We start from the raw sequence: 56,074 nt of genomic DNA on the forward strand, positions 1-56,074 counted from the left end.
GCGACATTTCCAGCTTGTCCTTCTCGCGCGTGAGCTGGAGGACTTCCTTCTTGGTGAGGCCCGAAGTGTCGCCCGAAAGCTGCTCTTCCAGCGCCTTCAGCCGCTTGATGGACTGCGAGATCGTCTTCCAGTTGGTGAGCATGCCGCCCAGCCAGCGATGGTTGACGAAATGCTGCCCGCTGCGGCGTGCGGCTTCGGCGATCGGCTCCTGCGCCTGGCGCTTGGTGCCGACGAACAGCACCTTGCCGCCCGCGCGGACGGTGGCGGAGACGAAGTCCAGCGCGCGAGCCATCAGCGGCACGGTCTGCGACAGGTCGATGATGTGAACACCGTTGCGGGCGCCGAAGATATACGGCTTCATCCGCGGGTTCCAGCGGTGGGTCTGGTGGCCGAAGTGTGCGCCGGCCTCGATCAATTCCTGCATGGTGACGGTAGGAGCCGCCATAATAAAATTCCTTTCCGGTTATGCCTCTGGAAAGCGGGAACAGCCACGCGGAGATCCCGCGGGCGGCACCGGTTGCAATGCCTTCCATGTGAATTTGCCCGGCCGAAGCACCACGAATGCGGCGGATTCCGGCCTGACGGGCGGCCACATAGTCCTCTCAGGCGAGAAAATCCACCCTCAATTCGGCGCGAAAATATCGCTTGCGATCGCGATTTCAGCTTGACGGTCAGAACATAACAGGAACATATGTTCCGCAGAGGGTGACTGTGGTGGAACACCTACCACATGCACGGAGTTATCCACAAGTGCTCAACAGGCGCTCCCCGGCGTCCCGCACAGGTAGGACACGACAGATGATCGAGATCGCCATTTCCCTTTTGTTCGGCTTCACCGCCATTTCGGCGGTGATGGTGGCAGCCATCAGTCTGGCGCGCGGCGCAGCCGGCGCCCAGGCGCTGCTGGCGGAACTCGCAGAAATTCGGATAGCGGAACGCCCGGTGCGGCAGCGGTCGGCGCCGCGACGCACGAGCCAGCCGATCCGCCAGACGATTACTCTTCCGCGGATGCAGCCGTTGCTGGTGCCGCGCCCCTGTTCCGCTGGCGCTTGACCCGGCCATAGCTCACCACGCCATAGGGCATCAGGATCAGATAGACGATGCACAGCCCGGCCAAGGTCCAGAAGGGCTCTGTCAGCAGGGCCGCGAAGACGAGGCCGGCCAATGCGATGGCTTCCAGGCGAATGTTGCGGCGCGGGCGGATCGAGGTCCAGCTGAGCGTCGCAAGGTTGGAGATCATCAGGAAGGCGATCGCCGTTACCCACAGCGCCACCACGATGGGTTCGCGAAATATGCTCTCCCCGCTGGCGATCCAGAGGTAAAGCGGCAGGAAAGCCAGCCCGGCACCCACCGGCGCAGGCACCCCGGTGAGGAATCCGGCCGATTTATGCGGCTGCTCGTCCACGTCGATCTGCGCGTTGAACCGCGCCAGCCGCAGCACGCAGCAGATCGCAAAGGCGAGCGAGGCGAACCAGCCGAAACGCGGCAGGTCCTGCAACGACCACAGGAACAGCACCAGCGCCGGCGCGACGCCGAAACTCAGCGAATCAGCCAGGCTGTCCAGTTCCGCCCCGAAGCGTGACTGCGCCTTGAGCAGCCGGGCAATGCGACCGTCGATCCCGTCGAGCATGCCGGCCAGGATGATGGCGAACACCGTGCGTTCCCAATCGCCGTTAATAGCAAAGCGGATGCCGGTGAGGCCGGAACACAGCGCCGCCGCGGTGATGGCATTGGGCAGCACCGCCCGCAGCGACAGCCCGCCGCCAAGGCGCCGCGTGACTGGCCGCTCATCCTCGCTGGCCTTGGGGCCGAGCCATGACGGCCCCGGTTCGGCTTGTCCGTCCTCGTCCCGCCCGCCGATCACTGGCTGACGCCTTCGATCAGTTGCAGCCGGCCGATCTCGGCCAGCACCGTCTCGCCCGCGATCACCGTCTGGCCCAGCAGCACCTTCGAGTCAGTGCCCTGCGGCAGATAGACGTCCACCCGGCTGCCGAAACGGATCAGTCCCACCCGCTGCCCGGCGGCGACGATGTCCCCCTGCTTCACGAAGGGGACGATGCGCCGCGCCACCAGCCCGGCAATCTGGGTGAAGCCAATCAGCCGCCCGTCGGCGCGCTCTACCAGAATATGCTGGCGCTCGTTTTCCTCGCTCGCCTTGTCGAGATCGGCATTCATGAACTTGCCGGGGATATAGACCACGCGGCGGATCGTGCCGCCCACGGGTGCCCGGTTGATATGCACATCGAACACCGACATGAAAATTGAGATGCGGGTGACCGGTGCGATGCCCAGCCCCGCTCCGCCCGCAGGATCGGCGGCCTGCAGTTCCAGCGGCGGGGGCACCTGCTCGATCAGCGTCACCAGCCCGTCCGCCGGGGCCACAATCAGATCATCGCCTTGTGGCACGACCCGTTCGGGATCGCGGAAGAAGGCAAACACGCCCCCCGCAAGCGCCAGCAGCGGCCAGCCGAGAACCGGCCAGTCGAACAGCAACAGCACGATCAGCGCGATGCCGACGGCAATCAGGCCGAACTGGCGCCCTTCTGGATGGATCGCTGGCCAATGCCATTCCGCGTCACCGCGGCCCCTGTTATCGCGTAGGTCTCCGGCCATGTCGTTCCTCTACGGCCTTGCCAGCCCGGCGACAAGCCACGGCCCGCAAGCACAATATGGACAAAAAACGGTAACGCACGAGGCGGCCTGCGGTTCTGGCTGAAGATCGCGCAAAATCAGCAGCCTGCTGAATCCGGCACCAAAGTACGTGGAGCTCCCACGTGCCCTAAGTATTTATCAACAATTGACATTTAGGCCGGGGGCATGATCGCGCACAGCCTCCCGGCAATATTATACAACCCGGCCGGACCCATGGCCGGGCGCCGGGGCGAATCGTGCTGAGCTCTGCCTTGCTCTCTGCAGGATTGGCAGCCGCGGTCCTGCTGCTGGCCGCCGCCCTCCTTTTGCGCACATCCGGCCTCGCGCTACTGCTGGCCCGTGCGGAGCAGCAACTGGGGCGGGAGTTCACCGGCCCGCTGCCCCGGCGGCTGGCAGGGGCCCTGACGGCGCTGCTGGAGCGGGCGAACGAGCAGGAACATCGCGTCCACCTGAAGCATGCGGTCACCGGGCTGCCGACGCGCGAGCCCCTTGCGGGCCGCATGGCGATCGACGGCGCGGGCACGCTGGCGCTGCTTTCCTGCCGCGATTACGACCGGCTCTGTGCCTTCGATCCGCTGCTGGCGGAGCGGCTGCTGATGACGGTGGTGGAACGGCTCTCCGTCATGCTGCCCCCGTCGCGCTTCCTCGCCCAGGTGGACCGTTCTCACCTGGCGATCTGGACCGGCCCCGAAGTGACGCCGGCTGCTGCAGAGGCGGAACTGGCCGCCCTGGCCTATGCCCTCGGCGATCGCATGGTCGAAGGCGATCACGAGATCCTGCCGGAGATCGTGAAGCGCAGCATCCGCTTCGATGCCGCCCACGGCTCCCCGCATTCCGCCATCTCGCAGGCGCTCTCCAGCTTTTCCGTGCCGCTGGCGTCCGACGGGCGGCCCAAGGTGGCTAGCATCAATGTGGAAGCGCAGGCGCGCGATCGCTATCAGCTGGAGCAGGATCTGCGCCAGGCCATCGCCCGCAACCAGCTGCACATGCAATATCAGCCGCTGATCGACGCCAGCGAGGGGCGCGCGATCGGCGGAGAGGCGCTGATCCGCTGGCATCATCCTCAGCGCGGCCCGATCCCCCCCGGCCAGTTCATCCCGCTGGCGGAAGCCGCCGGGCTGGTGCAGGAGATCGGCCTGTGGGCCATGAACCGCGCGCTGCGCGATGCACGCAACTGGCGCCTTGCCGGCCTGCCGGATCTGCGCGTGGCGGTGAATGTCAGCGGGCAGCAGCTTGAATCCGCCGATCTCGGCCTGCTGATCCTTCGCACGCTGGAACGCCACGGCCTGCCGCCGGAGGCGCTGGAGGTGGAACTGACCGAAAGCGTCGCCCTGGCCGACGATATTCGCGCGCCCGTGCTGTGTGAGGATCTGCGCAGCAAGGGCGTGCGCATCGCGATCGACGATTTCGGCACCGGCTATTCCAGCCTCAGCGCGCTGCGCAACCTGGGCTTCGACAAGCTGAAGATGGACCGCGCCTTCGTGACCGACGTGGACAAACGGCGCGACAGCCAGGCGATCTGCAGCAGCCTGCTGGCGCTGGGGCGCGGGCTCGGCGCGAATGTGCTGGCCGAGGGCGTGGAAACCGAAGCCGAGTATGGCTGGCTGCGGCGGCACGGCTGCCGCTATTTCCAGGGCTTCTACTTCTGCCGACCCGTCGACAGCGAGGATTTCGCCGACTTCGTCCGCGATTCCGATTCCCTTCTCCGGCAGCTGGCCGCCGGCGAACCCCTCCAGTTGCAAGGATCGCGTGCATGAGCCGTTTCCCCCGCTCCCTTTCGATGGTAGGGGCTGCGGCGCTTGCCCTCGGCCTGGCCGCCTGTTCCTCCGGCCCCGGCATGAAGGCGGGTGCACCGCCTGCTGCCCAGACCGCGCCGACGGAGATCGAAACGATTGCCGCCCTGCTCGATCGCGGCGAGGTGAAGGCGGCGCAGAAGCGGCTGAAGCAGGCGCTGCGCAGCGACCCGCTCAACCCTTCGCTGCTGGTGCTGCGGCAGGGCATGCTGGGCGATGCGAAGGCGGACCTCGGCCCGGCGAGCCATCCCTATACGGTCCAGCCGGGCGATACGATGGCCGGCATTGCCGAACGGTTCCTTGGCAACCGGCTGAAATCCTATCAGCTGGCGCGCTACAACAAGATGTCCGATCCCTCCGCCCTCGCCGCCGGCCAGGTGCTGCAGATCCCCGGGCAACCCGCGCAGGCCGAAACCGCACCGCGCGCGGCCCCGCCGAAGAAGCGCAGCTCCGCAGCAGCGGCGGCCGCTCCGGCACCGAAGGCGCAGTCCCGCCCTGCCGCGCCCGCCGCGAGCAAGGCCGATCCGGCAGCGGCGCAGCGCGCGCGCACGGCGGGGCTGGCCGCGCTCAACCGCGGCCAGCCGGGCGAAGCGGTGGCTCTGCTGCAGCGCGCCGCGACGCTCGATCCGGATAACGCCGCCATCTCGCGCGACCTCGCCCGCGCCCGCCGGATTGCCGCGACCGTGAAATCCCAAAGGTAACTGCTTGATAAACCTTGTGGGGTAGCAGGGGCACAAACAACAGAGGGATGGTCGCAACATGACGATGCTGGGTCGCTACCAGATCGAAAGCAGGCTCGGGGCCGGCGCAATGGCGGAGGTCTATCGCGCCACCGACCCGGAGATCGGCCGCACCGTCGCCATAAAGGTGCTCAAGCAGGATTTTGCCGGTGACGAGCAGCTTGCCGGCCGCTTCCTGCGGGAAGCACGCGCCGCCGGCGCGCTGAGCCATGCGAATATCGCCACCATCTACGATGTCGGCCAGGTGGAAGGCGCCTCCTACATCGCGATGGAGCTGGTCGAAGGGCGGCCGCTGGACGAAGTGCTGCACGCGCAGGGGCGCATGCCTTATGAACGAGTGCTGCGGATCGCGCGGCAGCTGGGGGACGCCCTCGCCTATGCCCACGGCGCGGGCGTGGTGCATCGCGACATCAAACCCTCCAACATCCTCATCTCGGAGGATGGGCGAACCGCCAAGCTGGTCGATTTCGGCGTCGCGCGGGTGGGCGATCTGGAAGGCGCCGGCCTGGCGCAGACGCAGGCCGGGCAGCTGATCGGCACGCCCCGCTACATGAGCCCGGAACAGGCGTTGGGCCTGCCGGTCGATCATCGCTCAGACCTCTTCTCGCTCGGCGTGGTGCTGTATGAGATGATCACCGGCAGGGTGGCCTTCCCCGGCAACGGGCTGGGCGCGCTGGCGATCAAGATCGCGCAGGAGAAGGTGGAGCCGGTCGGCCGCATTGCCGGCGATTGCCCCTCGGGCCTGCAGTTCATCATCGACAAGCTGCTGGCGAAGAAGCCGGATCAGCGCTTTGCCGATGGAGCGGCCCTGGTCGCCGCGCTGGACCGCGAGATCCATGCCGCAGGGGAAGCGCCCGGTGGCCGGCGCGGCCTCACTCTTCGCGTGAAGCTGCCGCTCGCGCTGGTGGCCGTCACCGCCCTCGCCCTGTTCGCCTGCATGCAACTGATCTGGAGCCGGCAGGAAGCCGCGCTGGAGAGCATGGCGGCCGTGGCGGGCGAGAGCATCGCCGCCTTCGTCGCCGGCAATGCCGCGGTGGTGGCGGCGGACAATGCCGGCCTGCCGCCGCAGGAGCAGGACTGGACCTCGGTGCAAGCCTTCGTGGCCTCGGCGACGCAGGATCAGGAAGTGCGCGCAATCACCGTGGCCGATGCCGGCGGCGTAGTCCGCGCGGCAAGCCAGCCCGGCCTCGTCGGCCGCGCCTATCAGCCGCAATCCGGCGCCGGCGCGCCTGTCGGGGCGCTGCGTTTCGTGCGGCCGATCGACTATGCCGGCGCGCGCTTCGGTACGGTGGAGATCACCCTCGGCCGGACGGCGCTGGATCAGGCGCTCGCCACCTCGCGCCAGCTGATCATGGCGCTGTCTGCGGTGCTAATGATCGTGGTGCTGGTGGTTGGCTATCTCAGCGGCGCGCTCGTCACCCGGCCGCTGCGGCGCCTGCGGAACGCGCTGGACGATGCGGCGCGCAACGGCTTCGCCCTGCGCATCTCGCACAACCGGCGCGACGAATTCGGCCAGACCTTCGATGCCTTCAACCGCGCTGCGGCGGAGGCCGAAGCCATGGCGAGCACCGACCGGGCGGGGGCGGAGGCAGCGATGCTCGCCACCCGCATCGCGGCGTAGGAGCGGCCGGCATGTATATGCTCCAGCTGTTCGATGCGGACGACGCGGCGCAGCCGATCGACGCGCGCCTGTTCCAGCACGGCGTGATGCGGATCGGGCGCGATCCCGCGGCGGACTGGCCGATCGCGGATGAGGAATGCGCTCTCTCCCGCGCGCATTGCGAGCTGCATGCGGGGCCGGAAGGGCTCGCGGTGCTTTCGCTCGGCACCAATGGCGTGTTCGACGATACGCAGGACAGCCGCCTGCCCGATGGGGAGCTGACCGCCCTGCCCCTGCCCGGCGCGCTGCGCATGGGGCGCTTCCGGCTGGTCGCCACCCACGCCCCCCGCGCGGGCCAGATCGACGAGGGGCGCACGCTGATCCTCAGCCCGCCGCTCGGCGCCTCGCTCGATGTGCCGAGCGAATGGTCGGACGCCGCCACCTTTGCCCGCAGCGGCGACGGGACGCTGTTCGAAGCCTTCTGCGAAGGCGCGCAGATCGATGCCTCGCTGCTCTCCGGCGCGGAGCCCGAGGAGGTCATGCGCCGCGCCGGCGCGCTCTACCGCCAGATGGTGCTGGGCATCGGTGATTTGATGGCAGAGCGCAACACGATGCGCGCGCGCTATCAGCTCAGCCGCACGACGATCGGCGGAGAGGGCAACAATCCGTTCAAATGGGCGCCGTCGCAGCGGCTGGCGATCGACCTGCTGCTGGCCGGCTCCTCCAGCTTCCTGTCCGGTCCGGCGGCGCTGCAGGCCTCTTTCCGCGATCTCAAGCGGCATCTGGTCGCCACCTTCGCCGGCTTGCGCGGCAGCCTGCGCCATGCGGTGGACCGCTTCGCCCCGGCCAGCATCGAAGCCGCCGTCGCCAGCCGCAAGTCGCTGCTGAAGAACCGCGCCGTGCTGCAGGTGGAAGAGATGGAGGCGCGCCATGCCGATCTGTTCGCCCAGGTGGAGGACGGGGTCGCCGGCTCGCTCGATGAAGCCTTCGTGCGCGCCTATGACGATGCCGAGGCGCAGATGAACCGGAGCGAGCGCGCGTGAAGGCGCTGCTGCGCCGGCTGCGCCCCGGGCCGCATGGGGCGGGCAACCGGCCCATCCGCTCGATCGGCCGCAGCCATGTCGGCCGGGTGCGCCGCATCAACGAGGATCGCGTGCTCGACCGCGCCGATCTGGGCCTGTGGGCCGTGGCCGATGGCATGGGCGGGCAGAGCCGCGGCGACATGGCCGCCGAAGCGGTGATCCGCAGCCTCGCCCCCCTGCCCGCCCCGGTCACGCCGGCGGCGATCTCCGCCGCCCTGCGCCGGGCCAACCGCACGATCTATGACGCCGAAGCCGGCCGCAGCGGCACCACTCTGGTCCTGCTGCACATCCAGGACGAGGCGGCGACGCTGCGCTGGGTGGGCGACAGCCGCGCTTATCTGATCCGCGAGGGGCGGCTGGAACTGCTAACCCGCGATCACAGCGTGGTGCAGGAATTGCTGGAAACCGGCCTGATCGACCGCGCGCAGGCCGCCACCCATCCGCAGGCCAATGTCATCACCCGCGCGCTGGGTATCGGCGTGGAGCCGGAAATCGACAGCCGCACGCTCCATTTGCAGCGCGGCGACCGCCTGCTGCTCTGTTCCGATGGCCTCTCCCGCTCCCTGGAAGACGGCGATGCGCAGGGCACTGCCCCCATCGCCGAGCTGGCCGACCGCCTGCTGGCCAACGCCCTCGCCCGCGACGGGACGGACAACGCATCGCTCGTGCTGGTGGAAGTCGGCGGCGACTAGCAAGGCCGGTGGTGGACAGGGCTGGATTCGAACCAGCGTACGCTTGCGCGGGCAGATTTACAGTCTGCTGCCTTTAACCACTCGGCCACCTGTCCACCGGAGAGCCGGAAAAAGCGGGAAATTCCCGCCAATTGAGAAGCCCCGTGATGGGGCCTGCCCGGCCGAGTGGCCGGCTCAATGGCGAAGCGACGCTTGCCTGTCAATGGGGGGGCTGGCAGATGGCCCGCAACATAGGGAGCGACATGGCAAAACGCGGTGAGAAGAAGAACCTGCGCGGGCGCGCGGGGCGTATGCAGGGCGGGCGCGGTTCGGGGCGGGCCACCCAGGGGCACGTGCGCCTGTGGGGCCGCCACGCGGTGGAAGCGGCACTGAAGAACCCCCTGCGTTCGCACCACAAGCTGTGGGCCACGCGCGAGGGGATCGCTTCGCTGGATGGCGAACTACCGGCCGATTTCCCCATCGAATATGCCGAGGTCGCCGATCTCGCCCGGCTGGTGGCGCGCGATGCGCCGCATCAGGGGCTGGTGCTGGAATGCGATCCGCTGGAGGACGTGCACCTGGCCGATGTCATGGACGGGGACGAAGCGCGCCCGATCATGGTGCTGGATCAGGTGACCGATCCGCACAATGTCGGCGCCATCCTGCGATCCGCCGCGGCCTTCAACGCGGCCGCCATCGTCACGCAGGATCGGCATGCCCCGCCGGAAAGCGGCGTCGTGGCGAAATCCGCCTCCGGCGCGCTGGAAATCGTGCCCTGGGTGCGCGTGGTCAATCTCGCCCGCGCGCTGGAAGAGCTGGCAGAGGCGGGATACTGGCGCATCGGCCTGGCCGGAGAGGCGGAGGTCAATTTCGCCGAGGCCCTGCCCGCCGGCCCGGTGGCGCTGGTGCTGGGGGCCGAAGGGGAAGGCATGCGGCACAATGTCGCCGCCCATTGCGACGCTCTGGCCCGCCTGCCGATCGGCGAGGCGATGGAGAGCCTCAACGTGTCCAACGCAGCGGCAATCGCACTTTACGCGGTGGCGACGCGCTAGCCACGCGGCATTCGGGGGGAAAGAGCATGACGAAGATGAACTGGCGGGCCTGGTCCGCCGCCGCCCTTGCGACGGGGGCGGCGCTGCTGCTGGCGGCCTGCATGGTGACGCCGGGGAAATTCGAATCCACGCTGGATATCCGCCGCGACGGGCGCTTCACCTATTCCTACACTGGCGAGATCTTCCTGCTGGCGCTGAGCGATTTGGCCGACATGGCCAATAGCGCGGGTGACGGCGAGTTCAGCGCGACGAGCTGCTGGAACGAGAGCGATTTCGAGGAACGTCCCTGCACGGACGAAGAGCTTGCGCAGCAGCGGGCGGATTGGGAAGCGGGCCGGGAAGCGCGCAAGGCCAAGTCGCAGCGCGAAGCCGAATCCATGCGCGCCATGCTGGGCGGGCTCGATCCTTCCGATCCGAAAGCGGCGGAGGAACTGGCTGAGCGGCTGCGGCGGCAGGTCGGCTGGAACCGGGTGGAATATCGCGGCGACGGGCTGTTCTACGTGGAATTCGCCATCAGCAGCCGGCTGGGGCATGATTTCTCCTTCCCCACCTTCGAACGCTTTTCGATGTCCACTAGCTTTATTTCCGCCACGCTGCGCAAGGGCGGCGCGGTGCGGGTGGACGCGCCGGGCTTCTCCGCCCGTGGCGGCGACAATCCGATGGCCGGGATGATGGCGGGCATGGCCGGCCTCGCCGGCGCCAGCGCCGCCGGGGCGGAGCCCGAGGGCGGAGAGGCTGCGGGCATGCCGCCGATCCCGCAGATGGATGGCACCTTCCGCATCATCACCGATGGCCAGATCATGGCCAACAACACCGATGAAGGCCCCCGGCCGGCGGAAGGCGGGCAGGTGCTGGAATGGACCGTCAACGCCCGCACCCAGTCCCCGCCCATGGCGCTGATCCAGCTGGCAGAGTGAACAGGGGACAAGGCGCCGGCTCGCGCGCCTAACAAGGCAAGGGCCGCCTCCGTTGCCGGGGCGGCCCTTCATACCCTGGAGCCGGCAGCGCCGGCCCCACCGGATTGCAGCTTAGTTCACCGAATCCTTCAGGCCCTTGCCGGCCTTGAACTTCGGCTGGGTGGAAGCCTTGATCGTCATCGGCTCACCCGTGCGCGGGTTGCGGCCCGTGGAGGCCTTCCGCTTGGCGACGGAGAAGGTTCCGAAACCGACGAGGCGAACCTCATCCCCCTTCGAGAGCGCGGTGGTGATCGTATCGAACACGCTCTCCACCGCCTTGGTCGCATCGCTGCGCGTGAGGCCACTCGTGTCGGCTACCGCACCGATGAGCTCGTTCTTGTTCATATCCGAAAAACCCCCTCGATTGTGTTGTCGGAAATCAGGTTTTGAATCGCTCCGCGATGAGGGGAAATTGAGCGAGTTTTCCGGTGCCTGTCAAAGGCAATCCCGCGGAATCGCCACGATTTGCGGGAATTTACGGCCGCCATAGGGCAAATACTGCATGCCATGGCGTCATGGCTGCGCGTGCTGCCGCCACAGCGCGGGAACGCCGAGAGGCAGGCGGTTCGATTCGCTGCGCCGCACACTTTATGGGCGGCGCAGCGAAACCGATGCGTCAGTGCGCCGTGGTGGCCCCGCTCGCAGCGGCGGAAGTCGGCGGCGCAGGCTGGCTGGCCAGGTCGTCCGCCTCGGTCCATTCGATCGCGGCGGTGCCCTGAGTCAGCGCGTGGCGCAGCACCTCGTCCACATGGGCTACGGCGATGATCTCCATCCCTTCTTTAACGTTGTCGGGGATCTCGGCGAGATCCTTCACATTGTCCTCCGGGATCAGCACGGTCTTGATGCCGCCGCGCAGCGCCGCCAGCAGCTTCTCCTTCAGGCCGCCGATCGCCAGCACCCGCCCGCGCAGCGTGACCTCACCGGTCATCGCCACGTCCGGCCGCACCGCAATTCCGGTGAGGGTGGAGACGATGGAGGTGACCATGCCGATGCCGGCCGAAGGGCCATCCTTGGGCACCGCCCCTTCGGGCAGGTGGATGTGGATGTTCTTGCGCTGGAAGATCGAAGGCTTGATGCCATAGGCGGGCGCTCGCGCCTTCACGAAGCTGAAAGCCGTCTGGATGCTTTCGTTCATCACTTCGCCCAGCTTGCCGGTGGACTTGATCTCGCCCTTGCCCGGCGTGGTGACGCTTTCGATGGTCAGCAATTCGCCGCCCACTTCGGTCCAGGCAAGACCCGTCACTGCACCGATCTGCGCTTCCTCCTCGCTCATGCCGAAGCGGAACTTGCGCACCCCGGCGAACTCACCGAGGTTTTCGGGCGTGATGACGATCTTCTCCGCCTTCTTTTCCAGGATCTTGCGCAGACTCTTGCGCGCCAGCCGGGCGATTTCGCGCTCCAGCGTGCGCACGCCGGCTTCCCTTGTGTAATAGCGGATCAGGTCGCGCAGCCCGGCCTCGGTCAGCTCGAACTCGCCCTTCTTCAGGCCATGCGCTTCCACCTGCTTGGCGATCAAATGGCGCTGGGCGATCTCGACCTTCTCGTCCTCGGTATAGCCTTCCAGCCGGATGATCTCCATCCGATCCAGCAGCGGCTGGGGCAGGTCAAGGCTGTTCGCCGTGCAGACGAACATCACGTCGCTGAGGTCGATATCCAGTTCCAGATAATGGTCCTGGAACTTGGCGTTCTGCTCCGGATCGAGCACTTCCAGCAGGGCCGATGCGGGATCGCCGCGGAAATCCTTGCCCAGCTTGTCGATCTCGTCGAGCAGGAACAGCGGATTGCTGGCCCCCGCCTTCTTGAGATTGGTCACGATCTTGCCCGGCAGCGAGCCGATATAGGTCCGCCGGTGGCCGCGGATCTCCGCCTCGTCGCGCACGCCGCCCAGCGACTGGCGCACGAACTCGCGGCCCGTGGCGCGGGCGATGGACTTGCCGAGGCTCGTCTTGCCGACGCCCGGAGGGCCGACGAGGCACAGGATCGGCCCCTTCAGCTTGTTGGTGCGCGCCTGCACGGCGAGATATTCGATGATGCGGTCCTTCACCTTGTCGAGCGCGTAGTGATCCTTGTCGAGCACCTCCTGCGCCTTGGCGATGTCGCGCTTCAGCCGGCTCTTCTTGCCCCAGGGCAGGCCCAGCAGCACATCCAGATAGTTGCGGACCACGGTCGCCTCTGCGCTCATCGGCTGCATGGTCTTGAGCTTCTTCAGCTCGGCATTGGCCTTGGCCTTGGCTTCCTTGGAGAGCTTGAGGCTGTCGATCTTCTGCTGCAGCTCGGCAATCTCGTTGCCGTCCTCGCCCTCGCCGCCCAGCTCGCTCTGGATCGCCTTGAGCTGTTCGTTGAGGTAATATTCGCGCTGGGTCTTCTCCATCTGGCGCTTCACGCGGCCGCGGATCTTGCGTTCCACCTGCAGCACCGACAGCTCGCCCTCCATCACGGAGAACACCATTTCCAGCCGCTTGAAGGCATCGACCTCGCTCAGCAGCTGCTGCTTGGTGGAAACCTTGGCGGACAGCGCGGCGGCGATGGCATCGGCCAGCCGGCCCGGCTCTTCGATATCGGCCAGCTGCTCCTCGATATCCTCGGGCAGCTTCTTGTTATGCTTGGCATATTCGGTGAACTGCTCGAGCGCGGAACGCATCATGGCGGAGGCTTCGCTGCCTTCGTCCACCGCTTCCTCGATCCGCTCGGTCCGCGCGATCACGAATTCATCCTGCTCTTCGAGCGAGACGAGCTTCGCGCGGGTCTGCCCCTCCACCAGCACGCGCACCGTGCCGTCGGGTAGCTTGAGCAGCTGCAGGACCTGGGCGACCACGCCCACGTCATAGAGATCCTCCGCCGTGGGATCGTCACACGCGGGATCGAGCTGGGCGAGCAGGAAGATATCCTTGTCGCCCTCCATCGCCTCGACCAGCGCCGCCACCGACTTGTCGCGGCCCACGAAGAGCGGGACGACCATGCCGGGAAACACGACGATGTCGCGAAGGGGGAGAAGGGGAAGAGAGGTCATAGAAACACTATCCGTCAGTCTGGGGGCGGCCGGCAGGCCGAGCCTTGCTTGCGGCGAATATGGGGACGGCGCCGCATCGCTGCAACGTGGCGCCGCGCGAAGCTGTGGATCGGGAGTGGCCGGCCATCATGGCAGGAAGCTAGCCCGCTGTTCCTCAACCGAAGCTTAAGCTGTTCGCACTAGGCAGGCCGGCATCAGCGGCATGACAGCGAAAGGCCAGCCGATGCGCGAATGGGAATGGATAGTGCCGAGCGTTTTGCTCACCGTCCTCTCCGCGGCGGCGGCGATCCTGTTCATCCCGAACTACGCCGGCCTGCTGCCCGCGCTTTCGATTCTTCCGGCGTGGATGGCGGTGGCCGGGTTGATCGCCTGCCTGTATGGTTTCGCCGCCGCGCTGCGCCGGAGGCATGCCCAACCAATTGCAGCATTGATGCAGTGGCTCGGCAGCGGCGCTGTAAAGGCGGGTTCGGTGGCCCTTATCATGCTGCTGGCGGGGCTCAATTTAATCGCCTTCATGTGGGTGAAGCCGCTGCTGAACTACCTCGTCCCCTTCTCGGCGGACCCGCTGCTGGCGCGGATCGACCATGCGCTGTTCCTCGGCACGGACCCATGGAAGCTGTTGCATCCGCTGGCTTTTCCGGGCGCCGGGGGGCTCTATCACCCGGGCTGGTTCATCATCATGATCTTCGCCCTGCTGATGGCCGCCGCCGCCCGCCCATCGCCGGAACGCTCCGCCGTGCTGCTGAGCTATTTCGTGCTGTGGTCGCTGGTCGGCCCCACCATCCACTCCCTGCTGCCCGCCGCCGGCCCCATTTTTTACGAGCGAATGGGCTACGGATCGCGCTTTGCCGGGCTGGACGGAGGGGTGGAGACGACCGCCGTGGCGGATTACCTGTGGCACATCTACGCCAGCCGCAGCTTCGGCGCCGGCGGCGGGATTTCCGCCATGCCCTCGATGCATGTCACCATCAGCACCTGGACCATGATCGCCTTCGCCACCTTCGCGCGGCGCGGGCTGCCCCTGGCGATCGCCGCCTGGGCAGTGATCTTCGCGCTCTCGATCGCGCTCGGCTGGCACTATGCGGCCGACGGCATCGTCGGCACCGCGGCCGCCTTTGCCTGTTACCGCGCGATCCTGGCGACCTTCCGCCGCCGCGCCGCCCCGCAGGCGGCGCAGGTGGCGATCGCCTGAGCGCCCTCAGCCGAGGCCAGGGAAGTTGAAGCCCGGCGGCAGGCCCATGCCGGACTGGACCTTCTGCATTTCCGCATTGGCGGCCTGATCCGCCTTGCCCCGCGCGTCATTGAAAGCGGCGGCGACGAGATCTTCCAGCATGCCCTTGTCTTCCGGCACAATCAGGCTGTCGTCGATCGACACGCCGAGAATGCGGCCCTTGGCGCTGGCGCGGATCTTCACCAGACCGCCGCCCGAAACGCCTTCTACCTCGATCGTGTCGAGCTTGGCCTGCGCCTCGTTCATCTGCTGCTGGATGGTTTCGGCGGCCTGCTGCGCGGCCTTCATCATTTCTTCCATCGATTTCATGCTGTTCTGCTCCAATTGCTGGTCCCGCGCGGTGCGTCTTCCTCTTCGACGAGTTCGGCACCCGGAAAGACGGCGAAGGCCGCCTCCACCAGCGGGGACTTACGAATACGCTCTGCCTCGGCCGCGCGGGCGGCCTCTTCCTGTTCGCGCAGGGAAGGCGCCCTCCCCCCTTCGCCACGCTCTACCTGCCAGCGCTCTCCGGTGGCGCGCAGCAGGGCATCGCGCAGCTCCGGCGCAGGATCCTCGGAATAGCCCGGCGCCAGCGCGAAGACGAGGCGACCCGGGGTGAGTTCGATCAGCCGCACCCAGTCGCGCATCACCTGCGCCACGCGCAACATGCCAGCCGCATCCACCCGATCGCACAGCTCGCGCCAGTTGACGCTGGCCACCGGTCCACCGGGAGCACCGCCCCCGGCCGATCCGCCGCCCAGCGCGCCGCTCGCCGCCATGTCCTGCAATTGCTTCGCCAGCCGTCCCGGATCGGGGAGATCGGCGGCATGGAGCACGCGCAGCAGCGCCATCTGCGCCGCGACCATGGGATCGGGCGCACCGCGCACTTCCTCGTGCCCCTTGAGCAGCAATTGCCACAGCCGATGAACCTGCCCGGGGGAGAGCCGCTCCGCCCACTCCGCCACCGCCTGCCGCTCTTCCTCGGTCGGCGCGTCGGCCCCGGCATTGCCGACCTGCGCCACCGCAATGCGATGCGTTAGTTCCATCGTACCGCGCAGCAGAGCCACCGGCTCCACGCCAAGCGCATATTGCTTGTCCGCTTCCGCCAGCATCGCCTGCGGATCGCCCGCCAGCAGCGCCGCATAGAGCCGCCGCTGTGCACCCTTGTCCGCCAGCCCCAGCATGTCCCGCACCCGATCCGCCGTGACGAGCGCTCGCTCGCCGCTGCCGGTTTCCAGATCGGCATGGGCAATCGCCTGATCGAGGATCGAGAGCCCGTCGCGCACCGATCCTTCGGCGGCGGAGGCAACCAGCGCCAGCGCCTCCGGGTCCGCCTCCACATCCTCCTTCACGCAGATTTCCGCGAAGTGGCGCTGGAGCAGTTCGGCAGGGATGCGGCGCAGGTCGAAGCGCTGCGTGCGGCTGAGCACCGTGACCGGCAGCTTGTCCACCTCGGTGGTGGCGAAGAGGAACTTCACATGCGCAGGTGGTTCCTCAAGTGTCTTCAGCAATGCATTGAAAGCATTGCGAGACAGCATGTGGACCTCGTCCACGATATAGATCTTGTAACGGGCCGAGACGGCAGCGTAGCGCACCGCTTCGATGATCTCGCGCACATCGTCCACGCCGGTGTGGCTGGCCGCGTCCATCTCGATCACATCGATATGCCGGCCCTCTGCAATGGCCCTGCACGGCTCGCACACGCCGCATGGATCGATGGTCGGCCCGCCCGTTCCATCCGGCCCCACGCAGTTCAGCGCCTTGGCGATCAGCCGCGCGGTCGAGGTCTTGCCCACCCCGCGCACCCCGGTCATCAGGAAGGCATGGGCCAGCCGATCACGCTCGATGGCGTGGCCCAGCGTCTTCACCATGGCATCCTGGCCGATCAGCTCGGAAAAGGTCTGCGGCCGGTATTTGCGCGCCAGCACGCGATAGGGTTGCCCGCTGGCAGCGGGTGCGGACGAGGAGGACGGTGCGGGGGATAGCGGGGGCGCAGCCGGAACTTCCCCGAACATCGCGGCCTGGCCGGCCGCTTCGAGCTCCGCCGCGCTCGGCACGTCGGCAGGCGCGGCGTCACCGCCTGCGCCGGACGCGCCATCCGCCGCGGTTTCCCACGGCGGGGTTTCGCCGGACATGTCGCCTGAATCACCCATGCTGCGGGACGTTAGGCACTGCGGATCGGATTGTCATGGAGAGAAAAAGGAGCCGAGCGACCCGCTGCCATCTACCTTGGCTGCTTCCTTCCGGACCTGACCAGGTGAGCAGACGCGAACGTCCACCCGACTCCCGCGCCGGCATATGGCTGGCGCGCCGGAGAATTGCAACATGCTGCCGCGCCGACGGCGCAATCTCAGCGAAAATTGTCGGCGTAGGCCTGGATCTTCAGCCGCCGGGGCGGGACATCATGCACCAGGGCATTGATGCCATATTTCTCCGCATAGGCGACGGCCGCTTCCTTGCTGGGAAACTTCAGCTGGACCTGCCGCCGCGTATCCCCGCTGCCGGCCCAGCCCATCAGCGGATCCGGCTTCTGCGCTTCGGCGGGCACGAAATCGAGCACCCATTGATCGGTGAGCGCCTTGCCAGACTGCATGGCGTTTTTCGGGCGTTTGTAGATGCGTGCCTGCATGGCCCCGCTTTCCTTCGGATGCGGGGCAAAATCAAGAGGCATCGAACGCGTTGCGTGTCTTGAGGCTGGGCTTTTCCGCCCATGGCTCCTCCGGCCAGCGATGCTTGGGGTAACGGCCCTTCATCTCCTTGCGCACATCGGCCCAGCTGCCACGCCAGAAGCCCGGCAGGTCACGCGTGGCCTGAATCGGCCGACCGGCCGGGCTCGTGAGCTTCAGCAGCAGCGGCGTGCGGCCGATCAGCGGATGGCTCTCCAGCCCGAACAGTGCCTGCACCCGCACTTCCACACTGGGTGCGTCGGGGCCGGAATAGTCGATCGCATGGGTGGTGCCGGCCGGGCTGGTGAATTCACGCGGGGCGACCCGGTCCAGCCGCTGCCGGGCATCCCAGTCCAGCAGGCCAAGGGCCGCATCGACGAGACGGCCGGGAGGCACATCGAGATCGCGGCGGCCAGCAAGGAGCGGGGTAAGCCATACCTCAGCCCGCTCCGCCAGATAGGCGAGTGAAAGCTCGTCGACACCAGCGAATGCGGCGCGCGCCAGCAGGCTTTTCGGCAGCATATCCGCAAGGTTTTCCACAGCCTTCTCGACAAGCAGCGCCGCCACTGCCACGGCATCGGGCTTGGGATCGGGTCCACTCGCAAGCGTGATGGCACCCATCCTGCGCTCAAGCCGGGCTTCCACGCGCTGCCCCGTCCAGCGCAGCAAGGATCGCCGTTCGATCCTTTGTTCCAGCCATTGCTCGACATCGGCGCTGGTCAGCGGAAGTGCGGCCGTGATCCGCGCCGCCTGCGCCCGGCCCTGCGCATCCCCGATCGCCAGCCATTCGGCAGACGCCAGCGGCGAGGCGGCATCCAGAGCGAAGCCTCGACCGCCGGCAGAAATCCAGCTCTCGCCGTAAGGATCGCGGCGGCGGGCGAGATTGTCCGGCAGCGCCATAGCGAGGAGGATGCCCGGAGGAGGAGGTGCGGCTCCTTCGACAGGCTCAGGACGAGCAGGTTTGGGTCTGGTGTGCGCGCCTCTTGCGGTGGTCCGCTCCCCCTCGCCCTGAACCACTGCCTCAGACCGCGCATCGCGAGGCGCCCCTCCGACCCGCTCGTCCTGAGCCTGTCGAAGGACGCGCGCAGATGCCCCGCCCCCGGCCTGAAGGCTGCGCGCCCGCTTCGCCCAGCCCGCCGCCAGCTTGCGCGCCCCGTCCGCTCGCGCTGAACGATCACCGTCCCAGCGCTGCAGGCGCTGCGCGAGATCTTCCCCGCGCCCGCCGAGCCCACGCTCCTGCAGCAGCAGGGCGAGTTTTGCTGCCAACCCTTCCACCCCGTACTCTGCCCCCGCCAGCACCATGGCCGCCTGCCAGGGGGACATGGGCAAGGCCGCGATCATGCGCCCGCGCGGAGTGATCCTCCCCTCAGCATCGAGCGCATCGAGTGCCCGCAGCCGGTCCTGCGCGGCAGCCACCGCTGGCGGGGGCGGCGGGTCGAGCCAGGGCAGCGAAGCTGGCTCCGCCACGCCCCATTGCGCCAGCGCCAGCACAAGCGGCGCGAGATCGGAGGTGAGCATCTCCGGCGGATCGAAGCGTTCGCGCCCAGCATGCGACGCCTCTTCCCACAAGCGGTAGGCCACGCCCGGCCCCTGCCGCGCCGCGCGCCCGGCCCGCTGCGCAGCCGAGGCTTGGCTGGCGCGGCGTGTCACAAGATGCGTAACGCCCGCCGCAAGATCGAACTCCGCCCGACGCGCAAGGCCGGAATCGACACTTATCGACACACCCTCAAGCGTGATCGAGGTTTCCGCGATCGAGGTGGCGAGGACGATCCGCCGTCGGCCTTCGGGGTCCCGCCGGATCGCGGCGCGCTGCGCCTGCGGCTCCACCTGCCCGTGCAGCGGCAGGATGGGGACATGGGGTAATTTGTCCGCCAGCCGCTCGCGCACCCGCTCGATTTCACCCACGCCCGGGAGGAAGGCGAGGATATCACCCTGCTCTTCCCGCCATGCAGTGAGCACGGCGGCGGTCATCGCATCTTCCAGCCGCATGTCCGGGCGGCTGCCCAGCCACTTGATCTGCAGGGGATGGGCGCGGCCCTCGCTCTCGATCACCGGCGCATCCTCGCCGAGCAGCCGCGCGAAGCGGGTGCCGTCGATCGTGGCGGACATGACGATCAGCCGCAGATCTTCGCGCAGCACGCCCTGAGTCTCGAGCGCCAGCGCGAGGCCGAGATCGGAATCGAGATGCCGCTCATGCGCTTCGTCGAACAGCACGGCAGAAATGCCGGAGAGCTCCTGATCGCCGAGGATGCGGCTGACGAAGATCGCTTCCGTCACCACGAGGATATGCGTGGCGGCGCTCTGGCGGCTGTCCAGCCGGGTGAGATAGCCCACGCGGCCACCGACCTTCTCGCCCAGCAGTTCCGCAATGCGCTCCGCCGCCGCGCGGGCGGCGACCCGGCGCGGGCTGAGCAGGATCACCTGCCCCGTGCACCATGGCTCATCGAGCAAGGCCGGAGCCACGGCGGTCGTTTTGCCGGCCCCAGGCGGCGCAATCAGCACCGCCGAGTTTCGCCCGCGCAAGGCAGCCAGCAGCTGCGGCAACACAACGCGGATCGGCAGATCGTCCATCGAGGCCGCTTCCGTCATCCAGAACCTGCTTCAGCGCCCGGGCAAAGCGCCGCCGGCCAAATGCTCAATACCCGCGGCTGACCGCGAATTGCGCCGCTTCGACCATCGCGGCGCGTGCCTTGCCGTCGGGGAAAATCGCCAGCGCGTCGCAGGCGCGCGCCGCGTAGTGGCGCGCGCGTTCGCGCGTGGCGGCCACGGCGTCGTGCCGGCGGATTAGTTCCACGGCGTGGGCCAGATCCTCGTCCTCGCTGCGGAAGCCGGCGATCGCATCCTTCCAGAAGCGCCGCTCCTCATCCGAACCGCGCGCATAGGCGAGGATTACCGGCAGCGTCATCTTCCCTTCACGGAAATCGTCGCCCCGGTTCTTGCCCATTTCGGCAGTGCCGGTGTCGTAATCGATCGCGTCGTCGACCAGTTGGAACGCAATGCCGAGATTGCGGCCGTAATCGTCCAGCGCCTGCTCTTCCGCCTCGCCACATTCGGCGATCACGGCGGCGATGCGGCTGGCGGCGGCGAACAGGGCGGCCGTCTTCGCGCCGATGATGTTGAGATAGCGCTCCTCGCTCGTCTCGATCCGGCGCTGCGCGGTGAGCTGGTCAACCTCGCCCTGGGCAATGATCGCGCTGGCGCCCGAAAGGATCTTCAGGACCTTCAGGCTGCCGTCCTCCACCATCAGCTCGAAGGAGCGGGAGAACAGGAAATCGCCCACCAGGACGGTGGCGGGATTGCCAAAGACGATGTTGGCCGCTTCCTTGCCCCGTCGGGTTTCAGAGCCGTCCACCACGTCATCATGCAACAGCGTAGCCGTGTGGATGAATTCCACCGCGGCGGCGAGGCGATGATGGCGGGTGCCCTGATAGCCGACCAGCTCCGCGCCGGCGAGCGTCAGCATCGGGCGCATGCGCTTGCCCCCGCCGGCAATCAGATGGCCGGCAAGTGCGGGAATCAGGGGGATTTCGCTCTGCATCCGGTCGAGGATGATGGCATTCACCGAATTCATCGCCGTCGCCGTCAAAGACAGGATGGGCGTGAGAGTGGGCGTCTGCCGCTTCAGCTGGATAACCTCTCCGCTCATATCGCGCAGATGGCCGGTCAGTGCGCGCTTGGCAAGCGCGGAATCCCTGCTAGCGTCCGCCCGTCATGGCCAGTCAGAGCGAACGCACAAACCCCCAGTCCCTGCCCGATGCCGCGCCCGACGCGCCGGCAGACCCGGTGCTCTCCTCCTATCGCAAGAGCATCGACAATATCGACGCGGCGCTGATCCACATGCTGGCAGAGCGTTTCCGCATCACCCAGGCAGTGGGGGAGCACAAGGCGCGCGCAGCCATGCCGGCCGCCGATCCCGAACGGGAGAAGCGCCAGATCCAGCGGCTGCGCAAGCTGGCGGAGGAAGCCGATCTCGATCCCGAGTTCAGCGAGAAGTTCATCCGCTTCGTGATCGAGGAAGTAATCCGCCACCACCGCCGCGCGGCGAAGCGCTGAGGCTCGCGGGGCCCGCGCGTCAGCCGCCGAAGCCGCCCTTCAGCAGAGCGGCACCCAACGCCGCCTCGCTGATCGGCTCGTGGAACTGGCAGCCGTAAACGTTTCGGCTTTCGATCCGGACAACGCGCGCCTGCACCTTGCCCGCTTCGGGAAGTTCGAGCTGAACGGTTTCTCCCACCATCAGTTCGCGCTCCACGCGGACGAGCATGCCGCCGAGAGACAGATTATAGATAAGCGCGCGGCGGTCCCGCTCGGGCATCCATGCGCAGAGGCGTATCGCATAGCGGCCCGCACCCCGCGCACCTGCGCGCGGCTGTTCGGGTTCCATCTGGGCGAGTAATACCGTCATCCGTCCCTCTCGCGGAAGCGAAAGGGTCGCAGCAGATGGTCAATAAAGCGCTAAGGCCCAGGATGCGGTTTTCCTTATCTGGGGTCATCATGCGGCAGCGCGCGGCAGGCGCACGCTGACCAGCAAGCCACCAAGATCTTCGCTTTCGCCCAGCTCCACCGATCCGCCATAAATTTCTACCACGTCGCGCACGATCGCGAGGCCAAGGCCGGTGCCCGGCTGCCCGGTGTCCAGCCTTGCGCCGCGCGCGAACAGGCGCAGGCGGTCAGCTTCGGCGATACCCCCGCCATCATCCTCGACCCAGATCGAGCATTGGGAATCATCCGGGTTCGGATCCACGGTAACGAAAACGCTGCCGCCGCCATATTTAGCGGCGTTCTCAATGAGGTTGCCGAGGATCTCCTCCAGATCCTGCCGCTCTATCGCAACCTGCGCCGTCGCATTGCCCACCAGATCGAAACGAACTGCCGGATAGAGCCGGCCCACCGCGCGCTCCACTGCCTCGGCCACTTCCAGCACATTGGCTCGTGCATGCCCCCCGGCGCGGCGTCCGACGGCGCGGGCCCGGGCGAGATGATGGTCCACCTGCCGGCGCATGGTCCCCGCTTCGCGCAGCACCGTCTGCCCCAGGTCCGGCGCGTTGGCCGTCGCCGCATTGGTCAGCACGGTCAGCGGCGTCTTCAGCGCATGGGCCAGATTGCCCGCATGGGTGCGCGCCTCCTCCGCCTGCCGATCGACATGGGCCAGCAGCGCGTTCAGTTCCTCCACCATCGGCTGCACTTCCTGCGGCAGCGGATCGGTAACCCGGTTGGAGCCCGTGGTGCGGATGCGCGCGATCGCGCGGCGCACCCGGCGCAGCGGGCTGAGGCCATACCAGGTCTGCAGCATGGCCATCAGGAACAGCCCGATGCCCAGCACCGCGAAGCTCCAGCCCACGATCCAGCGGATATCCGCGATCTGCTCGTTGAGCTCCTTGCGACTGCCGGCGACGACAAACTGCCAGTCCACATCGCTTCCGGGAAGGCGGATAGTCCGCTCCACAACCCGCAGCGTTTCGGCGGGGAACTGTTCGGAATCGTAGAAATGCGGCTCGGTATGGGCGACGTCGGTACGCACGTTCAACGTACGGTCCCACAGCGAACGGGATGGCCAGTCCTCCTGCCCTTCCCCGCTGATCTGCCAGTAAAGGCCGCTGTTCGGCTCGAGGAATCGCTGGTCGCCCAGCGGGCGGTTGAAATAGACCTCCCCTTGCGGGCCGATCTCCGCCGATCCGATCATCGCAGTGAGCAGATAATCCAGCTGCTCGTCGAATTGCTGGGTGACCTGCGCCGTCAGCGTGCGGTCGAGCGCAAGGCCGCCGACGAGCAGAAGGATGGTGATCCAGCCCGCCGCAATCAGCATCATGCGCCGGGCGAGGCTCCCCGTGTGCGGGGGAACCGCATCGCCGGCGATGGCAGCGCCTGCGTCAGCAGCGCCGGCTATCGGCGTCGCCTCTGCCCGGGGCGGAACCTCAGTCGCGCGACGGATCGTCGGGATCGTCGAGGCTGTATCCGAGGCCACGTATGGTGGTGATCACATTGGCACCCAGCTTCTTGCGAATGCGGGTGACGAAGACCTCGATCGTATTCGAATCGCGGTCGAAATCCTGATCGTAGATGTGCTCGATCAGTTCGGTGCGGCTCACCACCTTGCCCTTGTGATGCATCAGGTAGCTGAGCAGCTTGTATTCCTGCGCAGTCAGTTTCACCGGCTCGCCCGACAATGTCACGCGGCCGGAGCGGGTATCCAGCCGCACCCTTCCGGCAGTGAGTTCGGAAGAGGCGTTGCCCGATGCGCGACGGATCAGCGCGCGCAGTCGCGCAATCAGCTCCTCGGTCTGGAAAGGCTTCGCAAGATAGTCGTCAGCGCCGGAATCCAGTCCGGCCACCTTGTCGGACCAGCTGTCCCGCGCCGTCAGTACAAGCACGGGGAAGTTGCGGCCTTCCTTGCGCCACATACCCAGCACGGTGAGCCCATCGATCTCCGGCAGGCCGAGATCGAGAATTACGGCGTCGTAATCTTCCGTGCTCCCCAGAAAGTGGCCATCTTCCCCATCCGGGGAGAGATCCACCGCATAGCCGTTCTGCTCGAGCGTCGTCTTGAGCTGCTGGCCGAGAGTCGGCTCGTCCTCGACGATCAGGATGCGCATGTCTTGTCCCCTGCTGTGACGCGGCCCCAGCATGTGGGCGTTCGCCCGAAATGCGTCAACCGGATCGCCGTTCCTGCCACTTATTCAGTGATTCGCAGGATCTTGCCGGTGCGCGCATCCACATCGACATAGGTGACCTGCACGCCCTTGATGAACTTGAGCCGGTAGACGTCGGTCACGCCATCATATTCGCTGGTCAGATATTTATACCCCTTCATTTGGGGCATGATGCGGCGCACGATATCTTCCTGCCGCATGTTGCGGCCAGCTTTCATCTCCTCGCGCGCGCGCTCCTGGTCCCCGCGCGTTTGAGACTGCGCGGAAGCCGGGGCGCCGCTCACGGCCAGCGCGGCGGACAGGAACAGTGCGATAAACTTGGTCATGTGTAGGTTTTGCCTAGCGGCGGGCCATTGAACAAGGCGTGAATATCGCACTGCCGGGATAATTGCCGCGTCAGCGCGTCAGTTCATATTTAACGGTGACGGTGACGCCGGCCTGCACCTGGCCCGGCTGAACCGGGGTGTTCTGCGGCCGAACCGCCTCGGCCGCGACGCGGAACATCGGTGTTGGGGCCTGATGGGAGACGGACTCGTTGATTTCCAACAGGCGCACATCCGAATATCCCGCCATGCTGGCGTAGTCCCGCGCCTGCGCCAGCGCCGTCTTCATTGCATTGCGCCGGGCTTCGGCTCTCGCTGCGCTGTCATCCTCCACCGACCAGTCGGGCCCGCCCAAATCGGTTGCTCCTGCAGCCACGAGCGCATCGAGCACCTGCCCGGTCTTCTGAATGTCGCGCAGCTTGACGCTCACCCGATTGCTGGCCTGATAGCCACGAAAGACCTGGCTGCGGCTCTCCTGATCATAGTCGTACTGGGCGCTCAGATTGATTCCGGTGGTCTGAACGTCGCGTTCGGCAATCCCAAGTTGCTTGATGCGCGCCACGACCGCGTTCATCTGCCGCGCGTTCTGCTGCATCGCCTCGACAGCGGTCTGCGCCTGGGTGGTCACACCCGCGCTGACATTGGCGACGTCCGGTGCGACGTCCACGCTTTCATTCACCGTCAGTTCCACCACCGGGCCGGTGGCCTGAATCTGAACTTCCGCGGCGGAGGCAGGCACGGCCAGCGCGGCAAGGGCGGCGATTGAACCGGCGGTTGCGGCAATACGGATCATGCAAAATCTCCCAAAGGTCTGTGCGATGCTGCTGCCCCCTCGCGGCTTTCAGCGAACTGAACCGCCCGTCGCTTGTGCGCAAGGGCACGACGCACTAACTGCCGCGGCCATGGCTGAAGCACCGATTGTCTCATGGGAAGGGCTGGGCCTGCAGCAGGGCGGCCGCTGGCTGTTCCGTGACCTGGACCTGCACATTGGCCCGCGTGACCGGCTGGCGCTGATCGGCCGCAACGGCGCCGGCAAAACCACGCTGTTCAAGCTGATCGATGCTCAGATAGAAGCTGACAGGGGCAAGCGTTCTGTGCAGCCGGGGACGCGCATCGTGGTGTTGGAACAGGAGCCGGACTTCACCGGCTTCGGTACGCTGATGGATTTTGCGCTTGCTGGTGACGACGCGCCGCAACGGCACGAAGTGGAAGCGATCGCCGGCCAGCTCGGAATCGAAATGGACCGCGCGGCTGAAAGTGCCAGCGGCGGTGAGAGGCGGCGCGCCGCCCTCTCCCGCGCGCTGGCCATGGACCCCGACCTGCTGCTGATGGATGAGCCCACCAATCACCTCGATCTCGCCGCGATCGATTGGCTGGAAGGCTGGCTCTCCCGCTATAAGGGTGCTTTCATCGCGATCAGCCATGACCGGACGTTCCTAAAACGCCTGACACGCGCGACGCTATGGCTCGATCGCGGTGGAATGCGCCGGAAGGAAGTGGGCTTCGGCGGGTACGAGGCGTGGGAAGAGCAGGTCTATGCCGAGGAAAGCCGAGCAGCGGAAAAGCTAGACGCCAAGCTGAAGATCGAAGCGCATTGGCTGGAACGCGGCGTGACCGCCCGGCGCAAGCGCAATCAGGGACGGCTGGAGAAGCTTTGGCAGATGCGGGCGCAGCGCGCCGCCATGATCAACCCCGCAGGCACAGCCAAGCTCGGCCTGGCCACCGACGATGAGGCGCGCACGAAATCTGTGATCGTGGCCGAACACGTGACCAAGCGATTCGGCGAGCGCGTGGTGATCCGCAATTTCTCGCTGCGCATCCAGCGCGGAGACCGGATCGGCGTGGTCGGCTCCAATGGCGCGGGGAAGACGACGCTGCTGAAGCTGCTGACGGGCGAACTTGCGCCCGACGAAGGCGAAGTCACGCTGGCGAAGACTCTGAACGGCGTGATGATCGACCAGCAGCGGGCGCTGATGCAGCCCGACCGCACCGTGCGCCAGATCCTGGCGGAAGGCGGGGACTGGATCGACGTGCGCGGCGTGCGCAAGCACGTCCAGGGCTATCTCAAAGACTTCCTTTTCGATCCGGCCATTGTGGACATGAAAGTGGGTGTGCTTTCCGGCGGTGAGCGTTCGCGCCTGCTGCTGGCGCGCGAATTCGCCAAGGCATCGAACCTGCTGGTGCTGGATGAACCGACGAACGATCTCGATCTCGAAACGCTCGACCTGCTGCAGGAAGTGATCGCGGATTACGAGGGCACGGTGCTGATCGTCAGCCACGATCGCGACTTCCTCGACCGCACCGTCACGGTGACGCTTGGTCTGGACGGAAGCGGCACGGTGGACATCGTGGCAGGCGGCTATGCCGATTGGGAAGCCAAGCGCGTGAAGCGGCCGATAGGCGGCGACAAAGCCCAGAAGCAAGCGACCTCGCCCCCAGCCCCGCCGCCCGCGCCCAAGAGCAGCAAGCTCAGCTACAAGGACCAGCGCGACTACGAACTGCTGCCCAGGCGGATCGAAGAACTGGAAGCTGCCATCGCGCGAGGGGAGGAAATCCTGTCCGATCCCGCGCTTTATACCAACGACCCCCAGCGCTTCGCCAACATCAGCAAGGGTGTGGAAAATGCTCGCGCGGAAAAGGAAGCGGCAGAGGAGCGCTGGCTGGAACTCGCGGAGCTCGCTGAGGGGTGAGGTTGCGCCGCCCGTGCCTCAAGTGATGCGATAGAAATCCGCCACGCGGTCCAGCGCCAGCTTCAGCACCAGCTTGCCGCTGCGGGCAGGCCATTCCAGCGCCTTCTCCGCTGCAGGCACCGTCTCCCCTGCGCAGACCACTCGCCACAGGATATCCTCCAGCCCCTTGCCCGCCGCCCCGATGGCTCCATGAAAGCGCTGGCGGGCCGCCACTTGGCGTTCGGTTGGGGAAAGGCCGGTGTCCGGGCGGCCTTTCACGCGCACCGGATCCCAGCGCATTGTGATATTCGGCGCCAGCTGCGCGCGCTCGTAATCGCAGCGCAGGCGCTCCCCCGCATCGTGGAGTCGGTCGTCGAGATGGCCATGGGCATGCAGCCAGGTAAGCGAGCTTTCGGCCAGATTGACGGTGACGCTCTGCCGCCGCTTCGTCCCATCCCTTCGGCGCGGCCCTTCCGAAGTCAGTTCCCGCGTCACCAGTTCTCTTTGCCGCATGTCCGAATCTCCCTCTGCTGGTTGGCCGCGCCCCTTGCCAAAACAGCAGCCATGTAGGAAAATGCAAAACCAGATAGGTTAAAGGACTTCCGCAATGATCAACCGGATCCGCGACATTCGCAAGCAGAAGGGGATGACTCTGGCGGAGGTGGCGGCTGCGTGCGAGCCGCCTACCACGGCGCAGACCATTGGCCGGCTCGAAACTGGCATGCGCAATCTGTCTCTGGTGTGGATGAACCGGATCGCCTCTGCGTTGGGGGTGGACCCCGAACTGTTGGTGAAGGGCGAAGAGGCTGAGGCACCGAAAGTGGTGGCTCGCCTCGCCGAAGGTGGCGCGGAAGCGCTCCCCTCCCCCCGTGACGCGATCCTGCCGGCCGAGCTTGGCGCAAAGAAGGGCGCGACGCTGCTCTGTCTTGCCGTGGAAACACCGCAGGGCGAATATCGCGCGGGCGATCAGTTGTGGCTACGACAAGTTCCACCGGCGGACGCGGCGAAGATCATCAACCGCGACGTGTTGGTGCCCCGATCAGGCGGTCGCTTCGCCTTCGGGCGCCTGATCGATCGTCAGGGCTCGATGGTCGGCCTGCTCCCCCCCGGCGCAGGACAGCGCCAGATTGTGGTGGACAAGCCGGCCTGGCTGGCGGTCGCGGAGATGCTGGTCCGCAAACTGTGAGAGGGTGATGAGACGGCTGCTTTCCATCTCCACGCTCTATCCCAACGCGCATCAGCCACGCTTTGGCACCTTTGTGGCGCGGCAGATGGAAGCGCTGGCGGCGCGCGGGGATTGGGAGATCACGATCATCAATCCGATCGGCGTTCCCCCTGTGCCGATGGGCCGCTACGGGCGGCTTGCCGAGGCTGCAGTGAGCGGGATCGAGCATGATGTGGTGGTGCATCGCCCGCGCTTCACGCTGATTCCCGCCGTCGGCGGCCCGTTCAATCCGCGCATGATCGTGCGTGCCGTCCTTCCACTGGCGCAGCGCCTCCATGCGCTGGCTCCGTTCGATCTGGTGGATGCACAGTTTTTCTATCCGGATGGTCCCGCCGCGGCCCGCATCGCTGCCGTTCTAGGGCTGCCGCTCTCCATCAAGGCCCGCGGTGCAGATATCTCGCACTGGGGGCACAAGGCCTATGCATTGCGCAAGATGCGCCATGCGGCGGAGCAGGCGAACGGGCTGCTGGCCGTGAGCGAGGCACTGGCCCGCGATATGGCCGCGCTAGGCCTGCCGCGCGACAAGATCACCGTCCACTACACGGGGCTGGACCGCAGCAGCTTCCGCCCGTTGGGTCGCCAACGCAGCCGCATGCGACTGGCGGATGACCTCAAGCTGGCGATCCCGGATGGGGCACCATTGCTCGCATGCGTGGGTGCGCTGATCCCGCGTAAGGGTCAGGGCCTAGTGATCCGCGCCCTGACACGCCTTCCTTCGGCGCACCTCATCCTGGTGGGCGACGGCCCGGACCGTGCGACGCTGCAGGCACAGGCGAACCAGGCGGGTCTTGGCGACCGGGTCCACTTCCTGGGGCTGCTGGATCACACGACGTTGCCGACCGTGCTTTCCGCCGCCGATGCGATGGTGCTGCCGTCGGTCAGCGAAGGACTGGCCAATGCCTGGGTGGAGGCGCTGGCCTGCGGGGCACCGTTGGTAATCACCGAGGCAGGAGGCGCGCGCGAGGTGGTGACTACGCCGCAAGCTGGCCGCATCGTGTCCCGTGATGCGGACGGGATTGCCGGTGCAGTGCGCGACCTGCTGGACGATCCGCCCTCACCTGCCGCGGTCGCGGCCTGCGCAGCGCATTTCAGCTGGGAAGCGAACGCACAGGAACTTTCCGCCTATTACGCACGCTTGCTGCAGGGATAACCGACACCCGGCAGCCCGCTCCACCTCAAACCTCGCCCCGAGCCTTCCGCTCCTGCGCGTCGGCTGCGCTCTCACCCGGAACGAAGCTGTCCGAGGTGACGCCCAGCCAGATCAGGATCGGCGCCGCCATGTAGATCGAGCTGTAGGTGCCGACGAAGATGCCCAGCGTGATCGCCGCCGTCAGCCCGAAGAGGCTTGCAGGGCCGAAGATTAGCAGCGGGATCAGGGCCACCAGCAGGGTCAGCGACGTCATCACGGTGCGCGCCAGCGTTTCATTCACGGAGAGATCGAGCAGCTCGACCACCGGCATGCGGCGATATTTCTTCAGGTTCTCTCGGATGCGGTCGTATACGACGATGGTGTCGTTCAGCGAGTAGCCGATGATCGCCAGGATTGCGGCAATGATCTGCAGTCCGAATTCCAGCTGAAACAGCGCGAACATGCCCAGCGTCAGCGAAACGTCGTGAAACAGCGCGAACAGGGCACCAACGCCGAATTGCCATTCGAAGCGCACCCAGATGTAAACGGCAATCGCCAGCATTGCGGCCAGCAAGGCGTAGAGAGCCGTGGTGCGGAACTCGCCCGAAACCTTGCCCGAAACGGTATCCTTGCCGTCCACCCGCAGACCAGGGAACCGCGATTCGAGGCTTGCGACAATCGTATCGGCAATACGGTCGGCCGCGGCCTTGTCGCCCGACGCTGCGTCCGGCAGCCGCACCCGGATGGAAACCTGATTCGGATCGCCGAAGCGCTGGATCACCGGATCGCCATAGCCGAGATCGCCCACCTGATCGCGCAGCTGAGCGATCGGCGCCTCCTCGGACTGGGTGAAAGTGGCCTGTATGTCGAGGCCGCCAGCGAAATCGACGCCGTAGTTCAGGCCCTTCGTCAGCACGAGCCCCCAGCTCGCAGCGATCAGCAGCACGCTGATGATGTAAAAGGGGACGCGCCACTTCAGGAAGTGGATGTTCGTGTCCTCGGGGACGAGTTTCAGCAGACGCATATCCTTGCCCCTTACAAATTGAGATCGTTCGGCCGCGCCTTGCGCAACCAGCCGGCGACCCACATCCGGGTCATCGTCACACCGGTGAACACCGATGTGAACAGGCCAATGATCAGCACGACGGCAAAGCCGCGGACAGGGCCGGAGCCGAACAGGAACAGCAGCACCCCTGCGATGAAGTTCGTGACGTTGGCGTCATAAATCGCGCGGCTGGCTTCCTTGTAGCCATTCTCCACCGCCGCGATTACCCGCCGCCCCTTCTTCCGCTCCTCGCGAATGCGCTCGTTGATGAGCACGTTCGCGTCCACGGCCGCACCGATAGTCAGCACAAATCCGGCGAGACCAGGCAACGTCAGCGTAGTGTTCATGAAAGCCATGATGCCAAGGATCATGAGCACGTTCAGCACCAGCGCGCAGGTGGCATAGATGCCGAAGCGGCCATAGCTGGCGACCATCAATGCGATGACCAGCAGCGAGCCGATGCCCATGGCGATCAGGCCTTTGCGGATGGAATCGGCGCCAAGATCGGGCCCCACCGTCCGCTCCTCCACCACGGTCAGGTCCACCGGCAAGGCGCCCGATCGCAGCGAAATCGCCAGCTGGTTTGCGCTTTCCACCGTGAAGCTGCCGGAGATCTGCGCCGTGCCACCCAGGATGGGCTCGTTGATGTTGGGCGCGGACAGCACCTGTCCATCAAGAATAATGGCAAAGGGCTTGCCGACGTTCTGGCTGGTTAGCTCGGCAAAGCGACGCGAGCCCTGCGGATCGAAAGTGATCGTTACGATCGGCTCGTTCGTCTGGGAGTTGTAGCTCTGCTGCGCGTTGGTCAGCGAATCGCCGCGAATGCCGCCGAGCCGCTTCACCGCAATCGCGGTTCCGGCAAATGGCGTTCCGGGCGCGTAAGGGACGATCTCGCTGCCGGGGGGCGCGATGCCCTGCTGTACATCGCTCTGCAGCGCGGTCTGGTCGACCAGCTTGAACTCGAGCTTGGCGGTTTGCCCCAGCAGATCCTTCAGCTGCTGCGGATCCTGCAAGCCAGGCACCTGCACCACGATCCGATCGTCACCCTGGCGGATGATGGTCGGTTCGCGCGTGCCGAGCGCATCAATGCGCTTGCGCACGACCTCCGTGGCGCTGTCCATGGCCTGCGTCACCGCAAGGTCCAGCCCGGCCTGCGTTTGCGAGAGCACGAACCGGCTCCCGTCCACCACCTGGATAGTCCAGTCCCGCTGCCCGGTTAGGCCGGCTCCGGTCGTCAGCGGCTCGATCAGCCCGCGTGCCGCATCAACCTGACCGGGATCTTCGAGCAGGAAGGACAGCCGCCCGCCGGACGTTGAAATGTCGCCAATGCGAATTCGCGGCTCCGCATCGCGCAGCGCGGATCGAACCGATTCCTCCATCGTTTCCAGCCGCTGCCGCGCGACTTGCGCCGGATCGGCCTCCAGCAAGATGTGGCTGCCGCCGGCAAGGTCGAGCCCGAGGCTGATTTCGGGATCTGGCAGCGATGCCGGCCAACGTCCGCTGGACAGCGAAACGATGGAAGGCAGCGTCGCAAGAATCGCCGCCAGAGTGACAAGCCAGAGGAAGACGCGCTTCCAGGGGGGAAAATCGAGCATGGTCCTCCGGACGCCTGATCAGTCGTTTGCCGGCTTGCCGCTGACGGGCACGATGTCGCCGATCGTGGACTTCACCACCTTCACCCGCACGCCCTGCGCAATTTCCAGTTCGGCGTAGTCGTCATCGACTCGCACCACCTTGCCCAGAACGCCGCCGGCGGTGACAACCTGATCACCCTTCTTGACCGATGCGATCTTCGCCTGATGCTCCTTCTGCCGCTTCATCTGCGGCCGGATGATCAGAAACCAGAAGATCAGCACCATGCCGATGATCGGGAGGAATTGCACCCATCCTGGGGGTGCGGCCCCGGCTGCGCCGGCGGCAAGGAAATCAAGCATCGTATCGCCTATCAGGACGGAAAATCCGAGTGGTTCTGCAATGCCGGAAGGAACTGTGGCCAGCCCTCCCGGCCCGTGGCCGCCGCGCCTAGCAGCAAAGCCAGGGGGTGGCAATCAGGGGTGCTTGCCTTGCCGGAAAGAGCCCCCTATAGGCGCCCCTCCACTGGCTCGGGACGTAGCGCAGCCTGGTAGCGCATCACACTGGGGGTGTGGGGGTCGCTGGTTCGAATCCAGTCGTCCCGACCAGTGGTTTCCCCCCTCATGAACGCGCGGCGCCGATCGCCTTATATGCGTTTCCTACATTGAGAGATGTGGCTAGCTCCTCCGGCGAATTTTCACCGGAGAACTCGCATGGCGATATTGGACACGCTCATCGGCCCCATTGCCTCCATCATCGACAAGGTCATTCCCGACAAGGCGGCGCGCGAACAGGCAAAGCTGGAACTGGTACGGCTGCAGGGTACGCAGGAACTGCAAGCGATCCAGGCGCAACTTTCGGCGATCGTGGCCGAAGCCAATTCCCACGATCCCTGGACCAGCCGGGCGCGGCCCAGTTTTCTCTATGTGATGTATGCAATGCTGTTGTGGGCGCTGCCGATGGGCGTGCTCGCGGCGTTCAACCCCGTTGCCGCGAACGAAATCGCCCGGGGCATGAACGCCTATCTCAACGGACTGCCAGAGCCGCTCTACGCGCTTTTCGGCACCGGCTACCTTGGCTACACGGCAGCGCGGCAGTGGGGCAAGCGCCAGGGTTCGGACAAATAGCGCGGGCCCCTTTGCCCTCGGCTTCCTTGGCGCTATGCCGCCCGCAAGCGCCAAGGAGCATACTAAATGTCCGACACCGTCTACGTGCTGAACGGTCCCAACCTCAATCTCCTCGGGCTCCGCGAGCCTGAGATCTACGGCTCCGATACGCTGGACGATATTGCTGGCCGGCTGGAAGATCGCGCGGGCCAGCTCGGCCTTTCAATCGAAATGCGCCAGTCGAACCACGAGGGTCATTTGTGCGACTGGCTGCACGAGGCGCAGGCGGAAGGCGCAAAAGCCGTGCTGCTGAACGCCGGCGCGCTGACGCACACTAGCCTCGCCCTCTACGATGCGATCCGCTCCATCCGCACTCCGGTGATCGAAGTGCACATCTCCAATCCCCATGCGCGCGAGGCGTATCGCCATAAGAGCTACGTGGGGATGGCGGCCCGGGGAACGATCGCCGGCTTCGGCGCGTATGGCTATGAACTCGCGCTGGAGGCGGCAGCGAGGATGTGAGCGCTGCCACGCCCCCTCTTGCCTTGCCGACCGGCAAAACGCATAGGCCCTCCCCTGCGAAGTCAGCCGAAGAGGACTGAATGGCCGATAACAAGGGCGCTACAGGCATGAAGATTGACACACAGCTCGTACGTGAGCTGGCAGACATGCTGGCCGAAACTGGTCTCACCGAGATCGAGGTGGAAGACGGCGATCGCAAGATCCGCGTCTCGCGCGGGGGCACGGTTGTGGCCGCTGCGGCTCCGGCAATGGCAGCCCCGATGCTGCCGGCTGGCGGCGGCGAAGCCGCGGCTCCGGCGACGCCCGCCCCGGATGCGGGCGCTGCGCCGGCAAACGCGATCAAGTCGCCCATGGTCGGCACCGTCTATCTCGCCGCCGAACCCGGCACCCCCCCCTTCGTGAAGGTGGGCGATGCGGTGAAGGCCGGCGATACGCTGGTCATCGTCGAGGCGATGAAGGTGATGAATCCCATCACCGCCCCCGCCAGTGGCACGGTGCAGCAGATTCTGGTCGAGAACGCGCAGCCGGTCGAATATGACCAGCCGCTGATCGTGGTCGCCTGAGACCATGGCAATTACCCGCCTGCTGATCGCCAATCGCGGCGAGATCGCGTTGCGTATTCATCGCGCGGCGCACGAAATGGGGATCGAAACGGTAGCGGTGCATTCCACCGCCGATACCGATGCCATGCATGTGCGGCTGGCCGATCATGCCGTGTGCATCGGGCCCCCGCCCGCGAGCGAAAGCTATCTGAACACCGCCGCGATCATATCCGCCGCCGAAATCTCCGGCGCAGACGCGATTCACCCGGGCTATGGCTTCCTGTCGGAGAACGCACAGTTCGCCGAAATCGTGGAGGCGCATGACATCGCGTGGATCGGGCCCAAGCCCGAACATATCCGCACGATGGGCGACAAGGTGGAGGCCAAGCGAACCGCTGGCGCACTCGGCCTGCCGCTTGTGCCCGGCTCCGACGGCGCCATTCGCGATCCGCAGGAAGCGGCGCGCATCGCGGAAGAGATAGGATATCCCGTTATCATCAAGGCCGCATCTGGCGGCGGCGGGCGCGGAATGAAGGTGTGCGACAGCCCGGACAAGCTCGAAACGCTGATGAAGCAGGCCGGCAACGAAGCCAAAGCCGCTTTCGGCGATGACACGGTCTATCTCGAGAAGTACCTGGGCAATCCGCGCCACATCGAATTCCAGGTGTTTGGCGACGGTCGCGGCAAGGCGATCCATCTGGGGGAGCGCGACTGTTCGCTGCAACGGCGCCACCAGAAGGTGCTGGAGGAAGCCCCCTCTCCCGTCATCACGCCGGAAGAGCGCGAGCGGATGGGCGGCATCGTGTCCCGCGCAATGGCCGATATGGGCTATCGCGGCGCCGGGACGATCGAGTTCCTGTGGGAAAACGGCGAGTTCTACTTCATCGAGATGAACACGCGCCTGCAGGTGGAGCATCCGGTGACGGAGGCGATCACCGGCATGGATCTGGTGCGCGAGCAGATCCGCATTGCCGATGGGAAGGCGCTGTCAGTCACGCAGGACGAGTTGCGCTTCACCGGTCACGCGATCGAATGCCGCATCAATGCGGAGGATCCGTTCAATTTCACCCCCAGCCCCGGCAAGATCACGGCCTATCACGCTGCTGGCGGGATGCATGTGCGCGTGGATAGCGGGCTCTACGCCGGTTATTCCATCCCCCCCTATTACGATTCCATGATCGCGAAGCTCATCGTCTATGGGCGCACGCGCGAAGGCTGCATTATGCGACTGCGCCGCGCGCTGGAAGAGATGGTCATCGAAGGGGTGAAGACGTCCATCCCGCTTCACGAAGCGCTGCTGGAAGAGCCGGACATTCTGAACGGCGATTATTCGATCAAGTGGCTGGAGGAGTGGCTCGCGCAGCGGCAAGCCTAGCTGCGCCCCGAGCCCTTTTCTTGAGCGAGCAACGAAAAACACCGGGCCTCGATGTCGAGGCCCGGTGGAGTTGTCTTGCCCCTTGGCAAAGGCAAGTCTGGGAAGGACGGTCGGAGGGATTTCGACCGTGCAAGGCGGATCCACTGGGAGGCGTTTCCGGCTTGTGAAGCCGGATTAGCCGGGCCCCGGGGGCTACGCTTTGACCTCGGTCAAGAATGCGCAACAATCGCAGAAAACTGCGGCGCGCTTAGCCGAGCGGGACGCCGGGCTCGTTCTTCGAGGTGCGGATCGTCAGCGATGTCTTCACGCTGGCCACGTTGGGCGCAGGCGTAAGCTTGCTGGTCAGAAACTCCTGAAAGCTCTGCAAATCCTTACTGACGATCTTCAGGATGAAGTCGATTTCGCCATTGAGCATATGGCATTCGCGCACTTCGGGCAGACCGCGAATATGCTGTTCAAACGCGCGCAAATCCTCTTCCGCCTGGCTGCGCAGGCTGACCATCGCGAAAACGGTGATCGCAAATCCCAGCTTCGACGCATCGAGATCCGCATGGTAGCCACGGATCACACCATCTTCCTCCAGCGCGCGCACACGGCGGAGGCACGGCGGGGCAGTGAGTCCAACGCGGCGGGCAAGGTCCACATTCGTAACCCGGCCTTCTGCCTGCAACTCTGCCAGCAGCCTTCGATCGATCTTGTCGAGCGTCGCCATTATCACCCTGTTGTGCGGCCGCGGGAGCCCCGATTTAAACCATTCGCGGACGAAATAACAATCCGCCAGCTGCAGGACGGCTGGAATATTATTATATAATACCGCAATTGTCCCGCTTTGCAACGCAGCATCGCTCGGGCATTCCGGTCCCCAACGGAACCGCTACTGGCAAAGCGCCGGAAGCTGCACCCCGCGGCTTCGCTCCGCGGAGATTCGCTTGCTGTTCGACGATCGCCTGGCCACCGTGCTCCGCTCCCGCAGCGGGAGCGAGGCGGCCGCGCGCACGGAGTTCCGCCAGCTGATCGATCTGTTGGGCAGTGCTCCCGGCTCCGCCGAGGGCGAACTCATCGACGCTGCCTATGCGCGTCTCACGGAGCTTGGAGAGGCCCTTCCAGCGCAAGTCCAGTCGGCCGTCGTGCGAGCGCCCGGGCTGCGCCTGCGGAATGCGGAACTCATCGGTCGTCTGGCCGCTGGCGAACCGCAGATGGCTGCGGCAGCGATGGCGACCGCGCAGTTGAGCGTAGAGGACTGGCTAGACCTGATTCCACGCCTGCCCATGAACGCGCGCGGCTTCTTGCGGCATCGTCGCGGCCTTCCGGCCGAGGTGGGCAGGCTGCTGGAGAGGCTGGGCGTGACGGACCTCGTCCTGCCCCGCCCTGCCATCGAACATGCGGCCACACCGGCCCCGGGGGCGCCCACCCAGCCCGAAACGCAGCCGGCAGCCCCCAATGAGGGCATCGGTGCCCTGCTGCGTCGTATCGAAGCGTTCAGAGAAGCTCGCCGCCAAGGCCGTGATGGTGCCGCCGCTCAACATATCGCTGCGGAGTCAGCCGACGCTGCGAAGGGCATTTCCGCCTTCGAATTCGCCACCGATGCCAAAGGGGCGATCGATTGGGCTGAGTCTGGCATGGCTCCGCTCACGATCGGCATGTCGTTTGGCCCGGAGGGCAGCGGCGCAGGCGCGGAACTCGATGCGGAGAGCCTCCATGCCATGAAGCGCCGCCTGCCGATCGAAAACGGGCATGCCGTTCTCTTCGGCCCGGAACGGATCGAGGGTCACTGGCGCGTGGACGCCGCGCCGGAATTCACCGGAAGCGGCGCCTTCAGAGGTTATGCCGGTCGGATGCGCAGGGATATGGCTCCGGCGGATCTGCCGCCCGCCGATACGCCAGGGGCCGAGCGCATGCGCCAAGTGCTTCACGAGTTGCGGACACCGGTGAATGCCATTCAGGGCTTTGCGGAGATCATCCAGCAACAGATGTTCGGCCCGGCCCCCAATGAATATCGCGCTCTGGCCGCGGGCATTGCCGTCGACGCTGCCCGCCTGCTCGCCGGGTTCGAGGAGATTGACCGACTCGCTCGCCTGGAGAGTGGCGCCATGGAGCTGATCGAGGGAAAGTGCGATCTGGAGCGCTCTGTCGCCACCACGCTGCGGCGCCTGCAGGGCGTTTTGCGCCCGCGCAACGCGCGGATGGACTTGGCGACCGGGCCGGGTCCATTCACCCTGGGAATCGCAGAGGCCGAAGCGTTGCAACTGGTCTGGCGCATGCTGGCGATTCTTGCAGGCGGCCTGGCCCCCGGCGAACTGATCGCGCTTTCGCTTTCGCGCGCAGGCGACCGGCTGGAATTGGGTGCGGAGCTGCCCGCCGCCCTGTCCGCCGTGGAGGATCTGTTTACCGCCAGCGCCCCCGGCGGCCCGCGCGCGATCTCCGCAGGTGCCTTTGGCACCGGCTTCACCCTGCGCCTCGCCCGGGCGGAAGCCGCCGCAGCGGGCGGCGAGCTGGCGCGCGTCGGGGATGCGCTGGTGCTGCACCTGCCGGCCTTGACCGGCCCGGCGGCGGGCCATAGCGTCGAATCCACGGGTACCGGCGGACCGGCTGCCGGCGGATAGAGGCGGAAGGAAACAGGCGGTGCGTTCGATCCTCCAGCCGCCCATTCCGCAAGACACGGCCGAGTTCCCCCCCAACTTCGGCCCTCGCTTCATGGTCACCGTCGATACCGAGGAAGAGTTCGACTGGGCAAAGCCCATTGACCGGGTCAGTCACGGGTTGAAGCATGTAGCGCAGATCGCTCGCTTTCAGTCCTTCTGCGAAGCGCATGGCGTGGCCCCAGTTTATCTTGTGGACTGGCCGATTGCGACGAGCCCAGAGGCCGCAGAAACCCTGCGCGGGCCGGTTGCTCGCGGCGAGGCGGAGATCGGCGTACAGCTGCATCCGTGGGTCAGCCCTCCCTTCGAGGAGGAACTGACAGAGCGGAACACGTTTGCCGGCAACCTACCCCCTGCGCTCGAGAGGGAGAAATTGCTTCGGCTGCGCGATGCGATAGACAGCAATTTCGCAGCCACCCCGCTCATGTACCGCGCTGGCCGCTATGGGCTCGGCCCTGCCACCGCCGGCCTCCTGGTGGATGCGGGCATCGCGGTGGACAGTTCCGTGCGCAGCAAGTTCGACTATTCGGCGGGCGGCGGACCGGATTATCGCCCGCACCCACTCACTCCCTATTGGGTTGATACGAATAGGCGTTTGCTCGAACTGCCTCTCACCACCGTGTTCTCGGGGTTGCTCCGCGGGTTTGGCGATGCGATCTATCCGCGCCAATGGCGCCTTCCCGCCTCGCGCGCACTGATGGCGCGGCTGGGACTGCTCGAACGCATTCCGCTGACACCCGAAGGCGTCAGCGTGGAGGAGGCGCTACGGGGCGTGGACGTCGCGCTGGAAATGGGCCTGCCGCTGCTGGTGTTCTCCTTTCACAGCCCCTCACTGGACGTCGGGCATACACCCTATGTGCAGAGCGCGGCCGAGCTCGATGCACTCTACGACTGGTGGGGCCGAATCTTTGCCGAGCTGGCCCGCCGGAACGTCGCTCCCGTCGGAATTAGCGGCGTGCTGGAGGCTGTGATCCGCTGAAACAGCTTTGCTTGCCAGCGCGCCGGCGCACGGCTAGGTCCGCCGACGCGCATGCGACGCAGGGGCCTGTAGCTCAGCGGTTAGAGCTGGCCGCTCATAACGGCTAGGTCGCGGGTTCGAATCCTGCCGGGCCCACCATCGTCCATGCGCATGTCCGCGTCAGCGGACGGTCGGGGAGTAGCGCAGCCCGGTAGCGCATCTGCTTTGGGAGCAGAGGGTCGCAGGTTCGAATCCTGTCTCCCCGACCATGATTTTCGACCGTGCTACTCCGCCGGCTTGATGGGTCCGGGTTCGTTGGCGAGGATGCCCACGACCTGTGTCCATACGGCGACGTTCTGACGCAGCTGCGCCGGGTCAATCTTGTCCAGCGTGTCGTCCGCCGTGTGGTGGAGGTCGAAATAGCGGGTGCCGTCCTGCTGCAGCTCGATGACCGCACCGCCCTGCTGGCGGGCAATCTCGATATCGGCACCGCCGCTCGCATCGACGGCGGAGGTCGAAACGCCGAAGCGGGCCACGGCATTAGCGAGCCGCTTGTAGAGTTCGGGATTGGTCGCCGTGAAATTGGTGTCGAGGCGCCATACGCGGTCGGCGCCGAAGTCGCTCTCCATCGCGACGGCCACGGGCTCCTTCGCATGGGCAGCGGCATAGGCATTGCCGCCCCAGACACCCGTTTCCTCAGCGCCGGCAAACAGCAGGCGAATGGTGCGCAGCGGCTGGCCAGCGGCGGCAACGTGTCGGGCCGCCGCGGCGATGATGCCGCAGCCTGCACCGTCATCGATCGCGCCAGTGCCTAAATCCCAGCTGTCGAGGTGGCAGGCGAGCAGGACCGGCGGCAGCGATGGATCGCGGCCGGTGATCTCGCTCACCACATTGCCGCTCTCGGTCTGGCCCACGAAGCGCGGCGTCAGCACCAGCTTCATCGTCAGTTCCGCACCGCGCGCGCCGGCGCGGGCCAGCATCCGCTCGAGATTATCCGCGTCGGGATTGGACAGCGCACCGGCCGGGATCGGCTTCACGCCTTCAGCGAAGGTGGTGCCTCCGGTATGGGGCGTGCGGTGATCATCCGTCCCGACAGAGCGGATCACCGCGGCGACGGCGCCCTTGCTCGCGGCCAGGGCAGGGCCAGTCCACCGCACGGGCCCTGCGAAAGCATAGCCCGAGCCATCCTGCGTCACGCGCATCGAGTGGTCGATGAAGGCGATCTTGCCCTTGAGCGAGCCTGCCGGCGCGGCTTCCAGCTTGGCGTAGGACGAGAAGCCGACCACCGGCGCGGTGATCCCACCCTCTCCGGTCGAACCGCTGTCGCCAAGTGCGGCGATGACCAGCTTCTGTGGAAAGGGCGTAACGACCTCTGCCCGCTCCGCGCCGCGCAGCCATGTATCCATCTTGTAGGGCTCGAGCATCACCCGCGCAAAGCCGTTGCGCGAAAGCCAGTCCTGCGCCCAGGCGCGGCCCCTTGCCTCCGCCTCGGTGCCGGCCTGTCGCGGCCCCACCTCGGTGGTGATCCCTTCGACGAAATCCCAGGCGGTCTGGTCCGATTTCAGCGCCTCGTCCGCTTGCGCAGCCAGCCCGGCCGGCGTCTCCGCCGCGGCGGCCGCAGGAATGATAACGGCGACTAGCGCCAGCGCGAGCGTCCTCATGCGTGTAACCCTCAGATGACGTGTTGCGTCGCAACAGACCAGCCGGACGAAGCCGGGTCAATGGCCCAGGTAGCGGCCCGGGCGATGGTAGGCGACGAGGATCATGTTCACCGCCACCATGCTGAGGACCGACCAGCCCAACTTGGCTGGGGGAATCGCGAGCAGCGCCGCAATGAGAATCGCGCCGTCGAAAGCCATGTGGAGCCGGCCCACATTCCACCCGCGGCTGCGCTGCAGCCACAGCGCAATGATGTTGACGCCGCCGACCCCGGTGTTGTGTCGGATCAGCGCCAGGATGCCCATGCCCGCACAGGTGCCACCCGCGAGCGCTGCGAAGGCGGGGTGAACGTCGCTGAGATGCATGGATGCCTGCGCCACGCTGGCGAGCGCGAAGATCAGCCCGCTGGCGAGCACCGTCTTGACCATGAATTCCCGCCCCATCACGCGCATGCCCAGGAGGAAGAAGGGGATGTTGAGCAGGAAGAACAGCGGGCCCACGCCCAGCTTCATCTTGTAGGACAGCAGCAAGGCGATCCCTGCGACGCCGGCGGTGACGATGCCCGCCGCCTTCATCAGCACGAGACCGATCGCGATCAGCGTGCAGCCGGTGAACAGCGCATAGACATCTTCCAGCAGCGTGTGTTCGTGCGGATCGCGCAAGTCGGTCTCTCGGATTTCCATGCGCGGCCTGTGGCAGGCCGGGACGGCTGCGACAAGCAAGCCGCTTGCCCCACGGCGCGCCAACCCTTATCTGCGCGGCAACTCCGGACACCACCAGACATTCCGCTGAAGGACGAGCATGGCCGCCCAATACGCATACGTCATGAAGAGCATGACGAAGACTTTCCCCGGCGCGCAAAAGCCGGTGCTGAGCGACATCAACCTGCAATTCTACCAAGGTGCCAAGATCGGCATCGTCGGGCCAAACGGCGCGGGCAAGTCCACGCTGATGAAGATCATGGCCGGGATCGATACTGATTTCACCGGCGAGGCCTGGCCGGGCGAGAACATCACGGTGGGCTACCTGCCGCAGGAGCCCGAGTTGGACCCGAGCAAGACGGTGCTTGAGAACGTCAAGGACGGCGCCCGCGAGGTGGCGGACATGGTCGATCGCTTCAACGCGATCTCCGCCGAGATGGGTGACCCTCAGGACGACACCGATTTCGATGCCTTGATGGAAGAAATGGGCACGCTGCAGGAAAAGATCGACGCCGTGGACGGCTGGACGCTCGACAACCAGCTGGAGATCGCGATGGAGGCCCTGCGCTGCCCGCCTTCCGACTGGAGCGTGGATAGCCTCTCCGGCGGTGAGAAGCGCCGCGTTGCCCTCACTCGCCTGCTGATCCAGAAGCCTTCGATCCTGCTGCTGGACGAACCCACCAACCACCTCGACGCGGAAAGCGTGGAGTGGCTGGAAAACCACCTGAAGGAATATGCGGGGGCGGTGCTGATGATCACCCACGACCGTTACTTCCTCGACAATGTGGTCGGCTGGATTCTGGAGCTCGATCGCGGAAAATACTTCCCCTACGAAGGCAATTACTCGACCTATCTGGAGAAGAAGGCCAAGCGCCTGTCTCAGGAAGAGCGTGAGGAAAGCGGGCGGCAGAAGGCTCTCAAGGAAGAGCTAGACTGGATCCGCCAGACTCCCGCCGCGCGCCAGACCAAGAGCAAGGCGCGTATCCGCAAGTTCGAGCAGCTGCAGGAAGCGCAGGACAGCCGCCGCCCCGGGAAGGCGCAGATCGTCATCCAGGTGCCGGAACGGCTGGGCGGCAAGGTGATCGAGGCGAAGAACATCTCCAAGGCCTATGGCGACAAGCTGCTGTTTGACGACCTCTCGTTCATGCTGCCCCCGGGCGGCATCGTGGGCGTGATCGGCCCGAACGGCGCCGGTAAGTCGACGCTGTTCAAGATCCTGACGGGCAAGGAACAGCCGGACAGCGGGACGGTGGAAATCGGCGAAACGGTACGCCTCGGCTATGTCGACCAGAGCCGCGATCATCTCGATCCGAAGCACAATGTGTGGGAAGAGATTTCCGACGGCCTCGATTACATGAAGGTCAACGGCCACGACATGAGCACGCGGGCCTATGTCGGCGCATTCAACTTCAAGGGGCAGGACCAGCAGAAGAACGTCGGCAAGCTGTCGGGCGGTGAGCGCAATCGAGTGCACATGGCCAAGATGCTGAAGCAGGGCGGTAACGTGCTGCTGCTGGACGAACCGACCAACGATCTCGACGTGGAAACGCTGGGCGCGCTGGAAGATGCGATCGAGAACTTCGCGGGTTGCGCCGTGGTCATCAGCCACGATCGCTTCTTCCTCGATCGCCTCGCCACGCACATCCTCTCCTTCGAAGGGGACAGCCACGTGGAATGGTTCGAAGGTAACTTCGCCGCTTATGAGGAAGATCGCCGCCGCCGGCTGGGCGATGCGGCCGATCGGCCGACACGGCTCGCCTACAAGAAGCTGTCGCGCTGATCGCGCAAGAGGGCGGCTGCGGCCGCCCTCGCCCCGCTCCTCGCGCCGTCAGTCGACGGGCTTGCGCGGCACCTCTTCTCCATCCTCTTCTTCGAGGTCGGGCTTGGCTTCCGGCTCATCCTTCGGGATGAAATTGGTGGCCAGGACGTGATAGAGGCGCGCGCGACAAATCTGGCTGCCAGTCCAGTCCCCGATCAGCGCAGTAGCAAAGAGCGGCAGGATAATCGCCGTGCTTCCGGTCGCTTCGCTAAGGATGATGACCGCCGTCAGCGGCGCCCGAACGACGCCGACGAAATAGCCCGCCATTCCCAACAACACGACTGCGCCCGCTTCCTGCGGTGCGAACAGCGGCGCGAGGAGGTTGCCGAATCCCGCGCCCACAGCCAGCGAGGGCGCGAAAATGCCCCCTGGAATGCCGCTCACCGCCGTTGCCAACGAAGCAATGAACTTGGCCGGGCCGAATTCCAGCGGCACCTCCCCGCCCCGCAGCAACACCACCGAGGTCTGGTAGCCGGTGCCCCAGGTGGAGCCCTGCGTCGCCACCCCCAACACTGCCACAACCACGCCGCAGGCCAGCGCGAGTGTGACCGGGCGGGTGCGCGATAAGGCGCCCCAGCGCCCCTCAGGGCCGCGGAACGAGAGCAAGCAGCGCGAAAAAAGCCCGCCAAGCGCGCCGCCCACGACGCCGGCGATGGGCGCCGCAAGCAGCATCGTCTTGAGAGGAATCTCTGAGGACACGGCCCCGAAATAGACGTAGTTGCCGGAAAGGCCCTGCGCCATGAGACCCGAAATCATGACCGCGCCCATCACCAGCACTGCGACCCGCTGTTCATAGGCAACGGCGAGTTCCTCGATGGCGAACGCAATCCCGGCCAGCGGCGTGTTGAACGCGGCAGAAACACCGGCGGCGCCGCCAGCAATGTAGACGCCTGGGGTCAATCTTACGCCCAACCAGCGGTGAATCCGAAGCATGATCGCCGCACTGATCTGAACGGTTGGCCCTTCCCGACCGACAGAGGCGCCTCCGAGCAAGGCGCCGATCGCGAGCAGCAGTTTGGCAATAGCCGCCCGCAACGACAGCAGGCGACTGCTCACCGGACCGTTCGGAAAGCGGCTGGCCGCAATCACTTGTGGAATGCCGGAACCGGCCGTCTCCGGCACGAAGCGCCGGGTAATCCACGCCAGCGCAGCGAACAGCAGCGGCGTGAGCAACAGCGGGAGCAGCGGATACTCCCCCGTCATCCGCGTGAAGAGGCGCTGAGCCGCATCGCCTAGGTGGGCGAAGAATACCGCCACCGCCCCCACAAGCAGAGCACCCGCCAGGGTGGCAAACCGCCGCTGCCACTGGTTCACTTCGAAGATTTCGGAATGGGAAATCTGCTCGAAAGAACGGGAGATGCGGCGCTTGAGGGGCATTGTCTGTCCCTAGACCCTGCAGGCCGGATGTCCAGCTAAGCCCGGGCAATTCCAACGATGTCCACGTTCAGCCTATCGATGTCCAATATGAACGTTAAGCTATATAGCCGGTTCAGTGAATGGACAGACCAGATCGCCTAGTTGAGCGTTCATTATCAGGCCGCAGCCAAGCCGCCGCGACCATGCTAGGAGGTCTGCAGTGCAACTCAAGAAGCTTATCAAAAACAGCGGCCTTGCAGCCCTGGCGATAGTGCTGGCTGCCCCGCCGCTTGCCAGCCAGGCTGCCGCTGCAGAGGGCCAGTGGCGCAACCGGGGGGAACGAGCGGTGGAACACCAGCGCAGCCAGTCCTCGCGGCCGTCCACTGAGCGTACCCCGTCGCGCAGCGAATGGCGCGGAAGCGAGCGGCAGCGTTCCCAGCCCGACAGTTACCGCGGCGATCGCCGGCGGGGCGATAGGCCCTCGCGACCAGATGATCGCAGCACCCCCCAACCCCGCCAGCCGAGCTATCAGCGGCCGGATCGGAACGAAGCCTGGCGAAACGATCGCAGCGTCCAGGTGCAACAGCGGGACCAGCAGCGTAATCGTTCCTATAGCAATGATCGGCGCAATGGTTCCTATCGCGATAACAGCCGTGACTGGTCTTATGGTAACCGCGAACGCTATGACGGCCGGCGCGATGATCGGCGCTATGACGACCGGCGGCGTTACGACGACCATCGCCGCTGGGATCGGCGCTGGCGCGACAACCGTCGTTATGACTGGCAGAGCTATCGCCGCGCCAACCGCAGCACCTTCCACGTCGGAATCTACTACGCGCCCTATCGCAATTACAGCTATCGCCGTGTGGGCGCGGGATTTCGCCTGAACTCGCTGTTCTTCGGCAGCCGGTACTGGATCAATGATCCATGGCGCTACCGCCTGCCTGCAGCTTACGGATCGTATCGCTGGATACGCTATTATGACGACGCCCTGCTCGTGGACACGTACAGCGGCGAAGTGGTGGACGTGATCTACGACTTCTTCTGGTAGGCGTCCCTGCTGCCGGAGGTGCGATGCTTCCGGCAGCAATCCTGTAAGAAGGGCGACGTTTCGGGGCTTACCAAGCGACGCAGATGTTTGCCGGGGTTGCCAGCCGCCCTTCGCTTTGGAAAACAGCCGGGCATGGATCCGAACAATCTTTCAATGACCCTGGCCGAGCGTGACCCCGATCGAGCGCGAATGGCCAAGATCGGGCGCAAGGTTCGCCAACGCCTGGCTGCCATGCCCGATGTCTACAAGCTGCCGACCGAAAAGGCCGAGATCTACGCCGTGGGCGATTTCCTGACCGGCGAGGAATGTGGTCGGCTGATTGCGATGGTCGACGCGGTGGCGCAGCCGAGCCGCGCCTTCGATGTGGATTATGCGACGGGCTATCGCACCTCCTATTCGGGCGATCCGGATCCGCACGATCCTTTCGTCAAGCGTATCCAGCGGCGGATCGACGATCTTCTGGGGCTGGAGCCCCGCACTGGGGAGACGATACAGGGCCAGCGCTATCTTCCCGGCCAACAGTTTCAGGACCACACCGACTGGTTTCCGCACAACACCCCCTATTGGGAGGCGGAAAAGGACCGCGGCGGCCAACGCTGCTATACTGCCATGATCTTTCTGAACGAAGTGGAAGAAGGCGGGGCGACCACCTTCGGCCGGCTCAACATGGCGATCCAGCCGAAGCCGGGCGTTCTGCTGGCGTGGAACAATGCGGATGAAAACGGTGTGCCCAATCCCTGGACCGTCCATGCCGGCTCACCGGTGGTCCGGGGCGAGAAATACATCGTCACCAAGTGGTACCGCGCGCGGAACTGGATCTAAGGCGGCTCAGTCAGCCGCGTCGTCGCGAATCCGGCCCTCAATATGGCCGATCACTTCGGCGATATGGTCCAGCTTGCGGGAGAGCCGCACCAGTTCCAGCTGCGTGCGCAAATTGACCTCGTAATCGTGCCGTGCGGCGATGCGATCCTTCGTCGCCTGCCGGTTCTGGCTCATCATGATAATCGGTGCCTGGATTGCGGCGAGCATCGAGAGCATGAGATTGAGGAAGATATAGGGATACTGGTCGAAGGGATGGAAGCCCAGCGCCTCCAGCCCATGGCTGTTCACCAGCACCCATAACGCGAGCACCACGCCGAAGCCGATGATGAAGCCCCAGCTTCCGCCGACTGCGGCCACTCTGTCCGCCAGCCGATCGCCCATGGTGGCATGCGACTGCGCCACCTCGTCGGCATCCATGCCGGTGAGAGTGCCGGATGCTATGCGGCGCAGGACCCGCTGCTCTTCGGGCTCCAGCCCATCAAGTTCGCGGCCCAGCAGATCGCGCGCCAGACGATGCGGGTCCGATTGCTTCATCGCGCCAGTGCCTCAGCAATGAGCTTGCGGCTGTTAGCCACTCCATACAGGGCGATAAAGCTGCCCATCCGCGGCCCTTGCGATGAACCCAGAAGAGTCTCGTAGAGCGCCTTGAACCAGTCCCGAAGGTTCTCGAACCCGAAGCTCTCGTCCTTGCCGATTTCATAGACGGCTGTTTGCAGATCCTCAGCCGGCGTATCCTCTGCCGCTTCCGCCAACACCGCATCCAGCGCGCGCAAAGCCGCGGCCTCATTGGGCGCGGGCGCCCGCTTGGAGAGCGTGGATGCAACGAAGTCACGATTATATGCCAGCGCCGTGGTGACCAGCACGTCGAGCTCCGGCCAAGCCTCAGGCGTGGCGTTGTCGATATAGTTGCCGAGATAAGACCAGACCTGCTCTGCCGTCGCCCCGGCCCCCAGAACCCCGACGAGATTGAGCAGCAAGCCATAGGTGACCGGCAGGCTGTCGCCATCCCCACCGTGATATCCATTCGCACGCAGCAGATGCCACACCGGATTGCCCAATTGCTGTTCCAGCGGCTGTTCGGGGATGCGGGCGCGGAACTGCCAATATTCGTCCACCGTCTTCGGGATGATCCCCGCGTGCAGGTTCTTCGCACGCTTGGGCTCGCGAAAGAGGAAGAAGCCAAGGCTTTCCTCGCTGCCGTAGCGCAGCCATTCCTCGATCGTCAGGCCATTGCCACGGGACTTGGATATCTTTTCGCCATTCTCATCCAGGAACAGCTCGTAGATGAACACTTCGGGCGGGCGACCGTCCAACGCGCGCACGATCTTGGTCGACTGCGTCACGCTGTCGGTCAGATCCTTGCCGCTCATTTCGTAATCTACGCCGAGCGCATACCAGCGCATCGCCCAATCGACCTTCCACTGCAGCTTGGCCCGACCGCCGAACACGCATTGCTCGACCGTGTCGCCCTCATCCTCGAAGCGGATGATGCCGGCTGCGGCATCCACTACTTCGACCGGCACCTGCAGCACGATCCCGCTCTTCTCGCTGATCGGCAGGATCGGCGAATAGGTCTTGCGCCGCTCTTCCCGCAGCGTGGGCAACATGATGTCCATGATCGCGTCGAAGCGATCGAGTACATGCGCCAGCGCGCCGTCGAAGGCGCCCGAGTTGTACCGGTCACTGGCGGCGACATATTCGTAGTCGAAGCCGAAGCGATCGAGGAAATCCTTCAGCATCGCGTTGTTGTGGTGTGCGAAGCTCTCATATTGCCCGAAGGGATCGGGGATCCGGCTGAGCGGCTTGCCGAGATTGGCGCGCATCATTTCCTGCTGCGGCACATTGTCCGGCACCTTGCGCAGCCCATCCATGTCGTCGCTGAATGCCACCAGGCGGGTGGGCGCGCCATTGCTGACGATTTCATAGGCGCGGCGGACCAGTGTGGTGCGCAGCACTTCCTGGAAGGTGCCGATATGCGGCAGGCCCGAAGGGCCATATCCGGTTTCGAACAGCACCGGGGCCAGCGCCCCGTCCGCCCCCCGCTTGCCATCGGGATAGCGCTTGGCAAGCTTCATGGCCTCCTGGAACGGCCAGGCCTTCGAAACGCGGGCGGCGGAGATCAGCTCATCATCAAACATGGTGGCGCGCCTTTCGCGGATGGCGGGGCCGGTTGCAAGTGGGGATGCGGTCCGCCACCGTGGGCGACGCGTGCCCGCGTCGAAGGCGGAACAGCACTGCGGGTTCCTTGTTGTAGCCACGGGAAGGGGAGATTTCTTGGATTACGTCGCCATCATTCGCGATCAGCTGGTCAGCATGCAGATGCAGGCCGTGGCGCTTACGCCGAAGCTGGTCATCGCCATCATCGTTCTGGTCATCACCTGGCTGGTGGCGAAGTTCGCTACGCGGATTGCAGAACTGGTGGTCGGCAAGACCAGCATGCGTGAAAGCCTGCGGCTGTTGGTAGAGACCGCGGCGCGGCTGGTGATCTGGATCATGGGCCTGCTGATCGCGGCCGCCATCGTCATTCCCGGCTTCACGCCCGCTGGGCTAATCGCCGGCCTCGGCATCGGCGCGGTGGCCATCGGCTTTGCGTTTCAGGACATCTTCGAGAATTTCTTCGCCGGCGTGCTCATCATGCTGCGCGAAAAGATGCAGATCGGCGACATGATCGAGGTGGAAGGCGTTCTTGGCAAAGTCGAGAACATCACCCTGCGGGAAACGCATATCCGCCATTATTCCAACGAGCTGACGATCATGCCCAATTCCATGATCTTCAAGAACGCCGTGAAGATCTACACAGACGCGCATGAGCGGCGGAACGAGATCATCGTCGGTGTCGCCTACGATACCGATCTGGCCAAGGCTTCAGCCGTAATCCGCAAGGCCGTGGAAGGCATTGCCGAGCTTTCCCCCAATCACGGCGTGGATGTCTATGCGCAGGAGTTCAACTCGAGCTCCATCGACTTCCTCGTGCGGTGGTGGATCGACATCCGGCAGCACGACTATTTCGGAGTAAAGAACGACGTGGTCTTCGCGATAAAGAAGGCGCTGGACGAAGCCGGGATCGAGATCCCCTTCCCCTATGTAACGCAGACCTTCAAGGAGCCGCTCCCCCTCACCCGCCCTGACCGCGACTAGCTACCGAGCGCCCCGCCCTTCCCTTGTGGACTCCTGCGCCCACCGTGGCACCATGGGCCAAACAGAATGAAGGGAGAGCGGATGTCGATGAGGATCGGACGCGCTGCTGCATGCAGCTTGCTGGCAATGGCTGCGGCCTGCTCCACGCCGGGTAGCGACGGTCCAGCACCCGGCGCGAACGGCTCTTCCACCCTGACCGCACAAAGCTGCACTGCCAGCAGCTTGGGACCGCCAGACGCAGCCGCCCGCTGGATTGAGGCAACTGACGGTCTGCCCGGATATTGCGAAGTGACGGCGACACTGCATCCCGCCGAAGGCTCGAACATCGGCGTGGTCTATCGCCTTCCCGCGCGCTGGAACGGCAAGGTCCTCGGCATCGGCGGTGGTGGCTGGGCCGGCAATGTCACGCTGATGGCAGCGAGCGAGGGACTGAAAAAAGGCTTTGCTACACTGCAGACGGACGGCGGCCACGCCGGCACGGATGTGTGGAACAACAGCTGGGTTGCTCAAAACCCCGAGGCGGCCCGCGATTTCAGCTATCGCGCCGTTCACGAAATGACGCTGGCTGGCAAGCAACTGGTGGCATCGGTCTACGGCCGAAGGCCGGATCGCTCTTATTTCCAGGGCTGCTCCACCGGCGGCCGCATGGCCCTAATGGAAGCGCAGCGCTTCCCGGAAGATTACGACGCGATCAGCGCCGGCGCTCCGGTGTATTCGCTGCAGGTGCAGACCAGCGCCGTCCTGCGCAACAACACCTTCGCGAAGCCAGGCGCTGGCTTTTCCGCCGCCGATCTCAAGCTGGCGCAGACCGCCGCCCTCAAGGCCTGCGATGCGGAGGACGGGCTGACGGACGGACTAATCGGAGATCTGGGGCAATGCCGCTGGGATCCCGCCGAAATCCAGTGCGCTGGGGCCAAGACAGCTAGCTGCCTGGCGCCGGCACAGGTCACTGCATTGCAGACGATCTACCGTGGTATCCGGGCGCCCGATGGCCAGTGGGCGATGTTCCCGATGAGCCCTGGTGGAGAGCCGGGATGGAGCCTGTTCGTCGGCACCGAGGGCAAGGGGACGGATGCGACCGGGGGCGGTGGCCTGCTGAACCTGTCCCCGCTGCTGTTCGGCGGCCGCGAAGTGAACTTTGCGAAGCTCTCTCCGCAAACCGATATCCCGCAGCTGCGCAGCAGCGCCTTCGCCCGAATGTATGAAGCCACCGATCCTGATCTCTCGGCCTTCTTCGGGCGTGGGGGCAAGCTGATCCTGTGGCACGGCGAGAACGACCCCGGACCCAGCCCAGTAGGAACGACAGAATATGCGAAGGCAGTAGGTGCCAAGGCGCCAAGGGCGGAGGAGCAGATGCGTTTCTTCCTGCTGCCGGGTGTGGAACACTGCCGTGGCGGCCCCGGTGCCGATCAGGTGGAGTGGCTGGACACGCTGGACTCCTGGGCGAATGGCGGAACCGCTCCCGATTCCGTCATCGGCAAGAAAGCCGACGGTAGCCTCACTCGCCTGCATTGCGCCTCACCCGCGGTGGCGCGCTATAAAGGTAACGGCAGTCCGGACGATCCGGCCAATTGGCAGTGCTCGAACGTGAGGAAATGATCTTCACATGTTAAAGGGGCGCCCCGGCGGGGCCGCCCCTTCACATTGTCGCCGATGAACCCGTCAGGCAGCGACGCTGCTGCTGCCCCGGGCGAGCGTCGGCCAGTTCTGGGGGTACTGGCTCAGATCGATCCACGAATGCCCGTTCTGGAACTTGCGGCCGAGCGACTGCAGGATCAAGCGAGCCCGCTTGCGACGAGCGCGCGGCGAAACGAACGGGTTGGCTCGGTCGGGCTTGGCCGCGACCATCTGCTTTATCAACCGGTCACGCTCTTCAAAGCTGGCCGGCATATCGCGCGGCAGCACGACGGCAGCACCGGCGTTGGCAAGACCACCGGCCGTGGCGCTGGCCGTAACCGGCCGGCGTGCAGGGAGCGGCGTGGCTTGTGCCCAACCGCGGGTGGCTCCGCCGGTCGCCGCTGTACCAGCCAACGGGGTATCTGCGGGCGGGTTGTCGATCTTCGGGCTGACGTAGGGATGAGGAGCGGCATCGCCATTGTGTGCCAGCGGCTCAGACTTTGCGACCGGCACTGCACGCGCAGTGCGGCGACGGCGGCGGAAGAGTGCGATCCCGCCCGCGCCAAGGCCGAGCAAGGCCAGCAGTCCGATCGTCCCCGCGAGAGCGCCGTCACCGCCATCCGCGTCAACCGCATTGGCAGCCGCAGGCTCCGGAGCGGCCTGTGCGACAGGCTGGACCGACGGTGCGGACAGCGGCGCAAGATCCGCCGTTTCGCCCGGCAGCGTAGCTGCTTCCGGTGCATCCGCTGCGGCGGTGTCTATTGGCGTGGTGCTGCGAACCGGAGCGGCCGAAGCATCAGCGGCAGCAGCCGGGGCGCTCCGGGCAGCGGGGGCGGGAGCCGCGCTCGTCGAGGTCGGCGCGGTCGCCTCATTCGCCGTCGCTGGCTCTACCGCTTCCGTGCTAGGCTCCGGAACCGGCTGCACAACCGGATTGGACTGCGTCACAACTGTCGGTGCCTGAGTGGCAGGCGTAACGGTCGATGCATTAAACGGCGGGGACGCAGCCGCTCCTGTCTGCGGTGTGGTGACCGTTGCACTCGGGTCTGTGATCGCCTCCGGCTGGGTAAGGGGCGGCGTAGCGGATGTCGTTGCCGGTGCATCCACCGTGGCCGTTACGGGTGGAATCACCGGCGGCGCAGCTTCCTGCGCCAGCAGCGGGGTTGCAGTAAACGCGAGGACCACGGCAATCGCGGTACTGGCGTGACGGGCGGGGTGCGGATTGTGTTCCATAGTGCGGTAAAAATCCGCAACACTTCCGGGCAGTTCCCTGACGATCCGTTCAGCAAACCATACAAATCACTGATAAGTAGGCGAATTAATGTGGCGTAAATGCGGCGGACAGAATAGCTGTTGCGGCAGGTGGATTGTCGAAGCTGTTGCTGAGAGCCGAGTGTTTACTTTTCGTTCCCCCATCCTCATGCTGCAGCAATGCCTTCTCTAGCTCTCCCTGCACTGCATGCCAGCCATGCCGGCACCTGGCTTCGCAGCGCCGACGGCGCCACCCGGGGCATCGGCAAGGGGGAAGCGGTGATGGCGGCGGCCGACACACCCTTGCTGATCGTGAATGCTCCACTCGTCGCTTCGCGTCTCGGTTATCCCGATCTCTCCGGGCTGGACCTGCTGGAGCTGTTCGCCTTCGTCCACCCTGCCCGCTTCGTCGTCCCCACGCCCAAGGGTATCGCCCACGCGCTAGGCTTGGAAGAACCGGCAAGCGACGATGGCGTGCCGATGCTGCTGCAGCAGGCCGCAGCGGCACTGTTGGCACGCTGCGAGGCGAGCGATTGGCCGGAGCGGGAGGGGGCATGGATGGCGCTGCAATCCCTGGCGCGCCTGCGCTGGCCTTGGGCGCAGGTCATCGCACCCCATGTTCGCCAGCCGGAGCGAGGCGAGAAATGGCTCTTTTCGCGTCTGCCAGAATGGGAAGAGACGGCCGAACGGCCTCAGCCAGGCCAGGTCGCAATCGAAGAGTTTGAGATTGAAGCGCGGCTTGATCGGCTCACGGGCGAAGGGGCAGAACGGCGCGAAGGGCAGCGCAGCTATTCACGGGACGCGGGCAGGATATTCGCCCCGCGCGCACGCCGCGGCGCGCCGCATATGCTGGTGGCGCAGGCGGGCACGGGCATTGGCAAGACACTCGGCTATCTCGCGCCCGCATCCCTCTGGGCCGAGAAGGCGCAAGGCACAGTGTGGGTCAGCACCTATACCAAGAACCTGCAGCGGCAGCTTCGCCGGGAGAGCGCGCGCGCATGGCCCGCCGCCCGCCCGGACGGGTCGCGCCCGGTGGTGATCCGCAAGGGGCGCGAGAACTATCTCTGTCTCCTCAATCTGGAAGATGCATTGCAAGGCGGCTTCGGCGGAAGGGCCGCGGTGCTCGCCCAGCTCGTCGCGCGCTGGGCAGCCTATTCCAGCGATGGCGACATGATTGGCGGGGATCTGCCCGGCTGGCTCGGCACTTTGTTTCGCAGCCGCGCGATACGCTCGCTCACCGATCAGCGGGGCGAATGCATCTATGCTGGCTGTCCCCACTACCGCAAATGCTTCATCGAACGCGCTGCCCGGGCGAGTGCGCAGGCCGATCTGGTGATCGCCAATCATGCACTGGTGATGATCAACGCGGCACGCGGCCGCGATCATGCGCAACGCCCCACTCGCATCATCTTCGACGAAGGCCACCATGTGTTTGAAGCGGCCGACAGCACCTTTGCTGCCGCCCTCACGGGGCAGGAAGCGATCGAACTTCGCCGCTGGATCGTGGGGCCGGAGCGGGGCTCGCGCGGGCGCCGTCGCGGGCTGGCTGCTCGGCTCGCAGATGTGGCGAGCTATGATGAAGCGGGCGGCAGGGCTGTCAGCGCCGCGCTCGATGCCGCGGAAGCCTTGCCGCGCGAGGGTTGGCTGCAGCGCATTGCTGAAGGTGTGCCCTCAGGCCCTGTCGAAGAGCTGCTCGCCGCTGTTCGCGCCCTCACCTATGCGCGCGACGAAAGCGCAAACGGGCCGGGGGGGCAGGAAGCGGGCTATGGGCTGGAGACGGAGGCGGCGCAGCTGGAAGGCGATTTCGTGGAACGCGCGCAGGCTGCGGCTGCTGCGCTTGCGGAGATTCGCCAGCCGCTGATCCGACTCGGCCTGCGGCTCGAAGCGCTGATCGAGGATGCGCCCGATTGGCTCGATGGGCAGGGTCGCGCGCGGATCGAGGGGGCCCGTCACTCGCTCGCCTGGCGGGTGGATACGCTGGCCGCATGGGAGGCGCTGCTGGGGCGTCTGGGCGGGCCGGCCGATCCGGACTTTGTGGATTGGCTGGCCGTGGACCGGGCCGAAGCGCGGGAATACGACATCGGCCTGCACCGCCACTTCCTCGACCCGATGAAGCCCTTTGCCCAAGTCGTGCTCGAACCCGCTCACGGCGTGATGCTGACCAGTGCAACGCTCTGCGATCGAGTGGACGGCGGCGAGAATTGGGACAGCGCCCTCGCCCGATCCGGCGCAATGCATCTAGATACCCGCCCCATGCTGGCGAGCGCTCAGAGCCCCTTCGACTATGCTAACCGCGCCGAGGTGCTGATCGTCACCGATGTGAAGAAGGGCGATCTGGCGGGTCTCGCAGGGGCCTATGGCCGCATTATCGAAGCGAGCGGGGGCGGCGTGCTGGGCCTTTTTACCGCCATCCGGCGGCTGCGTGCCGTGCATGGCCGCATCGCGGACCGCCTCGCCCGGGCCGGCTTGCCGCTCTATTCGCAGCATGTCGATCCAATCGACACCGGCACGCTGGTGGACATCTTCCGCGACGATCCCCAGGCCAGCCTGCTCGGCACCGATGCGCTGCGCGATGGAGTGGACGTGCCGGGACACTCGCTGCGCTGCGTGGTGATGGAACAGGTGCCCTGGCCCAAGCCGAGCATCCTGCATCGCGCGCGCCGTGCGGCGAATGGCGGCTCTGCCTATGACGACCGCCTGATCCGGGCGCGGCTGGCGCAGGCCTTCGGCCGGCTGATCCGCTCCGCGGGTGACAGTGGCCATTTCGTCGTCCTCTCCTCCGCCTTTCCGTCGCGCCTGCTCGGTGCCTTTCCGCCCGGCACTCCCGTGGTGCGGCTGACTCTCGACGAGGCTTTACAACGCGTCGCCGCAGGTGTTTGCTCGGCGGGCGAGGCCGATCGGCCGGCGGTGCGGGAAGAGGAACGCGACTAGGGTGAAACTGCTCGGCCTGCTGCGGCACGCGAAGTCGGACTGGGAAGATCTCTCGCTGCGGGATTTCGATCGCGGGCTCAATGCGCGTGGACGGCGTGGCGCGGCGCTGATGGGCGAACATATCCGCGAGCATGGCGTTCGCTGGGACAGGCTGGTCGCCAGCCCCGCGCTACGGGTGAAGCTGACGCTGGAGTCCGCACGCGTTGTCCAACCGATCGAGTGGGAACGCGAAGCCTACCTCGCCGACGCCGACACGCTGCTCACCATCCTGCGCAAGGTCGAAGGCGATCCGCGGACGCTGCTGCTCGCCGGGCATAATCCGGGGCTGCAGGATCTGATCTTCACGCTGGTGCCGCGCGATGAGGAAAACGAGCTGTACGTCGCCGCCTCCCGCAAATATCCCACCGCCACCTTCGCCGTGCTTGAGCTCGATATCGACCAATGGGCCGATGCCGCGCCCGGTTGCGGGCGGCTGGTCCACTTCGCCCGCCCGCGCGATCTCGATCCAGAACTAGGGCCGGAGCGACTGCGCTCCTGACGCCTGACGG

At 65.7% G+C, this 56,074-nt stretch carries 52 protein-coding genes, 4 tRNA genes and 1 other RNA gene (1 of these 57 only partly in view); 29 read left to right on the forward strand and 28 right to left on the reverse strand.

What is annotated here, in order from left to right:
* Positions 1-445, reverse strand: partial view of a 30S ribosomal protein S2 gene (rpsB, locus tag AEB_RS13910; protein ID WP_119083680.1) — the 5' portion only. The gene continues 341 nt to the left of window position 1, outside the view; only the first 445 of its 786 coding nucleotides appear in the window; the start codon lies at positions 443-445; its stop codon lies beyond the left edge, outside the window.
* Between the two features lie 353 nt (positions 446-798).
* Between rpsB and AEB_RS13915 the strand changes: the two genes are divergently transcribed.
* Entirely contained in the window at positions 799-1,053 is a 255-nt protein-coding gene (locus AEB_RS13915; protein ID WP_119083681.1) for a hypothetical protein, read from the forward strand.
* Here the strand turns inward: AEB_RS13915 and AEB_RS13920 are convergent.
* Positions 995-1,861, reverse strand: a complete 867-nt coding sequence (locus tag AEB_RS13920; protein ID WP_172593195.1) for a CDP-alcohol phosphatidyltransferase family protein — start codon at positions 1,859-1,861, stop codon at positions 995-997. The two genes, AEB_RS13915 and AEB_RS13920, sit on opposite strands and share 59 nt — an antisense overlap.
* Entirely contained in the window at positions 1,861-2,613 is a 753-nt protein-coding gene (locus tag AEB_RS13925; RefSeq protein WP_119083683.1) for a phosphatidylserine decarboxylase, read from the reverse strand. The genes AEB_RS13920 and AEB_RS13925 overlap by 1 nt, the downstream gene beginning before the upstream one ends.
* 275 nt (positions 2,614-2,888) lie before the next feature.
* Between AEB_RS13925 and AEB_RS13930 the strand changes: the two genes are divergently transcribed.
* Genes AEB_RS13930 through AEB_RS13950 form a run of 5 tightly spaced genes read left to right on the forward strand, consistent with a single transcriptional unit; the run spans position 2,889 to position 8,559 of the window.
* The gene (locus AEB_RS13930; RefSeq protein WP_231958742.1) at positions 2,889-4,409 is read left to right on the forward strand and encodes a putative bifunctional diguanylate cyclase/phosphodiesterase; all 1,521 of its coding nucleotides are present in this window, start codon (positions 2,889-2,891) and stop codon (positions 4,407-4,409) included.
* Entirely contained in the window at positions 4,406-5,146 is a 741-nt protein-coding gene (locus tag AEB_RS13935) for a LysM peptidoglycan-binding domain-containing protein (RefSeq protein ID WP_119083685.1), read from the forward strand. The genes AEB_RS13930 and AEB_RS13935 overlap by 4 nt, the downstream gene beginning before the upstream one ends.
* A gap of 58 nt (positions 5,147-5,204) precedes the next feature.
* Complete coding sequence (locus AEB_RS13940; RefSeq protein WP_119083686.1) at positions 5,205-6,806, forward strand: serine/threonine-protein kinase; 1,602 nt, start codon at positions 5,205-5,207, stop codon at positions 6,804-6,806.
* Positions 6,807-6,817: 11 nt separating this feature from the next.
* A complete protein-coding gene (locus tag AEB_RS13945) occupies positions 6,818-7,828 on the forward strand; it encodes a type VI secretion system-associated FHA domain protein (protein WP_119083687.1) in 1,011 nt (336 codons plus the stop codon).
* A complete protein-coding gene (locus AEB_RS13950) occupies positions 7,825-8,559 on the forward strand; it encodes a PP2C family protein-serine/threonine phosphatase (RefSeq protein ID WP_231958743.1) in 735 nt (244 codons plus the stop codon). The genes AEB_RS13945 and AEB_RS13950 overlap by 4 nt, the downstream gene beginning before the upstream one ends.
* 9 nt (positions 8,560-8,568) lie before the next feature.
* On the opposite strand, the gene AEB_RS13955 is transcribed toward AEB_RS13950, so the two are convergent.
* Positions 8,569-8,654 (reverse strand) — tRNA-Tyr (locus AEB_RS13955).
* A 147-nt stretch (positions 8,655-8,801) separates the two neighbouring features.
* Between AEB_RS13955 and rlmB the strand changes: the two genes are divergently transcribed.
* On the forward strand, positions 8,802-9,590 hold the full coding sequence (gene rlmB, locus AEB_RS13960) for a 23S rRNA (guanosine(2251)-2'-O)-methyltransferase RlmB (protein WP_119084645.1): 789 nt from the start codon (positions 8,802-8,804) through the stop codon (positions 9,588-9,590).
* A 26-nt stretch (positions 9,591-9,616) separates the two neighbouring features.
* Positions 9,617-10,507, forward strand: coding sequence for a hypothetical protein (locus tag AEB_RS13965; protein WP_119083688.1), 891 nt, complete (start codon positions 9,617-9,619; stop codon positions 10,505-10,507).
* Between the two features lie 111 nt (positions 10,508-10,618).
* Here AEB_RS13965 and AEB_RS13970 read toward each other — a convergent pair whose 3' ends face one another.
* Positions 10,619-10,891, reverse strand: a complete 273-nt coding sequence (locus tag AEB_RS13970) for an HU family DNA-binding protein (protein ID WP_119083689.1) — start codon at positions 10,889-10,891, stop codon at positions 10,619-10,621.
* A 271-nt stretch (positions 10,892-11,162) separates the two neighbouring features.
* Entirely contained in the window at positions 11,163-13,556 is a 2,394-nt protein-coding gene (gene lon / locus AEB_RS13975) for an endopeptidase La (RefSeq protein WP_119083690.1), read from the reverse strand.
* Between the two features lie 202 nt (positions 13,557-13,758).
* Between lon and AEB_RS13980 the strand changes: the two genes are divergently transcribed.
* On the forward strand, positions 13,759-14,748 hold the full coding sequence (locus AEB_RS13980; RefSeq protein ID WP_119083691.1) for a phosphatase PAP2 family protein: 990 nt from the start codon (positions 13,759-13,761) through the stop codon (positions 14,746-14,748).
* A 6-nt stretch (positions 14,749-14,754) separates the two neighbouring features.
* On the opposite strand, the gene AEB_RS13985 is transcribed toward AEB_RS13980, so the two are convergent.
* The 6 genes from AEB_RS13985 to AEB_RS14010 form a co-directional block, all read right to left on the reverse strand.
* Positions 14,755-15,096, reverse strand: a complete 342-nt coding sequence (locus tag AEB_RS13985; RefSeq protein ID WP_119083692.1) for a YbaB/EbfC family nucleoid-associated protein — start codon at positions 15,094-15,096, stop codon at positions 14,755-14,757.
* Positions 15,093-16,919 (reverse strand): DNA polymerase III subunit gamma/tau, encoded by a 1,827-nt coding sequence (locus AEB_RS13990; RefSeq protein ID WP_119083693.1) that lies wholly within the window; start codon positions 16,917-16,919, stop codon positions 15,093-15,095. Before AEB_RS13990 ends, AEB_RS13985 begins: the two co-directional genes overlap by 4 nt.
* A 42-nt stretch (positions 16,920-16,961) precedes the next feature.
* Positions 16,962-17,056: signal recognition particle sRNA small type (gene ffs / locus AEB_RS13995), an RNA gene on the reverse strand.
* Between the two features lie 60 nt (positions 17,057-17,116).
* The gene (locus tag AEB_RS14000) at positions 17,117-17,395 is read right to left on the reverse strand and encodes an ETC complex I subunit (protein WP_119084646.1); all 279 of its coding nucleotides are present in this window, start codon (positions 17,393-17,395) and stop codon (positions 17,117-17,119) included.
* Between the two features lie 31 nt (positions 17,396-17,426).
* Positions 17,427-20,021 (reverse strand): ATP-dependent helicase HrpB, encoded by a 2,595-nt coding sequence (gene hrpB, locus AEB_RS14005; RefSeq protein WP_231958744.1) that lies wholly within the window; start codon positions 20,019-20,021, stop codon positions 17,427-17,429.
* A 46-nt stretch (positions 20,022-20,067) separates the two neighbouring features.
* Positions 20,068-21,078 (reverse strand): polyprenyl synthetase family protein, encoded by a 1,011-nt coding sequence (locus AEB_RS14010; RefSeq protein ID WP_119083694.1) that lies wholly within the window; start codon positions 21,076-21,078, stop codon positions 20,068-20,070.
* A 65-nt stretch (positions 21,079-21,143) separates the two neighbouring features.
* Between AEB_RS14010 and AEB_RS14015 the strand changes: the two genes are divergently transcribed.
* Positions 21,144-21,485, forward strand: a complete 342-nt coding sequence (locus AEB_RS14015; protein WP_119083695.1) for a chorismate mutase — start codon at positions 21,144-21,146, stop codon at positions 21,483-21,485.
* Positions 21,486-21,504: 19 nt separating this feature from the next.
* Here the strand turns inward: AEB_RS14015 and AEB_RS14020 are convergent, their stop codons facing one another.
* The 5 genes from AEB_RS14020 to AEB_RS14040 form a co-directional block, all read right to left on the reverse strand.
* Positions 21,505-21,834, reverse strand: a complete 330-nt coding sequence (locus AEB_RS14020; RefSeq protein ID WP_119083696.1) for a PilZ domain-containing protein — start codon at positions 21,832-21,834, stop codon at positions 21,505-21,507.
* A gap of 87 nt (positions 21,835-21,921) precedes the next feature.
* Positions 21,922-23,238, reverse strand: a complete 1,317-nt coding sequence (locus AEB_RS14025) for a sensor histidine kinase (protein WP_119083697.1) — start codon at positions 23,236-23,238, stop codon at positions 21,922-21,924.
* 106 nt (positions 23,239-23,344) lie between these two features.
* Positions 23,345-24,022 (reverse strand): response regulator transcription factor, encoded by a 678-nt coding sequence (locus AEB_RS14030; RefSeq protein ID WP_119083698.1) that lies wholly within the window; start codon positions 24,020-24,022, stop codon positions 23,345-23,347.
* A gap of 80 nt (positions 24,023-24,102) precedes the next feature.
* On the reverse strand, positions 24,103-24,405 hold the full coding sequence (locus AEB_RS14035) for a PepSY domain-containing protein (RefSeq protein WP_119083699.1): 303 nt from the start codon (positions 24,403-24,405) through the stop codon (positions 24,103-24,105).
* A gap of 70 nt (positions 24,406-24,475) precedes the next feature.
* Positions 24,476-25,195, reverse strand: coding sequence for an SIMPL domain-containing protein (locus tag AEB_RS14040; protein ID WP_119083700.1), 720 nt, complete (start codon positions 25,193-25,195; stop codon positions 24,476-24,478).
* 109 nt (positions 25,196-25,304) lie between these two features.
* Here AEB_RS14040 and AEB_RS14045 point away from each other — a divergent pair, with 109 nt between their 5' ends.
* The gene (locus AEB_RS14045) at positions 25,305-27,092 is read left to right on the forward strand and encodes an ABC-F family ATP-binding cassette domain-containing protein (RefSeq protein WP_119083701.1); all 1,788 of its coding nucleotides are present in this window, start codon (positions 25,305-25,307) and stop codon (positions 27,090-27,092) included.
* Positions 27,093-27,110: 18 nt separating this feature from the next.
* On the opposite strand, the gene AEB_RS14050 is transcribed toward AEB_RS14045, so the two are convergent.
* Positions 27,111-27,584 (reverse strand): DUF6456 domain-containing protein, encoded by a 474-nt coding sequence (locus AEB_RS14050; protein WP_119083702.1) that lies wholly within the window; start codon positions 27,582-27,584, stop codon positions 27,111-27,113.
* A gap of 94 nt (positions 27,585-27,678) precedes the next feature.
* Between AEB_RS14050 and AEB_RS14055 the strand changes: the two genes are divergently transcribed.
* Positions 27,679-28,257 (forward strand): helix-turn-helix domain-containing protein, encoded by a 579-nt coding sequence (locus tag AEB_RS14055; protein ID WP_119083703.1) that lies wholly within the window; start codon positions 27,679-27,681, stop codon positions 28,255-28,257.
* Between the two features lie 7 nt (positions 28,258-28,264).
* Positions 28,265-29,446 (forward strand): glycosyltransferase, encoded by a 1,182-nt coding sequence (locus AEB_RS14060; RefSeq protein ID WP_119083704.1) that lies wholly within the window; start codon positions 28,265-28,267, stop codon positions 29,444-29,446.
* 25 nt (positions 29,447-29,471) lie between these two features.
* Here the strand turns inward: AEB_RS14060 and secF are convergent, their stop codons facing one another.
* Genes secF through yajC form a run of 3 tightly spaced genes read right to left on the reverse strand, consistent with a single transcriptional unit; the run spans position 29,472 to position 32,404 of the window.
* Entirely contained in the window at positions 29,472-30,449 is a 978-nt protein-coding gene (gene secF, locus AEB_RS14065) for a protein translocase subunit SecF (RefSeq protein WP_119083705.1), read from the reverse strand.
* Between the two features lie 11 nt (positions 30,450-30,460).
* Positions 30,461-32,065, reverse strand: coding sequence for a protein translocase subunit SecD (gene secD / locus AEB_RS14070; protein WP_119083706.1), 1,605 nt, complete (start codon positions 32,063-32,065; stop codon positions 30,461-30,463).
* A gap of 18 nt (positions 32,066-32,083) precedes the next feature.
* Positions 32,084-32,404, reverse strand: coding sequence for a preprotein translocase subunit YajC (gene yajC / locus AEB_RS14075; RefSeq protein ID WP_119083707.1), 321 nt, complete (start codon positions 32,402-32,404; stop codon positions 32,084-32,086).
* A gap of 169 nt (positions 32,405-32,573) precedes the next feature.
* Here yajC and AEB_RS14080 point away from each other — a divergent pair.
* The 5 genes from AEB_RS14080 to accC all read left to right on the forward strand — a co-directional run bounded on the left by AEB_RS14080 (position 32,574) and on the right by accC (position 35,587).
* Positions 32,574-32,650 (forward strand) — tRNA-Pro (locus tag AEB_RS14080).
* A gap of 105 nt (positions 32,651-32,755) precedes the next feature.
* Positions 32,756-33,169, forward strand: coding sequence for a holin family protein (locus AEB_RS14085; RefSeq protein ID WP_119083708.1), 414 nt, complete (start codon positions 32,756-32,758; stop codon positions 33,167-33,169).
* 66 nt (positions 33,170-33,235) lie between these two features.
* Positions 33,236-33,670: a type II 3-dehydroquinate dehydratase gene (aroQ, locus tag AEB_RS14090; protein ID WP_119083709.1), complete on the forward strand. Its 435-nt coding sequence runs from the start codon at positions 33,236-33,238 to the stop codon at positions 33,668-33,670.
* A 107-nt stretch (positions 33,671-33,777) separates the two neighbouring features.
* On the forward strand, positions 33,778-34,233 hold the full coding sequence (gene accB / locus AEB_RS14095) for an acetyl-CoA carboxylase biotin carboxyl carrier protein (RefSeq protein ID WP_119084648.1): 456 nt from the start codon (positions 33,778-33,780) through the stop codon (positions 34,231-34,233).
* Positions 34,234-34,237: 4 nt separating this feature from the next.
* Complete coding sequence (accC, locus tag AEB_RS14100) at positions 34,238-35,587, forward strand: acetyl-CoA carboxylase biotin carboxylase subunit (RefSeq protein WP_119083710.1); 1,350 nt, start codon at positions 34,238-34,240, stop codon at positions 35,585-35,587.
* A 247-nt stretch (positions 35,588-35,834) separates the two neighbouring features.
* On the opposite strand, the gene AEB_RS14105 is transcribed toward accC, so the two are convergent.
* Positions 35,835-36,299 (reverse strand): Lrp/AsnC family transcriptional regulator, encoded by a 465-nt coding sequence (locus AEB_RS14105; RefSeq protein WP_119083711.1) that lies wholly within the window; start codon positions 36,297-36,299, stop codon positions 35,835-35,837.
* Between the two features lie 217 nt (positions 36,300-36,516).
* Between AEB_RS14105 and AEB_RS14110 the strand changes: the two genes are divergently transcribed.
* The 4 genes from AEB_RS14110 (at position 36,517) to AEB_RS14125 (ending at position 39,453) form a co-directional block, all read left to right on the forward strand.
* On the forward strand, positions 36,517-38,190 hold the full coding sequence (locus tag AEB_RS14110) for a histidine kinase dimerization/phospho-acceptor domain-containing protein (RefSeq protein WP_119083712.1): 1,674 nt from the start codon (positions 36,517-36,519) through the stop codon (positions 38,188-38,190).
* A gap of 19 nt (positions 38,191-38,209) precedes the next feature.
* Complete coding sequence (locus tag AEB_RS14115; RefSeq protein ID WP_119083713.1) at positions 38,210-39,205, forward strand: polysaccharide deacetylase family protein; 996 nt, start codon at positions 38,210-38,212, stop codon at positions 39,203-39,205.
* A 62-nt stretch (positions 39,206-39,267) separates the two neighbouring features.
* Positions 39,268-39,343 (forward strand) — tRNA-Ile (locus AEB_RS14120).
* A gap of 33 nt (positions 39,344-39,376) precedes the next feature.
* Positions 39,377-39,453, forward strand: a tRNA-Pro gene (locus tag AEB_RS14125).
* 15 nt (positions 39,454-39,468) lie between these two features.
* Here AEB_RS14125 and AEB_RS14130 read toward each other — a convergent pair.
* Together AEB_RS14130 and AEB_RS14135 are read right to left on the reverse strand one after the other, a co-directional pair.
* Complete coding sequence (locus AEB_RS14130; protein WP_119083714.1) at positions 39,469-40,845, reverse strand: M20/M25/M40 family metallo-hydrolase; 1,377 nt, start codon at positions 40,843-40,845, stop codon at positions 39,469-39,471.
* A gap of 57 nt (positions 40,846-40,902) precedes the next feature.
* A complete protein-coding gene (locus tag AEB_RS14135) occupies positions 40,903-41,526 on the reverse strand; it encodes a YitT family protein (protein WP_119083715.1) in 624 nt (207 codons plus the stop codon).
* Between the two features lie 118 nt (positions 41,527-41,644).
* Between AEB_RS14135 and ettA the strand changes: the two genes are divergently transcribed.
* Positions 41,645-43,324 carry an energy-dependent translational throttle protein EttA gene (gene ettA / locus AEB_RS14140; RefSeq protein ID WP_119083716.1) on the forward strand — a complete coding sequence of 560 codons (1,680 nt, stop codon included), beginning with the start codon at positions 41,645-41,647 and terminating at the stop codon, positions 43,322-43,324.
* A 48-nt stretch (positions 43,325-43,372) separates the two neighbouring features.
* On the opposite strand, the gene AEB_RS14145 is transcribed toward ettA, so the two are convergent.
* On the reverse strand, positions 43,373-44,740 hold the full coding sequence (locus AEB_RS14145; protein ID WP_119083717.1) for a chloride channel protein: 1,368 nt from the start codon (positions 44,738-44,740) through the stop codon (positions 43,373-43,375).
* 199 nt (positions 44,741-44,939) lie between these two features.
* On the opposite strand from AEB_RS14145, the gene AEB_RS14150 reads away from it, so the two are divergent.
* Positions 44,940-45,770: an RcnB family protein gene (locus AEB_RS14150; protein ID WP_119083718.1), complete on the forward strand. Its 831-nt coding sequence runs from the start codon at positions 44,940-44,942 to the stop codon at positions 45,768-45,770.
* A gap of 132 nt (positions 45,771-45,902) precedes the next feature.
* Positions 45,903-46,592, forward strand: a complete 690-nt coding sequence (locus AEB_RS14155) for a prolyl hydroxylase family protein (protein WP_231958745.1) — start codon at positions 45,903-45,905, stop codon at positions 46,590-46,592.
* Between the two features lie 6 nt (positions 46,593-46,598).
* Here AEB_RS14155 and AEB_RS14160 read toward each other — a convergent pair whose 3' ends face one another.
* A complete protein-coding gene (locus AEB_RS14160) occupies positions 46,599-47,126 on the reverse strand; it encodes a DUF1003 domain-containing protein (protein ID WP_119083719.1) in 528 nt (175 codons plus the stop codon).
* Positions 47,123-48,730, reverse strand: coding sequence for a lysine--tRNA ligase (locus AEB_RS14165; protein WP_119083720.1), 1,608 nt, complete (start codon positions 48,728-48,730; stop codon positions 47,123-47,125). Before AEB_RS14165 ends, AEB_RS14160 begins: the two co-directional genes overlap by 4 nt.
* 136 nt (positions 48,731-48,866) lie before the next feature.
* Here AEB_RS14165 and AEB_RS14170 point away from each other — a divergent pair, with 136 nt between their 5' ends.
* Together AEB_RS14170 and AEB_RS14175 are read left to right on the forward strand one after the other, a co-directional pair.
* Positions 48,867-49,730: a mechanosensitive ion channel family protein gene (locus AEB_RS14170; protein ID WP_119083721.1), complete on the forward strand. Its 864-nt coding sequence runs from the start codon at positions 48,867-48,869 to the stop codon at positions 49,728-49,730.
* A gap of 288 nt (positions 49,731-50,018) precedes the next feature.
* A complete protein-coding gene (locus tag AEB_RS14175; protein WP_172593109.1) occupies positions 50,019-51,329 on the forward strand; it encodes a tannase/feruloyl esterase family alpha/beta hydrolase in 1,311 nt (436 codons plus the stop codon).
* A 63-nt stretch (positions 51,330-51,392) separates the two neighbouring features.
* Here the strand turns inward: AEB_RS14175 and AEB_RS14180 are convergent, their stop codons facing one another.
* Positions 51,393-52,577 carry a hypothetical protein gene (locus AEB_RS14180; protein WP_145985314.1) on the reverse strand — a complete coding sequence of 395 codons (1,185 nt, stop codon included), beginning with the start codon at positions 52,575-52,577 and terminating at the stop codon, positions 51,393-51,395.
* Positions 52,578-52,775: 198 nt separating this feature from the next.
* On the opposite strand from AEB_RS14180, the gene AEB_RS14185 reads away from it, so the two are divergent.
* Positions 52,776-55,526 (forward strand): ATP-dependent DNA helicase, encoded by a 2,751-nt coding sequence (locus tag AEB_RS14185; protein ID WP_119083724.1) that lies wholly within the window; start codon positions 52,776-52,778, stop codon positions 55,524-55,526.
* 1 nt (position 55,527) lies between these two features.
* Positions 55,528-56,064 (forward strand): SixA phosphatase family protein, encoded by a 537-nt coding sequence (locus tag AEB_RS14190; RefSeq protein WP_119083725.1) that lies wholly within the window; start codon positions 55,528-55,530, stop codon positions 56,062-56,064.
* The last annotated feature ends 10 nt before the right edge of the window (positions 56,065-56,074 follow it).

The organism is Altererythrobacter sp. B11, assembly GCF_003569745.1.
Lineage (GTDB): Bacteria > Pseudomonadota > Alphaproteobacteria > Sphingomonadales > Sphingomonadaceae > Croceibacterium_C.

Bases quoted from the DNA above. Each gene is read 5' to 3' on its own strand.
- AEB_RS13985 (WP_119083692.1), bottom strand. From the start codon at position 15,096: ATGAAATCGATGGAAGAAATGATGAAGGCCGCGCAGCAGGCCGCCGAA.
- AEB_RS13965 (WP_119083688.1), top strand. From the start codon at position 9,617: ATGACGAAGATGAACTGGCGGGCCTGGTCCGCCGCCGCCCTTGCGACG.
- AEB_RS14030 (WP_119083698.1), bottom strand. From the start codon at position 24,022: ATGCGCATCCTGATCGTCGAGGACGAGCCGACTCTCGGCCAGCAGCTC.
- AEB_RS14055 (WP_119083703.1), top strand. From the start codon at position 27,679: ATGATCAACCGGATCCGCGACATTCGCAAGCAGAAGGGGATGACTCTG.
- AEB_RS13970 (WP_119083689.1), bottom strand. From the start codon at position 10,891: ATGAACAAGAACGAGCTCATCGGTGCGGTAGCCGACACGAGTGGCCTC.
- yajC (WP_119083707.1), bottom strand. From the start codon at position 32,404: ATGCTTGATTTCCTTGCCGCCGGCGCAGCCGGGGCCGCACCCCCAGGA.
- AEB_RS14085 (WP_119083708.1), top strand. From the start codon at position 32,756: ATGGCGATATTGGACACGCTCATCGGCCCCATTGCCTCCATCATCGAC.
- hrpB (WP_231958744.1), bottom strand. From the start codon at position 20,021: ATGACGGAAGCGGCCTCGATGGACGATCTGCCGATCCGCGTTGTGTTG.
- AEB_RS14040 (WP_119083700.1), bottom strand. From the start codon at position 25,195: ATGATCCGTATTGCCGCAACCGCCGGTTCAATCGCCGCCCTTGCCGCG.
- AEB_RS13980 (WP_119083691.1), top strand. From the start codon at position 13,759: ATGACAGCGAAAGGCCAGCCGATGCGCGAATGGGAATGGATAGTGCCG.
- AEB_RS13990 (WP_119083693.1), bottom strand. From the start codon at position 16,919: ATGGGTGATTCAGGCGACATGTCCGGCGAAACCCCGCCGTGGGAAACC.
- AEB_RS14050 (WP_119083702.1), bottom strand. From the start codon at position 27,584: ATGCGGCAAAGAGAACTGGTGACGCGGGAACTGACTTCGGAAGGGCCG.
- lon (WP_119083690.1), bottom strand. From the start codon at position 13,556: ATGACCTCTCTTCCCCTTCTCCCCCTTCGCGACATCGTCGTGTTTCCC.
- AEB_RS13940 (WP_119083686.1), top strand. From the start codon at position 5,205: ATGACGATGCTGGGTCGCTACCAGATCGAAAGCAGGCTCGGGGCCGGC.
- ettA (WP_119083716.1), top strand. From the start codon at position 41,645: ATGGCCGCCCAATACGCATACGTCATGAAGAGCATGACGAAGACTTTC.
- AEB_RS14020 (WP_119083696.1), bottom strand. From the start codon at position 21,834: ATGACGGTATTACTCGCCCAGATGGAACCCGAACAGCCGCGCGCAGGT.
- AEB_RS14015 (WP_119083695.1), top strand. From the start codon at position 21,144: ATGGCCAGTCAGAGCGAACGCACAAACCCCCAGTCCCTGCCCGATGCC.
- AEB_RS14105 (WP_119083711.1), bottom strand. From the start codon at position 36,299: ATGGCGACGCTCGACAAGATCGATCGAAGGCTGCTGGCAGAGTTGCAG.
- aroQ (WP_119083709.1), top strand. From the start codon at position 33,236: ATGTCCGACACCGTCTACGTGCTGAACGGTCCCAACCTCAATCTCCTC.
- AEB_RS13925 (WP_119083683.1), bottom strand. From the start codon at position 2,613: ATGGCCGGAGACCTACGCGATAACAGGGGCCGCGGTGACGCGGAATGG.
- AEB_RS14060 (WP_119083704.1), top strand. From the start codon at position 28,265: ATGAGACGGCTGCTTTCCATCTCCACGCTCTATCCCAACGCGCATCAG.
- AEB_RS14045 (WP_119083701.1), top strand. From the start codon at position 25,305: ATGGCTGAAGCACCGATTGTCTCATGGGAAGGGCTGGGCCTGCAGCAG.
- AEB_RS14010 (WP_119083694.1), bottom strand. From the start codon at position 21,078: ATGAGCGGAGAGGTTATCCAGCTGAAGCGGCAGACGCCCACTCTCACG.
- AEB_RS14130 (WP_119083714.1), bottom strand. From the start codon at position 40,845: ATGAGGACGCTCGCGCTGGCGCTAGTCGCCGTTATCATTCCTGCGGCC.
- accC (WP_119083710.1), top strand. From the start codon at position 34,238: ATGGCAATTACCCGCCTGCTGATCGCCAATCGCGGCGAGATCGCGTTG.
- AEB_RS13945 (WP_119083687.1), top strand. From the start codon at position 6,818: ATGTATATGCTCCAGCTGTTCGATGCGGACGACGCGGCGCAGCCGATC.
- AEB_RS14155 (WP_231958745.1), top strand. From the start codon at position 45,903: ATGGATCCGAACAATCTTTCAATGACCCTGGCCGAGCGTGACCCCGAT.
- accB (WP_119084648.1), top strand. From the start codon at position 33,778: ATGAAGATTGACACACAGCTCGTACGTGAGCTGGCAGACATGCTGGCC.
- AEB_RS14180 (WP_145985314.1), bottom strand. From the start codon at position 52,577: ATGGAACACAATCCGCACCCCGCCCGTCACGCCAGTACCGCGATTGCC.
- secD (WP_119083706.1), bottom strand. From the start codon at position 32,065: ATGCTCGATTTTCCCCCCTGGAAGCGCGTCTTCCTCTGGCTTGTCACT.
- AEB_RS14165 (WP_119083720.1), bottom strand. From the start codon at position 48,730: ATGTTTGATGATGAGCTGATCTCCGCCGCCCGCGTTTCGAAGGCCTGG.
- AEB_RS14025 (WP_119083697.1), bottom strand. From the start codon at position 23,238: ATGATGCTGATTGCGGCGGGCTGGATCACCATCCTTCTGCTCGTCGGC.
- AEB_RS13935 (WP_119083685.1), top strand. From the start codon at position 4,406: ATGAGCCGTTTCCCCCGCTCCCTTTCGATGGTAGGGGCTGCGGCGCTT.
- secF (WP_119083705.1), bottom strand. From the start codon at position 30,449: ATGCGTCTGCTGAAACTCGTCCCCGAGGACACGAACATCCACTTCCTG.
- AEB_RS14000 (WP_119084646.1), bottom strand. From the start codon at position 17,395: ATGCAGGCACGCATCTACAAACGCCCGAAAAACGCCATGCAGTCTGGC.
- AEB_RS14035 (WP_119083699.1), bottom strand. From the start codon at position 24,405: ATGACCAAGTTTATCGCACTGTTCCTGTCCGCCGCGCTGGCCGTGAGC.
- AEB_RS14135 (WP_119083715.1), bottom strand. From the start codon at position 41,526: ATGGAAATCCGAGAGACCGACTTGCGCGATCCGCACGAACACACGCTG.
- AEB_RS14185 (WP_119083724.1), top strand. From the start codon at position 52,776: ATGCCTTCTCTAGCTCTCCCTGCACTGCATGCCAGCCATGCCGGCACC.
- AEB_RS13915 (WP_119083681.1), top strand. From the start codon at position 799: ATGATCGAGATCGCCATTTCCCTTTTGTTCGGCTTCACCGCCATTTCG.
- AEB_RS14160 (WP_119083719.1), bottom strand. From the start codon at position 47,126: ATGAAGCAATCGGACCCGCATCGTCTGGCGCGCGATCTGCTGGGCCGC.
- AEB_RS14145 (WP_119083717.1), bottom strand. From the start codon at position 44,740: ATGCCCCTCAAGCGCCGCATCTCCCGTTCTTTCGAGCAGATTTCCCAT.
- rlmB (WP_119084645.1), top strand. From the start codon at position 8,802: ATGGCAAAACGCGGTGAGAAGAAGAACCTGCGCGGGCGCGCGGGGCGT.